The following is a 56367-nucleotide window of genomic DNA, read 5'->3' on the forward strand; positions in this document are numbered from 1 at the left end:
TGATCCGGTCCTGCCAGTCGTCGCGAAAGAGGTCTTCGGCAGGTGCATCGGTCAGATTGCCACCGCGGATAAACAGATCGAGCGTGGAGCGCACGTCCTCGAACACGGCAAGATTGAAGTTGATGCACAGCAGGCCGGCGGGCTTGCCGTTGTCGTCGAACAGAATGTTGCTCACGCAACGCATGCGCCGGCCGTCCCAATTGAGCTTCTCGTACGGGCCGATGGTGCGGCCGCGCGCCGCATAGTGCACTTCGTCCAGCACCGAGGGGCCGCCTACTTCCAGCTTCGACAGATTGTTCACGAGGTAGGCGATGGTCTGATCCCGCAAGTCGTGAATCACAACCTCCGCGCACGGGTAGAAAAGCGCAGCGATGCCGTCGGCGATGGGAGCGTAACGCTCGAGCAGCAGGTCTTTCACAGGAGACACGGTTGTCTGGCGCATTGAAAATGGCAGCGTTCGAGGGCGCTGTGTTGGAGGCGAATGATCGAAAATCGGGCAGTTCCAGCGTTGTGCGGCCCGCCCGGCAACTCGCCATTGTAGCCACCCCCGCATGGCCGGCGGAGCGCGGCGAATTTTGTCCTCGTGGCAAGCGCTATTTTTTCGTGCGATAACAGGCGATCTACTTCACGGAGCAGCAGATGGCAACGCTCGAAGCATTTCGCGCCGTGCTCGACGACAAGAGAACGCCGGAAATCATTCGCAACCACATCATCGATTCGCTGCAATACGCGCTGCGCAATCACGGACAGATTTTTACGTCGAAGGAAGTCGAATGGCTCGCCGCGTGGGACGACGCGCGCATTCCGCTCGCGGCATCCCGCGAATTACAGAAGCGCATTGCCGAAACGTCCGGCTAACTGGCTTTTCCGGTCTTTCCTAGGCTTTCCCGGTCTTTTCCGCTCTTTCGGGCTTTCTGGCGTCCCGCCGGAAGCCCTTCGGGCGGGCGGTCTGTTCGTGCGGGGAACTTTTTGCTATCCAATTAGCCCTATTTAGTGCATCATATTGGAATAGTCGTATTCCGCATTTGCAGCACTGGCAGTCTCAACCCGGCATTTTTCGCGGCATCTCCGCAACACCCCCGACTGTTCGGCCGCCGCCCGCCGGCGATCCCGTCACTCCGGCAATGCGCCGCCTGCATTAGCCGTCGCGAGTTGTGCAGCTGTGTTGTTCAACGGGTTTCCGCTTCCCACCCGCTGTCCGCGCGACATCAGCGTGTTTTTTCTCCATCGAATCCGCGACTTTGCGCGGCGCGCTCAAGCCCTTCCCGTTGGGCCTGTGCCAACCTTTTTCCATGGCGGCGCGCCTCAAGGTGCTGCGCTGCCCGGCCAATCGTGCCGCGCGTAACACGCGTGACACACCGGCCACGTAATACAGGATACTTATATGCTTATGAACTCAGCAGTCAAGACGTACAAGGGTTATGAGATTCACCCGCTCGTCTATCCGCGCCGTCCTACAGACGGTCAGACGAGCCGCAATCCGGACGCAGGCTACGACGCGTCGGTGCGCATCTGCCGTGTCGGCGCCAATGCGGCGGCCGAAGGCCGGGTGTTCCGCCTGCAGTATCTGTTTCCGTTCGACGGCACGGGCAAGGCGCGCATTGCGTGCATGGCTCACGCCGAACAACTGATCGACGGCCGCGTGGACGGCCAGTCGGTCGCCGATCTTTGAGCGGCACGAGCCGCGGCAACACGCGCGGCACTAGTATCGGCGCATAAATCGGCGCATAAGCCGGTGCCGCAAGCGGCGGGCTCGAACCCGCTGGCAACCGTATCAGATGCAGCGCCGCCGCAAGGCGTCGCGCACCCCTTATCCCATCGACCAGGAGTTATGCATGGCGAAAGAAGAACTGCTTGAACTTGACGGTATCGTCGACGAAGTACTTCCGGACAGTCGTTACCGCGTGACGCTCGACAACGGCGTCGTAGTTGGCGCTTACGCGTCCGGACGCATGCGCAAGAACCATATTCGTATTCTCGCGGGCGACCGCGTGACGCTGGAACTGTCGGTCTACGACCTGACCAAAGGACGGATCAACTTCCGTCACAAAGACGAGCGCGCAGGCGGTGGCGGCGCTGCCCGTAGCAACTCGCAATTCCGTCGCCGTTAAGGCGAACGGCACGCGGCCCCGTTCGGGCTAGCTGGCGTGCCCTGCAGCAACGTTGTTCGCGAAGCCTTTCGCGCGCCTTCTCCGGTTCGGCTCCAGTCGAATCTGAGCGGCGCGCAGCGGCGGCGCTTTATCTCAGCAGTTCGTCGCGACGATCGTTGCGATGTCAATCGCGCTTGATGCGCTCCTGCCGTTTGGCTGAACCCCATGCTCGCTTCTTTTCGCGCCGCTTCGGTGCATGGCTCTTGCACGCCCATTTGTGGTGCATGACTCAGTCATCAAGCTTGCGTTGAATCCCCGAGACGCCGCGCGTACAAAGGCTTCGCGGGTAATGGCATAGACGTTGCTTGAATGATGGTCAGTCGTCGATTGCCACTACTCCATGCTGCGTGTTCTCCTCGTCACCGATACCGACAAGCCGATAGGCGACCTGCGTGACGCGCTCGCACGCCTCGGCTACGAGATGCTCGCCAGCACCGCGACGCCGCACGCGTTGCATAGCGTAGTTCAGAGCGAACGGCCGGACGTCATCATCATCGATACGGACTCGCCTTCGCGCGATACGCTCGAACAGCTCGCGGTGATGAACGCGACCGCGCCGCGCCCGGTCCTGATGTTCAGTCACGACGCCAACCAGCAGTTGATCCGCGACGCCGTCGGCGCGGGCGTGACCGCCTATCTCGTCGAAGGGCTGGCAACCGAACGGCTTGCGCCGATTCTCGAAGTCGCGCTTGCGCGGTTCGCGCAGGAATCGCAGTTGCGCGAACGCCTCGCGCAAGTCGAAAACGAACTTGCGGAGCGCAAGCTGATCGACCGCGCCAAACGCCTGCTGATGGATCAGCAGAAAATCACCGAGCACGCCGCCTACGCCACGCTGCGCAAACGCGCGATGAATCAGGGCGTCAAGCTCGCCGAGGTCGCGCGCGCGGTCGTCGCGTCGGCTGAATCGCTCAAGTGAAGCACGTCCATGAACACTCCCAGTCACCTTGCATCGTCAGCCTTAGCGCCGTTGGAGAAGACCCACTTGCGGCTCGGCTTCGTGGCGCTCGCCGATGCCGCGCCGCTCGTCGCCGCGAAGCTGCTTGAATTCGGTCACGCGCACGGCCTCACGCTCGAACTGTCGCGCCAGCCTTCGTGGGCAGCCGTGCGTGACAAGCTGCTATCCGGCGATCTCGACGCGGCGCACACGCTTTACGGCCTCGTCTACGGAGTGCAACTCGGGCTGGGCGGTCCGCAAACCGACATGGCCGTGTTGATGGTACTCAACCGCAACGGCCAGGCGGTCACACTGTCAAGCCGTCTCGCGGATGCACTCGCCGAACATGGCAACTTGCCCAAGGCGCTCGCTACACTCGGACGCAAGCCGGTATTCGCGCAGACGTTCCCGACCGGTACGCACGCGATGTGGCTGTATTACTGGCTCGCTGCGCAAGATGTGCACCCGTTGCGCGACATCGAAAGCGTGGTGATTCCGCCGCCGCAAATGGTCGCGGCGCTCGCGGAAGACAAGCTCGACGGCCTGTGTGTCGGCGAGCCGTGGAACGCGATGGCCGAAGCGGAAGGCGTCGGCAGAACGGTCGCGTATACGAGCGAAGTGTGGCCCGATCACCCCGAGAAAGTGCTCGCGTGCCGGCGCGATTTTGTGAGCGCGTATCCGAATACGGCGCGCGCGCTCGTACAGACGATGCTCGAAGCGTGCCGCTGGCTCGACGGCCCCGGTCATCGCTCTGAAATCGCGCGCTGGCTTGCCCGGCCGGACTATATCGGCATCGACGAGGCCCTGATCGCGGCGCGCTTTGGCGACAAAATTCCTGCCTCCGTGCCGCGCGGTTTGCCAATGCGCTTCTTCGACAACGGCGAGGTGAACTACCCGCACGCATTCGAAGGCGCGTGGTTCCTGACGCAGTTCGAGCGCTGGGGCATGATCGACGCACGCAGCGATTACACGCAGATCGCGGAGAGCATCAACCAGACGCAGCTTTATCGCGAAGCCGCCGCGCAGGTAAAGGTGGCGGTGCCCGCGCAAGAGAACGCGCGAACGTTCATGGACGGCAAGGTGTGGGACAGCGCGACGCCGTCGGCTGATTTTGCGCGTGCATTCGAAGTTCGACGATAAGCTTGCATACCGGGCGCGAACTCCGATCCGGAGCAAGGTAAAGGCGATAGAAGCGGATATTCAGGTCGGTGTCATCAAAACAATCCGCGAGGCGCACCAGCGGTCTATCGGCCCGCTCCCTGCGCACCTCGCTCTCCGCCCCGAACGCCGCGCTCAGAAATCAAACTTGTCGATATTGCTCGCATCGAACGTTGTCGGCGGTCCGAGAATGATCTCGCCTTGCGGACCGATGGTGCGCTTGCCGAGCTTGCCCGCATCGAACGATTCGCCCTCCTTACCGTTAATTGTTCCCGACGCAAGCGCTGCTGCCGCGTAGCCGGCGAGATAGCCCAATTCGTTCGGGTCCCACAACTGGAATGCCTTGACCGTGCCGTTTTTCACGAACGCGCGCATCTGGTTCGGCGTGCCGAGGCCCGTTACCGCGACCTTGCCCTTGCTGGACGACGACGAGATGTAACGCGCCGCCGCCGCAATGCCGACCGTAGTGGGCGCGACAATCGCCTTCAGGTTCGGATACGCCTGCAGCAAACCCTGCGTTTCGACAAACGACTTCTGATCGTCGTCATTGCCGTAAGCGATTTTCACCAGTTTGATCTTCGAGTACTCGGGCTTTTTCAACTCCTCCTGCATCCACTTGATCCACGTGTTCTGATTGGTCGCGTTCGGCGTCGCGGATAGCACCGCGAATTCGCCCTCGCCGCCCATTAGTTTCGACACGAGTTGAATCTGACCACGGCCGATGCCTTCCGCGTTCGCCTGATTCACGAACAGTTGACGACCCTCGGGTGCCGTGTCCGAATCGAAGGTGACGACCTTGATGCCTTGCGACATCGCCTTCTTCAGATAGGGCACGACCGCGTTGGCGTCGTTGGCGGCAATCACGATTGCATCCTGACGCTGGGTGATCAGCGTGTTGATGTACTGCACCTGCGACGACGCCCCGGCATCCGACGGCCCCACCACCTTGCCCACGCCTCCGAATTCCTTGATTGCGGCGAGGCCGCCGTCGTCGGCAATCACTTCGTATGGGTTGTTGATCTGCTTCGGCACGAATGCGATCTTCAGGCCGTTTTTCAGGCCCGCGGCGGACGCCGCGCAACTGATCGCGAGCAACGCAACGCAGAGCGCCGCCGCGCCGGTGTGACGTAGTGGTTTGAACATGAAGTGTCTCCTGCCGTGTAGTTGGACGTTGTACTGTCCGGGTTTGATGATGACGTTATTGAGAAGAAGCGGACCTCGCGATGAAGCGCCGGTCACGCGCCGCGCGCCAGCGCGCAACCAGATTGGGTATCAGCACGGATGCAAGCAGCAATACGCCGGTGACGATGGTGAGCGTCTCGCTCGAAACGTCGTCGAGCGTCAATGCGTTCTTGAGCACACCGATAATCAGCAGCGACAGCAGCACGCCGATCATCGAGCCGCGTCCACCGAAAATGCTCACGCCGCCGAACAGTACCGCTGCGATCACCGACAACTCGAAGCCCTCGCCGTTGTCGCCCCGTGCGCTGGTGAAACGCAGCGTGTAGACCACACCCGCAAGCGCGCTCATCAGACCGGACAGCACGAAAAGACGCAACCTTATCTTCGTGACTTCGATGCCGGAGAACGCGGCGGCAGTCGGATTGGCGCCGATTGCGTACAAGCTGCGGCCAAACGCTGTGGACTGCAGCAACACGGTAAACAGCACTGCGCCGACAATCACGATCGCAAACGGCAACGGGATAAAAGTTCCGCCGAGCGTATCCATGCCGAACGCCGTATAGGCCGGGGGAAAATCGGCGACGGCCTGGTCGCCGAGAAGCACGTAGGCAAGCCCGCGAAAGAGCGCGAGCGTGCCGATGGTCACCGCGAGCGATGGCAGGTTCAGCTTGACGATCACAAGCCCGTTCAGCAGGCCCGCCAAAGCGCCGGCAACCAATACGAGCGCGATCACGACAGGCATCGGCAAGCCCATGTGCCACAGCACACCCATTAACGCGCTGGATGCACCGAGTACCGAAGCCACCGACAGATCGATTTCAGCGGCAACGATAATCAACGTCATCGGCAGTGCCATCAACGCGATCTCGGTGAGATCCGCCAACACGTTGCTGAGATTCGCACCGGTCAGAAAGACCGGCGACAGCACTCGCCCGAGCGCGATCGACAGAATCAGCACGATCACGAGCAATACTTCCCATTGCAGCGGCGTTTCGCGTTTGCGCGTGAGCAGCGCGGAATCGGGTTTAGCCATGATCGCGTTTCCTCATCATGCGTTTGGCGACGGAGCGGGCGAGCAACGTATCGGCGGTAATAGCCGCGACGATCAGCGCGCCTTCGATCGCCTGCTCCCAGAATGGAGAGACGTGCAGCACGACCAGTGCAATGCTGATCACGCCCAGCACGAGCGCGCCGAGCGTCGCACCGAGTATCGTACCGACGCCGCCCGTGATCGCGACGCTGCCGACAACGGCAGCCGCGACGACCTGCAGCTCGATGCCCTTTGCGGTGCTGGCGTCGACGGTGCCGAAACGCGCAAGCCACAGTGCGCCCGCGAAGCCCGCAATTGCACCGGACAGCAGAAAACCCGCCATGACCCGCCGTTCGACGTTGACGCCCGCGAGCCGCGCCGCCTCGGGATTCGAGCCGATCGCATAATGCTCACGGCCGCCGCGAAACTGCTTGAGGTAAATAGCGAGAGCAAGCAGCACGACGAGCGCGATCAGCGCAAGCGTCGGTATGCCGAAGAAGGTGCCGGTCGCAAGCCGCGAAAAGGTATCGGGCAGACTGGTGGCGTTGATCTGTCCGCCGTGCACCCACGCATAATCTGCACCCCGAAATATATAAAGTGTGGACAGCGTCGCAACGAGCGACGGCACGCGCCCCACCGCCACGAGCAGCGCATTGATGCCGCCTGCCACGAGACCGATGCCGAGCCCCGCCGCGAGCGCGACGACCACCGGCATCTGCGGAAACGCGACGTACAGGCTGCCCACTGCATAGGCGCTGATGCCGACCGTCGAGCCCACCGACAGATCGATATGGCGCATCAGAATGACCACTGTCATGCCCGCGGTCAGCAGACTAATGATCGACACATTGAGCAGCACGTCGCGCAGATTCTGCAGGTTCAGGAACTGCGGTCTCGCGAGAGCGGTGCCCACGATCAGTAGAATCAGCACGACGAACAGCGTCGTCTCGCGGCTCTTTGCGAGGTTCGCTGCGAAGCCGCCCGCTGTGGCCGGCGGGCGCTTGGAAGGCGGCGGCGCCTGGACCGGCGCGGGGTGAGTCGAAGAATGGCGCATCATGCCGCGTTCCCTAACGGTGGAATCGGTTGTCCCAGCGCCGCGGCCATGATGCGTTCTTCGTCGGCCTCGGCACGTGCAATGTCCGCACTGATACGCCCCTCGTGCATGACCAGTACGCGGTCGGCCATGCCCAGTACTTCCGGCAATTCGCTCGAAATCATCAGCACTGCCATGCCGTCGCGCACCAGTTCGGCAAGCGCGCTATACACCTCCGCTTTCGCGCCGACGTCGATACCGCGAGTGGGTTCGTCGATGATCAGAACTTTCGGGTTCGTGGCGAGCCACTTGCCCAGCACGACTTTCTGCTGATTGCCGCCCGACAGCGTGCCGACCGGCGCGTTGGGATCGCCCGCTTTCAGCCGTAGGCGCGTGCCCCACTGGTTCGCGAGCTGCGTCTCGCTGCGTGTCGTGATGAGACCATGTCTGACGAGACGGCCGAGCACTGTCATCGACGCGTTGCGCGCGATGCTCAACTCCAGCGCGAGTCCTTGCTGCCGGCGGTCTTCCGGTACGAGCGCGAGGCCGGCGCGCACGGCAGCAGCGGGACTGCCGGCCGTAAGTGGCTTGCCGCCTATCTGGATGTGGCCGGCGTCGAGCGGGTCGATGCCGAAAATCGCACGCGCGACTTCGCTGCGACCCGCGCCGACCAGCCCCGCCAGCGCCACGATTTCGCCTGCCCGCACGTCGAATGAAATGTCCTTGAAAACGCCCACGCGCGTGAGCCCTCGCACCGACAGGCGCACTTCGCCAGGCGGCCGCTCCGCTTTCGGATAGAACGTCTCAAGATCGCGGCCGACCATTTTTGACACGATGGCGTCGGTGTTCAGATCGGCAGTCATGCCGTCGAACACCTTCGCGCCGTCGCGCATGATGGTGACCCGTTGGGTCAGCGCAAAGACTTCATCGAGACGGTGCGTGATGAAGAGTATCGCCACGTCGCGCTCGCGCAGCTTGCGCACGATCGCAAAAAGACGTTCCACTTCCGTCAGCGACAAGGCCGCCGTCGGTTCGTCCATGATCAGTACATTGGCGTTCAGCGACAACGCCTTTGCGATTTCGATGACTTGCTGATCTGCAATGGACAAGCCGCGCACCAGTTGATCCGCGCGCAGATCGACGCCGAGCGAGGCGAGCAGTCCGTCTACCTCGCGGCGCATCGCGTCGTATTGAATGCGCCCGAACCGGTCGACCGGTTGCCGTCCCATGAAAATGTTTTCCGCGATCGACAAGTCGAAGAACAGCGTAGGTTCCTGATAGATCACCGCGAGCCCGGCATCGCGCGCTTGAGCAGGCGTGGCGAAGCGGCGCGCGACGCCGTCCACCAGCAGTTCGCCGCTATCCGGCTGATGCACGCCTGCAAGGATTTTGACGAGCGTCGACTTGCCCGCGCCGTTCTCGCCGAGCAGCGCGTGCACTTCCCCCGGCCACAACGAGAGATCGCCGTCCGATAGCGCGCGGACCCGGCCGAACGATTTGCTCGCGTGCCGCAATTCGAGCCTCGGCACGGCGGATATAGGTTGCTGCACTGCGTGTCTCCTTCTTTTACGTTATGGCGTGCCCGTCCTGCTTGTGTCCACGCGACCCGCTTCAGATGCGATAGAAACGCTCGGCGTTACCGCAAAAAAGCGCCTCTTTTTCTGCAGCGCTCGCACCTTCGACAATCGCTGCATACGCATGCCACAAACCCGCGTAGGAGCCGAACAAGCGGTCGACGGGAAAGTTCGACGCGAACATTGCGCGCTCGACTCCGAACGCGTCGATCGTTTCGAGCACGTAGGGCCGCAGGCTTTCCACGGTCCACTGATGATCGAACATCGCAAGTCCGCTGATCTTCACGCAGACGTTCTCGCAATCCGCCAGCATGCGCATGCCGTCGCGCCATGCGCGGTAACCGGCGACGCTGTCGCGATCGACGAACATGCCTGCATGGTTGACGGCGAAGCGGGTGTCGCCATAAGCGCGCGCCAACGCCGCGGCCTCTTCCATTTGCGACGGATAAAGTTGCAGGTCGAACGACATGTCGTAACGGCGCAGCAACGCAAAGTTCTCACGCCATTGCGGCTCGCGCATGAAATGGCGGCCCACATAGTCGAACAGCGTGTTCTCGTGCACGTTGAGAATCTGCCGGATGCCGCGCGTATTGGCGAACGACGCATGCGCTTCGAGCAACGCGGGCGCATCCGCTGAAGACAGGTCCACCGCGGCGACAATCGCGTTCGGCATGCCGCGCGATTCATGACGATCCGCAATGCCTTGCAGCCAGCGCGTTTCCTCGACGGGGTCGGCGGGATCGTGATTCGCTTCCACGTGCACGACTTTCTTCACATCGATATCCCCGGCTTCGCCGAGCAGATCGGCGAGCAGATAGTCGTGCTTCAGGTCGCGCGCATCGCCAACAAACGACACGCCGGGATTTTCAAGCCACGGATAGCGATGCGTCTTCAGGTCCCACAAGTGAATATGCGAATCGACAACCTGCATGCGATGCCTCCGTCGTTTCAAGCGTGCAATTCAGCGTGAACGTCAGCTCGAACTTCAGCCGAGCGAACTCAGACGAAACACCTGTTCGAGCGGTTGCTGATGCGGCGTGTGGTCCGGCGCTGTATGCATGATGTCGGCCATGTAATCCCACCATTTGCGCATGACTTCGAGTTCAGGGAGCGCGTCCATCGTGTGATGCGTGGTTCGCGTGAGCACGGCGAACAGATGATCGGTGCCGGGGTCGAAGAAAATCCGGTACTCGCGCACGCCCGCGTTGTGCAACGCGTCAACAAGTTCTGGCCAGATCTCGGCGTGACGGCGCTCGTACTCCTCGCGCATGCCGGGGTTGAGCACCATCCGGAAAGCGATTGTCTCCATTGCGGCTGTCTCGTCGTTATTGGCGCCTTCGCGGCGAAGCGCCTGCAAAGACTATAATTCGTGCGTCGATAGCATCTCAATCCGTAGTTGGGATTGGGCGATCCACAAACCGAATCGCACGGCAACCATGAGCCAACTCTCAGCAACTGTCGCACTCGTCAATCGGCTCAAGTTCAAGCACCTTGCACTGCTCGTCGCGCTCGACGACGCACGCAACCTCCACCAGGCTGCCGAAGCGGTGAACGTTGCACAGCCGAGCGCCAGCCGCATGTTGGGCGATATCGAAGAGGCGTTCGGCTTTCTGCTGTTCGAGCGCAACGCGCGCGGCATGACGCCCACGCCGCTGGGCGTCGTCACGCTGGCCTACGCACGGCGTGCGCTCGCCGAACTCACGCGTTTCGCCGAAGACCTGGAAGTCAAACGACGCGGCGGACATGGACAGTTGACCGTTGGCGCGATCATGGGCGCGGCGCCCGATCTGTTGGCAATGGCCGTCGCCGCGTTGAAAACCGAAAGCCCGTTGCTGAACGTGCGCATTCTCGGCGAGACCAGCGACCAGGTGGTGCAATTGCTGCATCGCCGCGAAGTCGACCTTGCGCTTGGACGACTGACGAGTCCGTTGCAACACAACGATTTCAGTTTCGAGCCCCTCGCGCGCGAGACCTTGCTGCTCGTCGTGCGTTCGGTGCATCCGCTTGCGAGCCGCGCGCGCATGACATTGCGCGAACTGATCGACTGGCCTTGGGTTGCGCAGCCGGTAAGCAGTCCGGCGCGCGTGCTGTTCGAGGAAGAACTCGCGCGTGCAGGACTTGCCACGCCGGTCAATCTCACCGAATGCGCGTCGATCTTCGCCACACTGCAGCTGCTGGAAAACTACGACGCCGTGGCGATGCTGCCGGAGTCGGTAGTGCGCGATCATTTGCGCGGCAAGCTGCTCGTTGCGCTGCCGCTCGAGATCGGCAAGAGCCTTGCGGGCTTCGGCATTCTTACGCGCAAGGAAGAAACGCTCGCCGAACCCGCGCTGCGCTTCATCGAACTGCTGCGCGGCTTCTCGCGGCTTCTGGCACGCGAAGATACCGCTGCGTCCGTGCAAGCCGCTGCTGCGTCCGCTCCGGTCAGTTGATTTCGGCATCGCGCGTCATTGCAGATTGACGAACAGGCCGCCGTCCACCAGTAACGACGCGCCCGTCACATAACGCGCGCGGTCGGACGCGAGGAACACCACGCATTCGGCCACGTCTTCGGGACGGCCCAGTCGGCCCAGCGGAATGCGCTTTTCGAAGTAGGCCTTCTTCGCTTCGTCGGCGAGATCTTCGGCGTTCAGATCTGTTGCGATCGTGCCGGGCATAACGGAATTGCAGCGGATGCCGTACGGTCCTAACGCAACCGCGCATGACTGCATCAGCGAATGAACGCCTGCTTTGGTCGGCGTGTAATGCGTCTGCATGCCGCCGCCCACTAGCGCGCTGATCGAACTGGTCGCCACAATCGCCCCGCCGGTGCCTTGCGCTTTCATCTGCTGCGCGGCCGCCTGCGTGACGTAGAACGCGCCGTTCAGATTGACCGCGACCGTAGACTCCAGCACCTCCGCCGGCATGTCGAGAAACGCATGGAACGGACAAATGCCCGCGTTGCTCGCGAGCACGTCGACCTTGCCGAACGCTTCGACGGTCTGGCGCACGAGTAGCTGACCCGTTTCGCGCGCGGCAACGTTGCCTTCCACTGCGATCACGCGCCGTCCGAGCGCTTCGATCTGCTCGACCACTTCGGCGACCGCGGAACGGCGTCCGTACGACGCGTCGTTATCGCCCCAGTAGTTGATCGCCACATCCGCGCCTTCCGTTGCGCACGCAACGGCTATCGCGCGGCCAATGCCGCGTGAGCCGCCTGTGACGATCACGACCTTATCCTTGAGAAGCACGTCACTCTCCTTTGCTGGGTGATCCTGACTGCGGCCCATCAACGCGGATAAGGCCGCACCAGCGCACATTCCGGATTGAGCCTCACGCCGAAGCCCGGTGTGTCCGGCACCTTCATTCGTCCATTGACGGGCACCGGTTCGTCGAGCAGAAGCGGCGTGAACATGGGCACCACTTCGTCGGCCTTGGGCGCCATCATCAGGAACTCGGAGAAAGGCGAGTTATGACGCGTGACGACAAAATGGTAGCTATACACGGACGAACCATGCGGCACCACCATCACGTTATGAGCATCCGCAAGTGCCGATATCTTGATCAGTTCGGTGATGCCGCCGCACCAGCCCACGTCCGGCTGGATCAGATCGCAGCATTGCATTTCAAGCAGCATGCGAAAGCCCCAGCGCGTCGCCTCGTGTTCGCCCGTGGACACCATCATGCCGCGCGGCACGTTGCGGCGCAGTTCGGCGTAACCCCAGTAGTCGTCGGGCGACAGGCACTCTTCGATCCATTTGAGCCCGTACTCGTGCGCGGCGTGCGCGAGGCGCGTTGCGTACGGCACGTCGAGACTCATCCAGCAGTCGTACATCAGCCAGAAGTCGTCGCCCACGCGGCTGCGCATGTCCGCGAGCTTTTCGAGGTTGAGTTTGAGCCCGGCTTCCCCTTCTGCCGGGCTATGCTGCAACGGCAGTTTTCCGCCGATGAAACCCATCTCCTTCGCCAGGTCGGGACGTGCGCCGGTCGCATAGAACATGAGTTCGTCGCGCACGGGACCGCCCAATAGCTGATACACAGGCTCCTCGCGCACCTTTGCGAGCAGATCCCACAAGGCGAGATCGACGCCGGAGATCGTATTGAGAACCACGCCTTTGCGCCCGTAGTAAAGCGTCGCGTAGTACATTTGATCCCACATCTTCTCGATGTCGGTCACGAGCTGACCTTCAAGAAAACGCGCGAGGTGTTTCTCGACGATGAACGCGCCGATTTCGCCGCCCGTCGTCACCGCGAAGCCGACCGTGCCGTCGCTTGCTTCTATCTCGACCACCAGCGTGCCCAGCACATTGATGCCGAACGACTGGCGGCTCTGACGATACTCGGGATAGCGCGCCATCGGCGTCGAGATGTGATCGTCGATCCAGTGTCCGCCGGGCTGATCGTGGTAGTCCGCGCCGCCGCCGCGGACGATGAAGGCACGCACGTGCCGGATAGTAGGCATGGCCATGAGAGAGGGGCTCCGTGATAGGCGTCGAACGTGTCGCCGGAAATGTGCCCTTAGCGGGCGCGGTGCAGCAAGTCGTGGGTTTTGCCGGGTGCCTGTGCGTGACCACGCAGCAGCGTGCCGATCAGCAGCGCGGCGATGAGACTCGACGCGCCCAGCACGACCAGTCCCGCAGATGTCGAGGAAAACGCGTGTTCCGCAGCGGTGCGCAAGCTGGGCGCAATAAAGCCGCCGAGGCTGCCGAGCGAGTTGATCAGCGCGATGCCGCCCGCGGCGGCCGCACCGGTTAGCAGGCGTGTCGGGAAGGTCCAGAAAAGCGGTTGAGCCGCGATGAAGCCGCTCGCCGCGCAACACAACGCAACAAGCCCGATCGCGGGGTCATGAGCGAGACCCGACACGCCGATGCCAAGGCCCGCGACGACAAGCAATGCCGACGCCCACAGACGGTGTCCGCCCGTGCGATCCGCGCGGCGCGGCACATACCAGGTCACCACGAGCGCGCACAGCCAGGGCAATGCCGCGACGAGGCCGACATGAAATCCCACCGTCGTGCCGAGCAGAGCTGCGACTTGTTGCGGCAGATAAAAGATCACGCCGTACACGCTCATTTGAATCAGCAGATAGATCAGCGAGAGCAGCAGCACGCGACGATCCACTAGCGCGGCGAGAAGGCGATGCGGCCCATGCGCGGACGCCGCACGCGCGTCTTCGTCGAGGGCCGAGCGCAGGCTTGTGCGCTCCTGCTCGTTAAGCCAGCGGGCGTTTTCCGGACGATTGTCGAGATACCAGAACGCCCAGACGCCGACGAGCGTCGCCAGAATGCCTTCGACGAGAAAAAGCCACTGCCAGCCCGCGAGACCCAGCGAGCCATTCAGTTCGAGCAGCAAGCCCGACAATGGACTGCCGAAAATGAACGCCAACGGTGCGCCGAAATAAAACATGCCGACGGCCCGGGCACGCGCGCGCTGCGGAAACCAGTGCGTCAGGTAATAGATCACGCCGGGGAAAAAACCTGCTTCGGCAACGCCCAGCAAGAAGCGCAGCGCGTAGAACGTGGTGGCGGTATGAGCGAGACACATTGCTGCCGACACGAGTCCCCATGTCACCATGATGCGGCACATCCACGCACGCGCGCCGACACGATGCAGCAGCAGATTACTTGGCACTTCGAACAATGCATAGCCAACAAAGAACACGCCCGCGCCGAATGCGAACGCCGCGTTCGAGAGCCCCGTGTCGTGTTGCAGCGCTTTTTGCGCGAAGCCGATGTTCGCGCGGTCGAGAAACGCCAGCACGTACATCAGCAGCAGGAACGGCAACAGCCGGCGCATTACCTTGCTGTTGATCGCCTCCAGTGAAGCGCTCGCATGCGGGTCCATGTCGTCTCCTTCGCGCAACTCGCGTTGGCGGCTGCGCGGTTCTTGTATATCGTGCTGCTTGCGGCTCGTATTTCCGGGGCGCCGTATATCCGCGCGACGCCCGCGCGAATGATCAGTAAGTGGCGCGTCCGCCCGAAAGGTCGAATACCGAACCGGTGCTGAACGCGCAGTCTTCGGATGCGAGCCAAAGAATGAGCGACGCCGCTTCCTCGGGCAACAGAAAACGGTTCATCGGAATCTTCGAGAGCATGTAGTCGATGTGCTGCTGCGACATCGAATCGAAAATCTCGGTCTTGGCCGCAGCGGGCGTGACCGCGTTGACGAGAATGTTCTTCGTCGCAAGTTCTTTGCCGAGCGACTTCGTGAGGCCGATCAGCCCCGCCTTCGACGCGCTGTAATGCGAGGCGTTCGGGTTGCCCTCTTTGCCCGCCACCGACGCGATGTTAACGATGCGTCCATAGCCCTGCTTCAGCATCTGCGGAACGACCGCGCGGCACGTGAGGTACGGGCCGATCAGGTTCACGTCGATCACGCGGCGCCAGACGTCCGGCTCCAGTTCCCACGTAGTGCCGTTGCCGCCAGTAATGCCCGCGCAGTTGACGAGTACGTCGATCGCGCCGTGATCGGCGACGGTCCGTTCGACAGCTTGCGCCACAGCCGATTCCTGTGTGAGCTCGACGGTCACTGCCGTCACCTTGCCGAGTTCGCTGAGTTCGCGCTGACTGCGCGCGAGGCGTTCGGCGTCGACGTCCCATAGGGCGACCGACGCGCCCGATTGCAGCGCCCGTTGCGCCACCGCGTAGCCGATGCCGCGAGCGCCACCGGTAATGGCGACAACGCGTCCGTCCAGATCGATTCGATTCATTTGTGTCTCCTGTCGCACGGTTCACGTGCGCCCAAGTTGTTGTAGCCGTTAGCGTCCGTGTTGCGCTTCACGCCAATATACGAGCGACGCGATGCCTCAACAATCCGAGAATTGGAAAGGTCGATAACAAAAGCGGATCGGGGCGTGGCGGCGCGCAAGGTGCCAATGCGACAGGACTTTGGGAAAGGACTGGGGGAAAGGTTACGGCAACTGCGAGGTCTGGCCGCGAGCACCGTCGCGACCGTGCATCAATAAGGCCAAGTCAAAGCGCTTCCTGGCAAAGCGCCATCATTCGCTGAACCATCGTGCTTGCTTCGTTCAGCTCCATTTCGCTGGTGAAGAGCGCCTGTACATTCGACAGTCGCACGGCAACGCCCGCGTCCTTCAGATCCCGGCTCGCGATCTTCAAAGCGAGTTGCCCGATGTTCACGCGTTCGAGCCAGTCCATGCTCATGTTGTTTTTCGCGAGCCACTGGCGGCAGCATTGGACGACGTGATCCACACGCCAGTCCGCACTGAGTGCATAGGAGGCCGCTGCGATCGCTACGAGGAAGCACAGCAGTTCCGCGCGCGTGGCAGAGGGTCGTGTCGATTCCGTGTGTTTCATCCGCTTGTCTTTTGCGTGGGTGGCGTCCGGCTTTCGCCTGGCTTACGGCTTGTGCTTCGTTCATCAGCACTCGCCGGGCGTGTCAAATGTATAGATAGTCAGCAAACGAAATTGCGGGCGCGCGCTTGAAAATCAATACCGCATCGACGCCCGCAGGCCTGGTTGCGTGACTAGTCTCCACACGCCGCACTGCACTCGGCGCAAGCTACCGCTTTCGGCGCGAGTTTGCCCGCGCCGCTTCGGCCGAAGCTGACGAGCGCCGCCAGGCCGAGCAACGCGAGGCCGCTACCGAACAGGAAGTCGGTGGAAATGCCGACCTGATCGACTACGATACCGCCGACTAGCGAGCCCACCGCGATCGCCACCTGAATGATGCTCACAAAGAGCGCAGAGCCCGCTTCCGGTGAATCTGGCGTTGCCTGCTGAATCCAGATGCTGAAGCACAGCGGCAACGCGCCAAAAGAAACGCCCCACGCGAGCACGAGCGCGACGACGCCGATCGACGAATGCTGCAACATGGGCAGCAGAATGAGCGCGAACATCAGCAGCGAGATCATTGCGCCGAGCGAGATTTTCAGGCTGCGCGTGACCGTCGACGAAACCGCAAAGTTCGAGGAGAACCCGATGATGCCGAAGCCAAGCAACAACCAGGTGACAGTCGCCATCGAGAGATTTGCATTGCGCAGCAGGAACGGCGTGATGTACGTGTACGACGAGAAATGCGCGCCGAACACAAGCCCGACCATCAACATGCTCCGGCGCGGATAGGGCCTGCGCAGCAGCGAAACCAGATCGTTTAGCCGCAATGCGACGCTCGACGGCAACGACGGCACGAACAGGAACTGCGCGATGAGCGCAGCCGCGACGAGACCGCCAGTTGCCATAAACGACGCGCGCCACGACGCGAAACTCGCAATGAAGGTTCCGAGCGGCACGCCGATCACCGTCGCACAGGTCACGCCGGTGAGAATGGTGGCCATTGCGCGGGCCGAGTCTTTCGGTTGCACGAGGCGCCCGGACGCCGCAGTCGCAAGTGTCCAGAAACCGCCCAGCGCGGCGCCGAGTAATGCGCGGCCCACCAGCATCAAACCGAAGTTCGGCGCAAACGCGGAAATCAGATTCGACGCAAGCAATAGGGCCGTGAGTAACAGAAACACTAGCCGCCGATCCATTCGACCGGCGACCAGCATCAAGCCGGGCGCCGAGATCGCGGCGATAACGCCGGGCACAGTGACCATTAAACCGGCCGTACCGGCAGACACGCCGAGATCCGCGGCGATGCGCGGCAGCAGGCCGACCGGCAAAAACTCTGTGGTGACGAACGCGAAGGCGCCGATCGCAACGGCCACGACTGCGAGCCACGAACGTAGCGACGACGATGGCGCATCGCCGGGCGCGACGGCGCTCGCCGGCAGATTATCTTCTCTTAACATAGTATTGTTTGCGAGTTATTAACAACGAATGGGATTAGAGCGACTGCACATTGCTAATCACCTTCGAAGATCGACTCGCAGGCTGTACGGCACGAGTAAAAAAGCAGGCCATATTGGCCTGCTCTGAATTTCGATCGACGAAGTGGTGGGTGCATGCTGGACGGAACACACCTTAACATCGTATTAAATCGCTCGCTGAGCCCTGCGAAAAATTGCAGTTGCGGGTGGGGTTATTCGAGCGAATCGAGCGTCGTTGTGCGCTCACCTTTCCTGCGACGGCGACGCACGGCAGCGTTGGGCATGACGCTTGCTGAATGCGCGGACAGCATCTAGCGCACTCATCGCTCACTCAAAGGAATTTGAACATGGTTAGCACCCGCCCCTGCACCGCGACCTGCGTCATCGACGGCATGCCGGTCACCCTGACCTTTTATCCCGACAGCGGCATATTGCGGATCGCCGATCCGTCGGGTACATGTATCAAGGAAACGCGCTGGCATGCGTCGTGGCGTTCGCTGCTCGACGAATTCCGCCGCTTCGGCGAGCGGGCCGCGATGCAAGGACCGGGAGTCGAGGCGATGGTGAGCCGCATCGTCGAAAGCTCCGAAGACACAACCGCGCAACCCGCGCTGGCATGAACGGAAACGCGAGGCGGTGCGCCCGCTGGGAGCGTGCCACCTCGACGTATTGCGCGGCTTACCGCCCGAAGTAAATCCTGCATTGCGGGCCGCCCGAACAGGGCATATTTTGCCGGGTTCCCGATTCTGAGCGCCCTGCCGCCGTCCCGCCATAAGAGACATTCTGAACGGACTGAGAAGCCGTTCCCGCGGGTTCTATCAACGACATGTCGGTCGTTGCCTGTGCCGATTCGTTCGCGTGCTGCATCAGCCTGTGGCCGGAAGTTGTGCCGGCGCCCGGCTGAGTTGGCGCGTCGTCGGCGTTTGCGGCTCGCGGCGCGAGGAAAAGAATGGCGGTCACCACCGCCATCAATAAACGAAGTTTCATGGTCCAGACTCCTTGAATCCGGCGCAGCAGTATCGCCCCTCCCCAATAATCGATCTGCGTAAAAAACTTTCTGGCCGATGGAGGCCGACGCAAGTGCCAATAGCGACGCGGGCCCGCTGCGTCGACCCGTCGAATGCAACCAGCAACGAGTCGCCCGCGCCCTGGCCGGCGCCGGATACGCTAGTACGATGCGGGATCAGGCGCCTCAGGCTGGAAAACACGGATTGTTCTCTCCGCTATTCTTTTATAGTTCGGCCGCCACGGAATTCAAATTGGCGCACGGAAACGGTGAACAATACTGGGGGCGGAGCGAACAACCTTCGCATGAGCGTTCAAATGCGACAAAATCAGTTAAAACGGTGCGTGCATTGCGCGCGCAGTGCGTTATGATGCTGTCATAACCACAAGAAAGGGCCGCGCGCGGAACGCCGTCGTAAGACAGTGCGTGGACGCGAGACCAGCCGCCCAAATCAGTGCATCGTCATCATCGTTGTTTCCAATTTCGATCAATAACCTCACCGCGGACCGGCGCCATTTAATTGGACTCGAAGCTCTCGCGGGTTTTCCTCGCAATCTGCATTTGACAGAACGCTGGACGCTTTAGAAGGACTAATATCTTATGGACGAAAGGAAGCGAGATAGCATGATTGCGTATCTCCGCCATCGCATGGAAGAGTTTGGCATCAAACCGGAAGACCTTGCCGCCCTGCTAGCATCCGAACCTGCCGCGCAAAAGAACGCACGCTACCGCAGCGCGACAGGAGACAGCTGGGACGGCCAGGGGGAAATGCCCCAATGGCTCAAGCAGGCAATCAGCGCAGGCCAATCAATCGACCATTTTGAATTATCGGCTCCGCCCGCACCCGCGCCGCAGCCGAAAAAGCGCGTCGACTGGAAGAACGATCCATTTGCAGGCAGTCCGCTCGCGCGCTCGAACGAGCACTGAGTGGCCGGCGCCGCGCTATCGCTACACGTTACAGGTTGGGCAAACTGGCAGGAGCACGAGTGCGTGCACCGCGGGCCGACATCGCTCGCGACAGCAGCGCATCTTGCGGCGCTTCAATAAAGGCGCTTAACTGACGCACGATTTGCCAGAACACCTTTTGAAACAGGCGAACGCGCTCTGACTCGGATATACCGTCGGCGAGCGGATTGGCAAAATGCCAGGCAGCGAGTTCGGGGTCTCCCGGAAAGGCGGGCGCATGCGGAACCGCAACGCTCGCGTCGAGCGCGACCACGAGGTCCATGCGGGGCGCCCATTCGCCTGTGAATTCAAGCCAGCTTTTCGGGCATAGCACGCCGAGGTCCGACACGCCGGGCCGCAATTGCGCGACCGTCAATGGATGAACCCGCAAGGCCGGCTCGGGCCCTGCGCTGAATGCCTCGAACCGGTGCCCAGCCAGTTCCCGAAGCAAAGCTTCCGCCATGATGCTGCGTGCTGAATTCTCACGACAGAGAAACAGCACTTTATATTTCCTGGTCACGCTTACCCCGTACTCTGTTTTTGTATCTTCTATGTGCGATTGTGCCCGCTGAGTCTTGCGCCCCCGTGACAGTACGATGTCTTTAATCCGCGCGCTACGGGAATTTGCCCCTGGAAACGCCCTGAAGAGGGCGAGCGAGGCCAGATAATCAGAACTTCAGCCCATTGAGGAACTGAAACCACAGCCCGCCCAGGCCTCCGGCCGGGTGTGTCTCCCCTGCCGCTTCCTCGCGTTTGCCGTGGGCTGCGCGAGCGGCATGCGCGTCGCGATCGGCAGTCTCTCCGCTATGAGCGCCCGCCGTTGCCGGTTCAAATGACCTGTCGGCGCTCGCTTCGCCGGACGCGGCCTCAGTAGCAGTTGCGTTCACCGTTGTCTCGCGCCGCGAAGCCTGCAACGCCGCCACGCTATCCGCGATCTGCGCGGCGCGCGCGGGATCGCATTCCCGCCCGAGCAGTACGCCGAACACGACATCGCGGTTATGGCCTTCGTCGGCGAAACGCATTGCAAGTGCGACCATTCTGGCGTAAGCCGCCTCTTCTGCCGCGCGTGCCGCTGCCTCGCGCTCCGCCTGTGCCTGTTGATGGCGCGAGCGCTGCCGCTCCCATTCCCCCATCTGCTCGGCGTAGACCGCGTCGTACACCTTGCGTTGCTGCGCGTCGGACAGAATCGCGTAGGCGTCGCGAATCTCCTGGAAGGTGGCGCGCGCAACTTCCTCGGAGCCCACGTTGCGGTCGGGATGCCACTTCATCGCGGCCTTGCGGTACGCGCGTTTGATTTCTTCGCCGGTGGCGTGCATGGGCACGCCGAGGGTGTCATAGAGGGTTGCCATTTGCCTGCTCGAACTCGCCGGGTATCGTGTCGCGGACCATCGTAGCACGCGGTAAACGGCTGGACCGTGAACGCGCGGCGTCTGCACGTCGTGCGAACCGGCGGACAAAAAAAAGCCCCGCCACTAACGTAGCGAGGCCGAGTCCCATGTCAAGGAGTGTCATGGAGGAGACGCTTCGATCATAGCGGCGGCCACCACTTGCGCCCCCAACCAATTGTTCGCCATATGCTTATCGGGGCCGGTGAAGTGCGGACAATCAGATGCGATCGGCGCAAATCGACACGGGCGGAGCCACCCAAGCGCACACCCACGGCTCGCGGTTATATGGTTAGAACAAAAAGTCGCTTCGTGCGGGGCCTCGCGCTCATTAAGATGGTGCTTCAAAGTCCGGTTTAGCCGGGCCCGCCTCAGCGCGGACTCGCGCAAAAGCGCCGTGATCCGCTACAGAAGGAGCATTTCGTTGACCAGTTTCGACCATAACCGCCGGCCGCTCGTTGTCGGCATTGGCGGCACGACGCGGGCGGCCTCGTCGACCGAGCGAGCGCTCGGCTTTGCGCTGCGCGGCGCCCAGGCGGCGGGTGCCACCACCCGGCTGTTCGGCGGCACGTTCCTGCATAGCCTGCCGCATTACGCGCCGGAACACAGCGAACGCACCGACGAACAACTCGAACTGATCGAAGCCGTGCGCCACGCCGACGCCCTGATCATCGCGACGCCGGGCTATCACGGCGGCGTCTCCGGACTCGTCAAGAACGCGCTCGACACGCTGGAGGAACTACGCGCCGACGAGCGTCCGTATCTGGACGGCCGCGCGGTCGGCTGCATCGTGACCGCCTATGGCTGGCAAGCCGCGGGTTCTGTGCTGACGTCTCTGCGCTCGATCGTGCACGCGTTGCGCGGCTGGCCGACGCCATTCGGGGCCGGCATCAACACGCTCGAAACGCGTTTCGATAGTGTCGACACCTGTTCCGACCCAAAGGTGGTCGATCAACTCGCTACTGTCGGCCAGCAAGCCGCGCAATTCGCGCTGGCCTTCAACGCGCATCGCGTGGCAAGCCCGAATGCATCGGGCACCTCACAGCAGCACGCGCAACCCGCACGTCTGCTGCACGCGGTTTAATCCCCTCGCCTACGACGCCCCCGGCCGCATTCGCGGACCGGGGTACTCGCGCTTGTACGAACCGTGCGCCACATAACAGACTAATAACGTTGCGCGCGGGATAGTGTGTCCGAACCCGGCAAACATGCCGTTACCCGGTCTTCTGACAAGCGTTCCGGACCTCCGCTAATTTGCTTGCGAAGAAAGATTGGTTCACGGGCCCTTCAGTGCGGCCTACGCTTGAGCCTGCCCGCCGACTCATCCGCCGCCTGATGCCCACGCAAACGCGTGGCGTCATATGCACCGGCTCCTTGCAACATAAGCGGGCATCTTCACTGCCACAACTATGAATTCACATATTCGCTACAAGGGCTACGAAGTTGCACCGGCCGCGCAACGTTTGCCCAATGGGCTGTTCGCCGCCAACCTGACCATCGAAAAAGCCAGCGCGAGCCGCAGCCAGGCATATTGTTTCGACGCGCTCGATTATTTCTTCGACGAAGAACATGCGCTCGACTACGCGTTTCGCTGGGGACGCATGTGGGTCGATAATCAGCAGTGACCCCGCAGTGACCCGCAGTGCCGTCCAGCGGCCACAATCATCAGGCGCCTGCAGTGCACCGCAGGCGCCGTATCCCGGGGCAATGTGACAGAATAGGCGACACATCGAGTTCGCTCTCTGTACGCTTGCCATGTCCGACTCATTGATAGATGTAGCCGAAGACCACAGCCTGCGCCACTGGACCTTCACCGGCACCGCCCGCGTGAAGATCGGCTCCGAGGCGCACAAGCACATGTTCTGCCGCATGTTGCTCGAGACTCACGATCCCTACAAACCCGCCGTGATCGACTGGCCTGCGCTGTCGCCCGATGCGCTCGAGCGGCTGTGCTCGCTGCCCATCTGGGACATTGCGGTGCAGACCGAAGGCCGCGCGTCGATCAACGTTCACACTTACGCCGAGCAACTGAGCGACCCGCTGCTTCGCGAAGCCATCACGATGGACGGCGACGAAGAGGCCCGTCACAAACGCGTGCTTGCAAAACTGATTGCGGCATACGGCATCGAGATCGCGCCCGAACCGCACTATCCGCCGCCGCGCGATCCCGAATGGGCATGGATGCGCACGGGCTACAGCGAATGCATCGACAGTTTCTTTGCGTTCGGCCTGTTTCGCGCCGCGCAGCAGTCAGGCTACTTTCCCGAAGCACTCGTCGAAACTTTCGAGCCCGTGATCCAGGAAGAAGCGCGTCACATTCTGTTTTTCGTTAATTGGGTCGCGTGGCATCGACATAACATGCCGCTGTGGCGCAGGCCGTGGCACGCGTTGCGCGTGGCCGCGATCTGGGCCGTGCTGATCTGGGAGCGCGTGGCGATTGCGAGAGGCATCGACGCGAACGGCGTCGCGCACGACTCGAACTTCCTGCCCGCGAACAGCAGTGTGATCGGCAAAGGGCTCGAAACGCCAGAACTCATCGAGCTATGCCTCGCGGAGAACGAGCGCCGCATGAGCGGCTACGACGTGCGGCTGCTGCGTCCGCGGCTCGTGCCCACGCTCGCGCGATTCGTGTTGCGCTTCATCACCCGTTCGCGTCGAACAAACACTGCATGATAAGGAGCACGTCCATGACATGGACCGTCGATGAACAGCTTGCGTTGAGTGCAACCGACGCAGTCGCCGCGATCCAGTCGAGCAGGCTCAAGGCAACAGATTACGTCGCGACACTTCTCGCGCGAGCGGCGGCGCTCGGCACGCTCAACGCGCTGACCGTGATCGATCTCGACGGCGCACTTGCCGCCGGCCGGCGCATCGACGCGCTGCCCGCGTCAGCGAGAGCGCAACTGCCGCTTGCCGGACTGCCGATCGTCGTCAAGGACAACATCAATACCGCGGGACTGCAGACCTCCGCAGGCACGCCTGCTCTCGAAGGTTTTGTCCCGGGCACCAACGCGCGTTCGGTGCAACGTCTCATCGACGCCGGGGCGATCATTCTCGGCAAGGCCAACATGCACGAGCTCGCGTTCGGCATCACGAGTACCAATCTCGCGACGCATGCCCGGCCGGTGCGCAATCCGTACGATCCCACGCTGATTCCCGGAGGCTCGTCGGGCGGCACGGCGGTGGCAATCGCCGCACGCATCGCGCCCGCGGGGCTCGGCACCGACACCGGCGGCTCGACTCGCATCCCCGCCGCGTTGACCGGCACCGCAGGCTTTCGTCCGTCGGTTGGCAATGGCGGTGCCGAGCGGCGCTATAACGACCCTGACGCCGTGGTGCCGATCAGCCATACCCGCGACACCGTGGGGCCGATGGCGCGCACAGTAGCCGATATCGCGCTGCTCGACGGCGTGATAACCGGCGAGGGTGCGTTGCCCACCGTCGCGCTGAACGGCTTGCGCATCGGCTTGCCGGCGCCGCTGTGGGAAGGTCTCGCGCAGCAGGTCGAGGACGTGGCGCGCGCCGCGCTGAAACGGCTCGAAGCAGCGGGCGTTGTTTTCGTGCCGGTGGCGATGAGCGAACTGAACGACCTCAACGGCATGGTCGGCGGCCCGATCGCTATTCACGAAGCGCGCGACGATGTGAACGCCTGGCTCGTCGCCAACCAGGCGCCGGTGCAGACCATCAGCGAACTGGCGGCTCGCATCGCGAGCCCCGATGTGCGTGCAATTTATGACGCGGTGATCGCAGGCTCGCTCGACGCGCACTACGAGGCGGCGCTCAATCACTGGCGGCCATTGCTGCAGGCCTATATCGCCGCTACTTTCGCCGACGAACGTCTCGAAGCGCTGCTGTTTCCCACCACACGGCTCACTGCGGTGCCGATGGACGAGATCAACGGTTCATCGACGGTCTCCATCGACGGCGCGCCGCCCATCGATACGATGGAAGCGTTCCTGCGCAATACCGATCCGGCCAGCACGTCGGGCATTCCCGGACTGTCCTTGCCCGCGGGAATGAGCGCACACGGTTTGCCGGTCGGTCTCGAACTGGATGGACCGCTTGGCAGCGACAGGCGTCTGCTCGCCATCGGCGTGGCGTTCGAACAGTTACTGGGCACATTGCCGCCGCCCGTGCTTTAAGCAAAACAAAACATGCCGATAGAAATAACTCGCCCTCAAGCTCACGCCCCAGTTCAGGCTCAAGCGCCGATAAAAACACCTCCAGATACGCCTCGATTTTCCGGATCCGATGGTCGCCGACCAACGGAGAAACGCGCGCGTTACTTCCGGCGCGTCGTTGCGGCGCTGGGCATCGCGCTTGCCGCCGCCGGATGCGCGCGTCTTGCGGCCGTCGATTCCAATGCGTTATGGAAGATCGTCGACATGCGCTGCGTGCCTTCGCAACAGGCGACCGGCACGCCCGGTCAATGCACGTTCGTGGATCTCGACAAACGCTATGCAATCCTGAAGGATATTGTCGGCCGCTCGCAGTATCTGCTGATTCCGACCGACCGTATCAGCGGCATTGAAAGTCCGCTCGTGCTCGCGCCACATGCGCAGAGTTATTGGGCCGACGCGTGGGCCTCACGCGACTACGTGAATCGCTCAGTCAAGCGGACGCTGCGCGACGATCAGTTGGGGCTTGAAATCAACTCCCAATTCCGCCGCTCGCAAAACCAGTTGCATATTCATATCGATTGCATGCGCCGCGATATCAGCGACGCGCTCGCGCGCCACGCGAAAGACGCGCCCGGCGAATGGCATTGGGACACGCTCGACGGCAACCGTTACCGGATCATGCGAATCACCGCGCTGAGCGGCACGAGCGATCCGTTTCGCATTGTTTCGCGCGACAACCGTAACGCCGATGCAATGGCGCTGCAAACCATCCTTGTCACGGGTGCGGGACCATCGGCAGAGAAAGATGGCTGGCTCGTCGTGAACAGCGGCCTCGACGCGGACAATGGCAGCGGGTCTGCCGAAGGTCTGCTCGATCACTCATGCCACGTGGCCGACGCCTCATAGCAGCAGCGGATTCGAGAGCCGGTCCTGTGCGCGTGCAGGATGCGAGCGGGAACGCGCTCACCATGGCCGGCGCACCGAGTCCTGATAGCGCGTCAGAATGAAATGCGCTACATCGTTCGAGTGATAAGCCGACACCAGTTGCGCGACCCACGGCTCGCCCCGCTCGGCCTCGCGCACCGCCAGCACGCCGGCGTACGGTGAGCGGGCGTCCTCAATGCCGATGCTGTCGCGTGCAGGATAAAGTCCGGCCCGTTGCGCGCTCTCGTTGTCCATCACGACAATCGTTGCCGCATTCAACGCCGCGACGAGCCGGTTGCGGGGCAGCGCACGCAGCGTCAGGTTCAGGCGATTGCCCGTCACATCTCGCAACGTCGCGTGAAGGCCGGCGCGGTCGTCGAACGTTAGCAGCGTGTAGTTCTGCAGCAGGACTAGCGCCCGCGCCATGCCTTCCCGGTCGTCAGGAATGACGACACTCGCGCCACGCCGGATTTGCGCGAGGCTCGTCAGCTGGCGCGAGTAGAGCGCCATGGGAAGGGTGACCGTCGTCGCCACTTCATAAAGCGGATAGCCGTGTTTTCTGCGCGACGCTTCAAAACCTGGGCCGTCTTCGAAGCTCGCGGCGTCGATACGATGCGCGGCAAGCGCCGCGTCGATCTGCGCACCGCTATCGAACGTCACCACGTCGACGTCGAGTCCGCGAGCGGTTGCGACGCGCCGCACTTCGTTCATGATTTCGGCATGCGTGCCGCGCCTGACGCCTACTTTCACGGCCGGCTGCGCGGCATCCGCGAAAACTGCCGATCCGCACATAGCCGCCGCGCCGATCAATACCGCGCTGATCGCTGCGTTAACAACACGTCGCGGATTCATCCTTTGGTGTCCCGCAAGATGGTCCTGAAACCGATATGCGATGCCGGCAGGTCCGCTTCCTGTTGCTCGCGCGAAGACGCCCTGTAGCGCACGCAGTAATCTCGCGAGCACAGGAACGAGCCGCCCTTGATGACCATCGGCGTGTCGTGTCTGCGCGTGGCTGGTGCAATTGCCGCGGTATCGCCATTCGTATGCGATTGGTGTTCGCCCGTGTAGACGTCCCTGGTCCACTCCCATGCATTGCCGATCATGTCGTACAGCTTGAACCCGTTGGCCGCATAACAGCCGACGGGCGACAGACCCACATGCTTGTCCTCGTTGGTATTGAGAACGGGGAACACGCCTTGCCAGTAATTTGCGGCGGGCTTGCCGTGCGCATCGCGCGGTGCTGTGTCGAGGTCCGCGCCCTCCTGCCCGCCCTTCGCCGCGTATTCCCATTCGGCCTCGGTCGGCAAGTCGCGGCCGAGCCACCGTGCATACGCGAACGCATCGGCTTGCGTGACGAGCGTCACCGGTTGACTCATCTGCGCGTCGATGTTGCTGCCCTCGCCCGTCGGATGCCGCCATGATGCCCCCTTGACCCAGCTCCACCACGCAAGGTCGCGTGCGTTCATTTCTTCCCGCGTCGGAATGTGAAAGACTGCAGCGCCGCCCTGCTTTTCGGCGTCAGTGACGTAGCCGGTCGCGCGGACGAACTCGGCGAATTGCGCATTCGTCACATCGGTCTGATCGATCCAGAAACCGCCGACGCGCGTAAGACCGTCGCCCGCCGGCCGCTCGTTTGCATAACCGCGTGTGCTGCCGAGCACGAAGGTGCCGCCATGCAGATGCACCATGCCGGCCTTCGCGTCATCGCGCCAGCCGGCGGGCAGACCCGCGTAGCGCTCGCACTGCGCTTCTGAGCCGAGCGGCGCAAGCGAGCGCGCGTGGTTCAGATCGTCGAAGCCCGCCGTTCGCGCGGGCCACGCCGCGACCGCGAACGCCACGCAGAAAACGGCGGCGAACAGGCCGCCAAAGCCGGCAAGCGTTCTTGCTCCGATGCTCATGACCGTGGCAATTCCGCTCAGTAGTAGCCGCGCGGCCGCAGCGGTTCGACGCCGCCGACAGTGGACATGTATGCGTTCCACTGCTGCACGAGTCCGTCGATGATCGACGGATTCTGCGCCGCCACGTCTGTCGTCTCGCCTCTGTCCGAGGTCATGTCATACAACTGCCAGTGGCCATCGACGGGACCGAGCGGCGGCTCCGTCCACAACGCCTTCCATTTGCCGTCTGCGCTGCGCAGATAGCCGCGGCCGTACGCTTCATCGCCGAACGACGCCGTATGCACGGCGCTGTTCGACTGGTCGTTGAGAACCGCCAGCAACGATTGCCCCGTGACGGGATACACGTAGCGGTTGTTGTAGACCACCTTGCCCTTGTTCTGATCGACGCCCGTCAGCGAGTTGATCAGCGGCGGAGCAGGCTGCGCGGGCGGCGTAACGCCCGCGACGGCAAGGAACGTGGCCGTGTTGTCGGTGACGTGCGTGAAGACACGCAAGGTCGTTTTCTGCACGGTCTGCCCGGGCAAATGCACGATCAACGGCGTCGATACGCCGCCCTCGCCGGAATAGCCCTTGGTCAGACGGAACGGCGCCGCGCTGACTTCGGCCCAGCGCAGTCCGTACTGCAAGCGCTTCGCGTTCTGCAGCCCGTTGTCGGTGCCGAGCGTCGAGTAGACCGGCTCCGCTGCGTTCGCCGTATCCGTCGCCGTCGGGTCCGCGCCGGAGTCGATCGGCCAGCCTTCGGCCCCGTTGTCCGACTGGAACATGATGAACGTGTTGTCGTACTCGCCGATGTCCTTCAGATGCTGGATCAGCAGGCCGATGTTGTGATCGAGGTTGTCGACCATGCCGGCATAGATTTCCATGTAGCGCGCCTGCGCTTTCTTTTCATCGGCTGACAAACTGGCCCACGACTTGTTCACATTGCCCGGACCGTAGTCGCTATAACCTTGCGCGGCGCTATGGACGGCGCTGACGTATTTCGCGTTGACGGTGCCGTTGCCCGCGGTCGCCGGCGTAGCCGCGAGCGTTTCAGGCGCGCCTGCATACGGGTTGAAATCGGCGGGAATGATGCCGAGCGCCTTTTGTCGCGCGATGCGCGCTGCTCGAACCGCGTCGTAGCCGGCGTCGTATTTGCCCGCATACTTGTGCAGATACGGCTCAGGCACCTGCAGCGGCCAATGCGGCGACGTGTACGCCGCATACGCAAAAAACGGCTTGCCGTCGCCTTTGTGCGAATCGATGTACGAGATCAGTCTTTGCGTATAGAAATCGGTCGAATAGAACACGGCCGGACTGCCGCCCGCGCCGCCCGGTTGTCCCGGCTGACCGGGCTGAACGTACTGCCCGTCTTCGGTGTAGTTCTTCGAGCCGGCGGGCTCGTGTGCGAAGTGATTCGTGGCGGCGCCGCCGAGCAGCGCGTAACTATGCTCGAAGCCCCATTGGTCCGGCGTCTGTCCACTGCCCGTCGCGCTGCCCACAATGCCCGAGCCGATATGCCACTTGCCCGCCATGTACGTGTGATAGCCGGCGTCCTTGAGCAGTTGTGCGACCGACAGCGCGCGATCGTTCAGATAGCCTTCGTAGCCGGGCAGACCTTTGCGCTCGTCGGTCGGCACACCCATCGTGCCTTCGCCGACCAGGTGGTGGTCGGTGCCCGAAATCAGCATCGCTCGCGTGATCGCGCAAACCGTGCCTGTGTGATGGTTCGTGAGAATGCGTCCGGATTGCACGAGCGCATCGAGATTCGGCGTGTCGATGTCGCCGCCGAACGCGTGAATGTCCGAGTAGCCGAGATCGTCCGCCATGATGTACAGAATGTTCGGGCGTTTCGCGGCCACCGGCGTGGCAGCCGGCGGTGTTGGAGAAACCTCGCCGGAACACGATGCAAGCGCAACGATACTGGCAACGGCGGCACCGAGTGCCCGCAGCCTGGGAATGGTGAGGAACGCCGCCGGATGCGAACTCGAGCTTTTCATTGTTGTATCGGCCGTGGTTGTCTGAGCGCGAGATGGTAGCAACCGGTAATTCGCCGCCCAACCAAGGTTTAGTGAAAAGCTAGAGACGTTCTGTGCTAAAGGATCGATGTAGCTTTGCGTCTGTGCTGTTTGCTGCTGCGGGTATCAGTGGTAAGTGGTCGTGGACGACTGCAGTTTCGTCAGCACGCCGCGTCTGAACGCGAACCAGCCTTGCGAACCTTGCATCACGACTTCCTCGCCTTGCCAGAACACGCGCTTGACCGTCATACGCGCGCCAATGCGCTGCACAAGTGCAGGACGGTGGCGAAAGTCGTATAGCACCGGGCCCGAATCGGTCTGCACGAGCATGCGTCTGACGGCGTCATCGGCGTTGCCCATGTCGTCGAAATGCGTGAGCGTATTGGCGTTGAAGCGATCGAACACTTCGTTGTCGAGCATCGCCGTGAAATCATGCCCTGCGCGAACGAATTGCAGTTTGCCCGACGGCGTATCGAGCGGGCCCGAGTCGTTGCTTTGCGCATGAACGCCAGTGGCTAAAGAGATGGCTGCGAGCGCAGCAACTAGTAGTCGTCTCATGTTGCCTTTGTCCAGAGTGACAGCAATTCATCGGTCGGCGGGATCGCCCACCGCGCGCCAACCGCACGCCAACCGCACGCGAATCGAAAACCAACCGCACTATCGCCGCTGCGGATGTTCAAGAAAGAATCGCAGCATTTCCGCGCTCGCGTCAGGACCTGCGGGATCCGTGTAGCTGCCCCGCGCATTGCCGCCGGCCCATGCGTGCGGGGCGCCGTGAATGGTCCACAGTTCTGCGTCGATACCGTCCGCTGACACGAGCCGCGAGACGGTACACGCGCGTCCGCCTGCATCGGTCCGACGCTGTTCGCCGTCGCCTTGCGGCCGCGCTGAGAAGCCGTCGACGAGTTGCGCCGCATTGCGTATGTTAACCGTGGCGTCGGCGTCACCGTGAAAGACGATCACCGGCCGCTTCGGTAACGAAGCGGTGCCGTGCGCGCCGCGCCGTGCCTGTACCGGACGCTTGCCGCCTTTCATCGCTGCGAGTGCGGACGGAAGATCGTGCGCGCATCGTGCCGCAAGACCTGAATGCACGCCGGCCGCCGCATAGAGTTCCGGATATTCGGCAACCATGATCGCCGCCATTGCGCCACCGGCCGAGAGCCCCGCGACGTACACGCGCGTGGGATCGACGTTCTGCTCCGAGATGATCTCGCGCGTGATGCCGGCGATCAACGAGGGCTCGCCGCGTTCGCATTGCTGGTCACCGGGCTTGAACCAGTTCCAGCATTTCGACGGATTGGCCTGCTGCGGCTGCTCGGGGTAAGCGACCAGAAATCGATGTCGCTCCGCAAGTGCGTTCATCTGTGTGCCCGCGGCGAAATCGTCGGCGTTCTGTGTGCAACCGTGCAGCATGACGATCAACGGAAGCGGCTCGCCCTGGCTTTCCGCCGGCACATACAGCCGATATTGCCGGCGACCGGCGGCGTTCGAAAACGCGTGCGTGCTGAAGTGTCCCCGGTCCTGGATATCGGCGCGGGCTTCGCGCGCATTGACCGTCTCGGCGTGCTTTGCCGCCGGCCGCTCGAACGGAACGGTGAACGCTTCCGGCGTGGCATGCCAGGACGCCGTTCCATGCGTAGAGCCCTCGACGTTGCCGCCCAGAGCACGTTGTATTGCTTCAGTCGCTTCGGCGGGTCCACGGGTGCGCAGCAAGGTCATTGCTTCGCGCATCGAGGTCAAAAAACCTTCATCGAGTTTCATCTGTCTTGTCCGGTAAAAGTGTTGAGTGTCGTGCGTCGGCAGTTAGCGGATTCTGCCGGCGAGCGCCGTCTTGACCGCAGCGGATGCGTGAAACGCTCCGAGCACGACAACGCTGTCAATGGTCGCAAGCGCGAGTTCGGGGGTGACGTCGGCAGCAATGCTGGCCAGTCCGAGCACCTGGATCGTGAGACGCTGATGCGCCGCACGAACCGCCTCGAGATCCTCTCGCGAAAAATGCTGTAGCCCGAGCACGAGCGCGCGGCGGCTCACGGTCTCCTGAACAACCTGCGCGTGCAGCGCAAGCTGGTTGCGGATAGCCGTGCGGATCAGGTCGGTCCGGTTCGAATAGAAACCTTCCTGCACCAGCAGATCGATTTGCCCCAAGTCAACGGGGCCGAGGTTGATCGTGATTTTTTCCGACTCACCGCCCTTCGGACGAGTCGCGAGGTTTGCTGTCGAGTTTTCCATGTTTCCATCCGAATACCATCCAATGGGATTGTTATAGGCTTATTTTGGATGCGGTGCAACATGAAAATTGGGGGCCATTACGGTTGTGGGCGGCCACGCGTGGTCGTTGCGCGGCGCTGTATAGGCCCAGCATTGCGCGCCGCGTTTAGACAAACAGTGGAGAATTTGCTTCGACGTCTTACCCTGCGAAGCACGCAGGCCGCGCACGAGCTAACCAAAAAACCGCGCCCAGGCCGCGCGGATGCGCCGCCCGCGATCTTCGAAGAGATATGAGCCGCCCAGCGCGAATAGACCTGAGATGATGCCCGTCAACACATGCTCGACGACGGGGATGCGGTAGTGACTCGGATGCGAATAGGCATCGCCAATCGCTGTCAGGCAGCCGACGACCAATGCATTGCCGTATCGGTGCGCATAGAGTTTCCTCGCCGGTGTGAAAGTCAGCAGTACGGCGAGCACGCCGGTGAACAGTCCAGTCTGCAGTGCAATCGCCCAATGCGCGAGGCTCAGCAGATTGCCCCAACTCCCGGGCATGCACGTCATACATGCGCTGGTCGGCTGCCAGAATCGCCGTACGAAGAGCCTGAGCCGTTGCTTCCATTCGACTAACATGATGTGTTTCCGGTCGATGCCCCGTCGCGGACGCTAGCTGCCTATCATCGGCATTCTCTTCACACGTTTGGTCGCGCCCATTCGCCGGATGAGCAGCAGGCCGGCGTACTGCACGATACGCCGGGAGGCGGGCTCGGTAACGGACGCGTGTCCATCACATAACGATATGCGCTGCGCGACCGGTTCGCTAACGCGTTTCGCCACTACCCGCCCCTTCGGCCGTTCCGCCGCCCACTCATCACGCTCCGTCACCCGCCGACTACTCACTCGAGCCAAGCATCTCGTGCACGGCATCACGATAGGTCCGCAATGGCCGTCCGAGCATTTTCGAGAGTTCATCCACTGCATTGTCATCCGCGCGCATACCGTGGCGCTGGATACCAGCCATCATCAGACGCATGTCGTAGGCCATCCAGTCGGGTCCATTTCCCGCCAGTTGCTGCTCGAAACCGTCCAGGTCATCGCCTGCGTAGCGGATTTCGCGCTGCAACGCTTCGCTCCAGATGCGTGCGACCGACTCACCGGTCAACGCTTCGGGGCCCACAACTTCGAGCGTGCGGCCGGGCAGTGCATCGGGTGCGCGGTGCCGCGCCAGCAGTTCGGCCGCGGCGGTGTCGGCAATGTCCCGCACGTCGACCATGTTCACGCCAGCGTGGCCAATAGGCATCGGATAAATGCCGTGGCTCTCGACGACAGATTTGATGCGCTCGTCGTTCTGTATGAAGTAGGCGGGACGCAGAATGGTCGCGGGCATATCGAGGCTTTGGATCATCCGCTCGACGGTGTGCTTGCCTGTGAAATGAGGCACATTGGTATAGAGGTCGGCGTGAATCACTGACAGATAGACGATGCGCTCGATGCCCGCATCTCGCGCCAGGTTCAACGTGACCAATGCCTGCGTGACTTCGTCCGGGACGACCGCGTTGAGCAGAAACAGCGTGCGCACCGACGACAACGCCGCGCGCATCGAACTCACATTGCTCATGTCGCCGACGACTTCCGCCACGCCCGACGGAAGCGCCGTTTTACCCGGCGCTCGAACCAGCGCTTTGACTTCGACCCCGCTGGAAGCGAGGCGCTGGACGATCTGCATACCTACGGTGCCCGATGCACCGGTGACGAGAATACTCATGATTTGCTCCAATTCTGGAAAGTCGATTTAAAGGAAAAAATCCCCCACGGTTTTGCCGACCTGTGGCTGGGTCCGATTGCGTTCGATCGCCGTGGGCAACTCTTCGAAGCGCACGACGGCACTGACCTTGGACTGCAAACGCCCGTGCGTCACGTCGTCGGCGATCTGTTGCAGCCGCGCGGCATCCGGCGTGTTCACGAACCACAAGCCGCGACGCCCGGCCGGGGCGCTCGTCAGAATGTCCGGCGACGCAGTGCTCACCACGACCCCATCTGCAGAAAGCACGGACCAAGAGCGAGCAAGCACGTCGCCGCCGACATAGTCGAGAACAAGATCTACGCCGCTTACCAAGGTTTCGAACTGCTGCTGGTCGTAGGCGATGACATGGTCCGCGCCGAGGCTGCGGACATAGTCCACATCGCCGCTTAGGGCGGTCGCAAACACCTCGGCGCCGGCCCGATGCGCGTACTGCACCGCGAATCCGCCCAGACCGCCGGCCGCGCCCTGAATCAGGATGCGCTGTCCGGCACGTATCGGTCCGGCGAAGTTAAGGCTTTGCCATGCCGCCACCGCTGCGACGGGTAACGCTGCTGCCTGCACGAAGCTCATCGAGTCGGGCATCGTGGCGAGGTTGGCCGCGTTCACCGCCACCAGCTCGGCATAGGCGCCCAGCGCGCCCGGCGCACCCATGACGCGGTCGCCTTTGCGCAACCGGGTGACGCCGGAGCCCACTTCTTCCACGACGCCGGCCAGCTCGATGCCGAGAACGGTCGGCAACTCCAGCGGAAAAGCGTCCCTCACGTAACCCTCCCGAACCTTCCAATCCAGTCCATTGACACCGGCGGCATGCACACGGACGAGAACCTGGCCAGCTTCCGCCACCGGTGCGGCGACGGAAGAAATCGTGATGGCGTCGGGGCCGCCGTATCTAGTCAGGACGACTGCGCGAACGTTGTTCATAAGAAACTCCTTTGAGCGTTTGGTTGCCGTACACCCCAACAATAAGGAGTTTCACATTCAAAACAAAGACCATAAAATCGAGACCAGCCGTATCACAATTGAGACACCCATGGACCTGAACGCGCTAGACGACTTTCAACTCGTGGCGGCTCACGGCGGTTTTGGCAAAGCGAGCCGCGCCAGCGGCCGTTCCAAAGCCACGCTGTCGCGCCGCGTCGCCGACCTCGAAGAAGCGTTGGGCGTTCGGCTCATCGAGCGAGGCACTCGTAGCCTGGAGTTGACCGAGGCCGGCCAGTTGCTGCTGACCCGAACCGAAGGGCCGATGCACGAGGTAGCCGAAGCAGTCGCGGCGGCACGAGACGGGCTCGCCACGCCGCGGGGCCGCCTACGCGTCGCGGCACCGTTGCTGTTTTCGCAGATGGCGCTAGGGCACCTCGCCGCTCAGTTCATTGCCAGCTATCCCGAAGTGGAACTCGAAGTGGTCGCGGACGATCGCCCCGTCGATCTCGTCGACGAGCATTTCGACGCGGCCATCCGCATCAATCCACACAGCGACAGCACATTGGTCGGCAGGTGCTTCGCCAAGGACCGGCTGGTACTTGCCGCTGCACCATCGGTTCAAATGCCGCGAGGCAGCGGCGATAAACCTGTCCCGGTTCCGGCCGTCGTCATGCCGAGCTATCGCGACGGAGATGTCTGGTCTGTCCGCAATGGTCAATTCACCGTCGAGCCGCAACCTGTTCTTCGGCTGTCTTCGCTGTTGATGGTCCGCGACGCCATTGCCGCCGGCGCAGGGGCGGCCATGTTGCCGGAGTCGATCATCGGCGGTCTGCTTGAGGACGGCAAACTGGTGACATGGGGAATCGCGGGCAACGACGTCGAGCTTTGGGTCCTGCACACGTCCCGTCGTTTGCAAAGCCCCAAAGTGCGGGCCTTCGTGGAGTTCATGTGCAGCCAGTATCCAGAAGGATCGTTCACTATTCCGACAAAGTGAATTTGCCCCGGTCGTTGCCCGGTCGCAGTCGGGCCGGACCCTGGCCGCCCTTACCCGTCGCGGCGAAAATGCAATCCTGAACAAATTGGTTCAGACGCGGCGCATGGCTCGGTAGGATCGCTTCAAACATGCATCCGACCGATTCAGCCGATGGCGATCTACCTCGACGACACGCAACGCAAAGCCATCGCAAGGCTGGCAACGAGTTGGACCTGGCGCACGCAATGGCCCACATGGCTACTGATCGTCGCGATCTACAGCGCATGGTTCGGCGTTGCAACCCATGCGCGCGTGCTCGGCCTGCCACTGACCGCAACCCTGCTCGCGTTGGTCAGCGCGTGGTACATGTCGCTGCAACATGAACTGCTCCACGGCCACCCGACATGCTCAGCGCGCGTGAATGCATTGTTTGGCTTCGCGCCGCTGGCCGTGTGGTTTCCGTATCGCGTGTATCGCGAGTCGCATCTTCAGCATCATGACGACGCGCATTTGACGCAGCCCGGGCGCGATCCGGAGAGCTATTTCGTCGATGCTCGTGTGTGGCACCGCGCAGGCTGGGCGATGCGCGCGCTGCTCATCTGGCGCAATACGTTTGTAGGCCGCCTGGTCGTGGGACCGGCGTTTGCGATTGCGGCAACCGGCGTCGATGCATTGCGCAAGGTAAAGCTCGGCGACTGGCGCGACGTGCCCGCCTGGCTCGCGCACTTGATCGCATTGGCCGCGCTCACCGCGTGGCTGCACTATGTGTGCTTTATTCCGGCGTGGGTGTTCATCGTCGGCGTGGGGTATGGGTCGATGTCGCTCGGCTCGATTCGTTCGTTCCGCGAGCACCGCGCCGCAAACGATATTGAACATCGCACGGTTTTGAACGAGGCGGCCCTCTTCTGGCGGCTGCTCTTTTTGAATAACAATTTTCATCTGGTCCATCACGACTTGCCGCATGTGCCGTGGTTCGCGCTGAAAACTGTCTATCAAGCGTCCCGCGAGCAATACATCGAGCGATCCGGCGGTTTTCTGGTCGCCGGTTATGGCGAATGGCTCACGTTCCACGCGTTCGCGCCGGCCGAGAACCCGCTTCATGACGCATCGCGCCGTTTCGAGCCCGTATCGACAGAAGCCGAACTCACGTAGGCAACGCGCGGTTCGTCAACACGCGGCGCGAGCAATTGGAAAGCCGCCAGCGGTCCGGGGTCAACTTGCAGGCGGACTGCTGCACGGTAAAATCCGAGCCTACACTCGCTTTTACCAGGCAGCATCGTGAAGACAAGCAGGCGCCAGTCACTTAAACCGCGCAAGGTTCCGCAGCAATCCCGCGCCCAGCAAACCGTCGCCACCATTCTCGAAGCGGCAGCGCTCGTTCTCGAAGTCAAAGGGTCGGACGGTCTGAATACCAATCTCGTCGCGCAGCGTGCGGGCGTCAGTGTCGGCACGCTGTATCAGTATTTCCCCAACAAGGACTCGCTTATCGTTGCGCTGAGCAAACGGGAGCTGGCCGTCTTCTTTGCGGAAGCGCAAGGCGCGTTGCACGAGCCGACGGGTCAGAGCGCGTTGAAGCACCTGGTCACCGTCTCCGTGCGCCAGCAGCTGCGTCGCCCCGCGCTGGCCCGTGTGCTCGACTTCGAAGAAAACCGCCCTGCTATCGCGAGAGAACTCGCCAAATCGAAAGCAGCATTTCGCGAGGTGATCGAGCAGATTCTGGCGCGCGACGATATTCCGCCGCAGACCGACATGCAGATCGCCACGGACGATCTCGTTGCGATCATCCGTGCAATCGTGGACGGTGCGGGCGAACGTGGAGAATCGGATCGTGCGGGTTTGGAAGCACGGGTCGGCCGGGCATTGAGCGGATATTTGGGTATCGGGGATCGACAGCCTGAGAAGCCGCGATCCCGTAAATGAACAACGCGCTCAAATACGAGCAAACGCTCGGATTGAAAACGTCTCAACACTGCGCAGCCCTTGCCAGTGCTGGCCGTAGCAGACGTGAAAACGCGCTGCGCAATGCGAGTTTGAAAACTGAGCGATCACTCGCAAAATGGATTCCGTGGGGAGCAACACAGTTGGGTCAGCCGGTTATAGGCCGGACGCCGCGTTCTCCACGACATCTTCAACGTATTCTGCGAGCGCAATCATGAATCTTCACAAAGAAGCGAAGCTCAACCACCTGAGCTTTCCCACTACCGACGTAGCCGAGACCGCTGCCTTTTTCGAAAAATACCTGGGCTGCGAAGTCGTCGCCGCCGGCGAGCACCGTCTGCTCAAGCGCAATGGTTTCGACATTGTTCTGGAGCACACCACGGGCGAAGCACCTGTCTGGCCGAACAACTTCCATTTCGGGCTGGAGGTTGCCAGTCTGGACGATCTCCATACTTTGCATGACGAATTCCTGCAGGGCGGCGTGCAAATGGAAACGGGCGTGTTCAATAACACACGCGGATCGCGGTTCTTCTGCCGCGCGCCTGGCGGCCTGCTGATCGAGGTCAACACTCGCGCCGACATGCAGGACGATCAGTGGCGCAAGCTGTTTTAATCTTTGTCGATCGCGCGACGAGCCGCCGTCGCGCCAATCAATGCATGTAACGTATTGATTCCAGCGATCTGCATAAGCGGCGGCGTCAGTACGATCTATTTCAAGGTGCAATTTCTTCGAGACTTCGTTCGCGTGTCTCGGTCATCTTCAATGCGCAGATCGCGCCGACTACCGCGACCACCGCGAACATGACGAAGACCGAGCCAATACCCTTCTTGTGAAGAAGCAGTCCGGCAAGCGAAGGACCGACGGCGGACGCGAGCCGCAGCCATGACGTGGCGAGCCCCGTACTCGTCGCGCGCATTCTGGTCGGATAGACCTCGGGCGTGTACAGGTACAGCACCGCGGCAATGGAACCGATCAGTCCATAACTCAGCGTGCCGAGCACCATTGCGCTCCACACGTCGTGCGCGGCGAAGAGTCCGAGACATGCAAACAGAACTGCGGCCAGACAGAAAGCGGACACCGTCCAGTTACGGCGCCCCACGCGATCGATCACGTACGCACAGACCAGCAGCAGCGCCACTTGCGCGACGTTAGTCATCGACGCAGCGCGTAGTGCCGTTTGCAGCGGCAGGTGATAAACGGATCGATACAGCGTCGGCAGCCAGTTGTTCAAACTGTTCGCGATGAAAAACGCAGTGGCCCACAATACCCACACGACGAGCGTGCGCCCCCGATAGAACGGCGAAAGCAGTTCGCGCCAACCCGCACGCGCATTCACAACACCTCTGTTGGTCGGCTGGTGCCGGCCGGGTTCGATGCGGCGGTCGGTGCTCGCTTCCATGTCCTGCACGACGATTTCAGCTTCACTCAAACGCCCTTTGGAAATTAGCCAACGCGGCGATTCGGGCAAACGTGCGATAAGCATTGCGACGAGAAGGCCAGGCACCGCACCGATCCAGAACATGATTTTCCAGCCTATGACAGGCACGAGCCACGCGCCGATCTGTCCGGTTGCCATCAGCCCGACCGGGAAGATCAACTCATACAGCAGAAAGTATTTGCCGCGACCGTGCGCGTTGGAAAGCTCGCTAATGTACGTTGCCGCGACCGGCATCTCGCCGCCCACGCCGATTCCCTGAATGAACCTGCACACGAGCAGCATCGCGAAACTGCCGCTTAGCGCACACCCCATGCTCATCACCGACATGATCGCGATGGCGATGGTTGCACTGCGAATCCGCCCGCGCCGCTCCGCGTACCAACCGAACGTGAGTGCTCCGATGAACTGCCCCACGTAGCTCGCGCCAATCAGCACGCCGATTTCAAGGGGCTCGATATGCCAAAGGCCGATCAACACCGGAAGCACGAACGCGATAGAGAGCGCGTCGAATGCGTCGAAAAACGTCGCGCTGCCGACAATGATTCGCGCCTTCGTATGCCAGCGCGAAAACGGCACGCCCTCGATGCGACGAATGAGCGCCGCGCTTGCGGCATCCACTCCCGCATCTGCGGCTGCCGTATGCGTTTCGTCGCGTCTTGCCGCCCCCTGCAGCGCATTGCCTTCCTGCATCTTCGTCTCCTGTTGCGAGCGCACTGTGCAGCGTTCGGGCGACGACGCCCAACGCCGTGCTTCAGCACCCCCGTCGTTGTTATCAGTGCAATGCGTATACGGCGATCAGCGCGAGGACCACCACCACACCGAGCGTCCATGTCCAGTTTTTGGCGCCCGCGACAGACGCGGCAGGTGCGGCAGCTGCGGCGCCTTGTGCGGCCGCGCGAGCGTCGCCCGACGGCGTGGCCGCGTTCGGTTCCGCATCTTGCGCAAGCGGTGCGGCGCTCGCTGCTGCTGCTGCTGCGGGCTGCGGTCCGACAACGGCAGTCGTGAAGCGCCCGAAGAAGTCCTCCGCCATTTTCCGCGCGACGCCGTCGATCAACCTCGCGCCGACCTGCGCGAGACGTCCGCCCACCTGCGCATGGGACCGGTACACGAGGCGGGTCCCCCTGCTATCGGTGAGCAGATCGACGTGCGCGCCGCCCTTGCCGAATCCGGCCGCGCCGCCCGATCCTTCGAAGGTCATCGAATAGGACTGGGGCGGCTGCAGATCGGTCAGCACCATCTTTCCCTTGAAGCGTGCTTTGATCGGACCGACCGAAGCGGCCATCACCATCTGAAACTGATTGTCGTCGAGACGTTCAAACGACTCGCAACCGGGTACCGAGGCCTTGAGGATTTCAGGGTCGTTCAATGCGGCCCACACGCGTTCGCGCGGCAGCGGCAGAATCTGTTCACCTGTCAGTTCCATGTGCAAATCTCCTTGTCGCCAGCCGTCGCCGTTGCGCTAGCTGCGCCCTGTCATGAACGGCGGCTTGCATAACGTTTATTGGGCCGCCACGTTGCGTTGTGTGGTCTGGTGTTGTGTTGCAAACGCGTCAGCCGAGAATGTGTTCCCACTTCGCCCGCGTTTTATCCTGCAGTTCCTTGCTCGCCTCGGCGACCTGCGGGAATTCCGCGAGAAAATCGAACGGACGGCACGCGTCGATAATGGCCTTCGAGTTGAACGGCGCCTTGTACGGGTTCGCGATCGACATCGGGTCGTTCTTCGAACCCATGCCGCGCTTCACAATGTCGATATCGATGTCCGGGTCCGTGCGCGTTGCGACTGCCCACATGACTTCCTGCAGATTGGCTGGATCGATGTCGTCGTCGACCACGATCGAATAGCGCGACATGTACGCACCCACGCCGCACTGGCTGAGAATGTGTGCGGCCTGCCGCGCGTGCCCCGCATAGCGCTGACGGATCGACACCACATTGAACATGCGCGCGCCGCCGATCTCGTGTGCCCATACGCCGGCGACGTCCGGCACGCCGGCTGCCTGCAGCGCGTCGACGAGAAGCGCCGAGCGCATCACGGCTTTCGAATACGAATAGTCGTTTGGCGGCTTTGCGGGCGGGCTCCCCATGATGATCGGGTTGTTGCGATAGTAGATCCGCTCGATGGTCACGACCGGCGCCGTCTCCGCCTTGCCGGGGTAATAGCCGTGGAATTCACCGAACGGCCCTTCGATCCTCACATCGCCCGGATGCGCATAGCCTTCGATCACGATCTCCGACGCGCCCGGAAACGGCAGTCCGGTCACTTGTCCCTTCATTACCGAGACAGGCTTCTTCAGGATCGCGCCAATGTAGTTGTACTCGCACATGCCGAACGGCACTTCGATACCTGAAATCAGATAGCCGAGCGGATCGCAGCCGATCACGATCGCGACCGGAAACGGCTTGCCCGCTTTCATGTGTTTGTCGTACTGGATGGCGCCGTGCTTGCCCGGAATCATGTCGAGGCCAACGTGGTTGCGATCGTGGATCATCACTCGGTAAGTGCCGACATTGATCCAGTCGGAGTCGAGGTCTTTCGTCACCACCATGCAGCCAGTGCCGATATATCGGCCGCCATCCTTTTCGTGCCACAGCGGTGCGGGAAACGAGAAAAGATCGACCTCCTCGCCCGACTGCACGTTTTGGAACACAGGGCCGCTCGCACCGGGCACGGGATCGTATTCGGGCGCGTGCGCCTGCCATTGCTTTGGCCTGCCACGCAGTGTTTCGACGAGCGCGCGATGCGTTGCCTGATGTCCCACACGCAGGATCGACGACAACCGCGCAGGACTCGCGGTGCTGCACGTCAACACGCGATGTCCCTTCGGATACCCCGGGATATCGTCGAAGAGCAGCGCCGAGGGCCGCTCTTTCTTTACGTTCAACTCGCTGATCGCGCCGAGTTCGAGATTCCAGTCTGCGCCCGATACATCGGTCAATTCGCCGAGCGCACGCGCCTCGTCGAGCCATGCTCGCAGATCGAGCGGATGGGAAGCCGAACTCTCTGTCACGTCGTGTGTCTCCGATAGATTTGCGATTTCTTTGCTCGTGTTCGTACTTGTGCTCGTACTCGTAAAGCGGGCTTCGCGTCGTCGTGCGCTGCCCGTCTACTCATTGATCGCCACATTGAAGCAACGCTGTGCAGCGTGCAAGCGACCATCGTTCATAACAGGGATGAGAACGATTCATGAGACCGCCCGGATGCGGACGCCGTTGCGAGAACGAACGATGCGCAGTCAGCACGTCAATCGAGTTCGCCAAGCGTTACACCGGACGGCTCACGCCGGCCGTAGCCGCCCGCATACTTGAAGGTGCCCTGCGCGGTCGCGATCAGCGTCTTCGAATCGATCCACGCCTCGCCGCGCGCGAAGTACACCGATCTGCCCTTGCGCTCGAGAAAGCCCTTGCCGATCAGCGTATCGCCCACTCCCTTATCGAGGAAGTTCAGCGTCAACGACAGGGTCACCGCGTGTATCGGCCGCTGCGGGTCGGCGCTATAAAGACCTGCGTAACCGCACGCCGCATCGAGCAACGTCGCCACCACGCCGCCTTGCAGTACCCGTTGCCGGTTCAGCAATCCGGGCTGCAGGCGCAGGCGGAACTCCGCATAGCCATCGCGCCACGCCGTGCGCGACAGCCCGAGGCTGGCAAGAAACGGATTTTCCAGCTCATCGATATCCACTGTTGTTCTCTCCCTTACACGCGTGAGCGGGCCCTACTGCCCCGCACTTCCCGTTATTCCCACGCGGCGCGGCCTGTTCGCGTTCCGGGTTTGTAACGATTGATTAATGTCCGCCGATAGACGACGCTTCGCTCGACTGGACCAAGAGTGCATGAGCGCTTTCGACGCGCGCAAACTAACTTCTTTCATGCCGGCATGAAAAAGTTTCATTTCCTCGGGGTCCGTAAGCAGCCGATCATCCAAGCATTCGTGCAGCTTTCCGCCTGGGCCGCCGACCAGTACCCCGCGCCTGTGCCAGGCGCCGCACGCGCCGATGAGACCCGTTACGACAACCACCAGGCGTCCTTGCATTGCGCTGACATCACATGAGACCCTACATTCCCTCGCTTCAAAGCCTGCTCGCGTTCGAAGCCGCCTCGCGGCATCTGAGCTTCACCCGCGCGGCACAAGAACTCGAGTTGACACAAACGGCCATCAGCCACCAGATCAAGACACTGGAAGACCGCCTCGAGGTGAAGCTGTTCGTGCGCCGCCGCAACGTGCTCGCGCTGACTCCGGCCGCACGCGAGTACCTGCATTCCGTGCATGAGGCGATCAATCTGCTGTCCATCGCCACGGCACATGCACGCAAGAAAAAACCGAGCACCGTGCTCACGGTCACGTGTCTGCCCACTTACGCAGTCAAATGCCTGATTCCCGCGCTGCCGGAATTCCAGCGCGCACATCCGGACATCACGGTGCATCTGGCAACCAGTTCGACTTTCAACGAGTTCGACCGCAACAGTTACGACGTCGCGATCCGTTATGGCTCGGGGCGCTGGGCGTCCGCGCGCTCTGACCGGCTGCATGACGAAGAATTTTTCCCGGTGTGCTCGCCCGCGGTGCTGGCGGAAGCCGGCGAGTTCCAATCGGTGGAAGAAGCGCTTTCGCGCATGCGGCAGGTACGCACGTACTTTTATTCGATGTATCAGGACGACTGGCCTGCATGGCTCGAAGCGGCGGTACAGGAGCCTGTCGAATTTGCCGGCGAGTCCGTTTTCCATCTGCAGCTCACCTCGCTCGCCGCGGCTGTCGACGGGGTCGGCATTGCAATCGGCCGCACGCCTCTTGTGAACGCCGATCTCGCGAGCGGCAAACTCGTTGCGCCGTTCGACGTGCGCGTGCCGTCGAACTCCGCGTATTTCATTTCGTCCCCTGTCGACAAGGCGCGCACGAGAAAAGTCGAAGCGTTCCGCGAGTGGGCGCTCTCGCGGCTCGGGGAAAATCGCGATCGCGACAGCGACGCGGCACAACGCGAGGCCGCCTCGCCCTCTGTGCCCGAGCCCTGCTGAGTTCATGTCCAGCACTCATCCGCTCACCAACGATCCGCCTTTTCGCAGCGTCGCTGTCCTGCTCGACGAGCACCGCCGGGCAACGCCTGACAAGCCCGCCATCGTCGATGTAGAACAGCGGGTGAGCATGAGCTTCGAAGAACTGGCGCACTCCGTCGACGTGATCGCGAGCCAGTTCGCGCGGCGCGGCGTGAGCCGAGGCACTCGTGTCGTGCTCGCCGACTGCGATGCGCCCGACAAACTGCTGCTGTGGCTCGGCGCGTGGCGGCTCGGTGCAGTCGTATGTCCGCTCGACGTGCCCTTCGTCGGTAAAGACATCGCGCGCACGCTACTCGACACGATCCGGCCTACGCTCGTCGTGTTCTCCGCCGACGCCGCGGACGTCTCCGTCGCGGGGCCGAACGTGCCGGTCGTGCGTTTCGTTTCGTGGACCCGCGCCGCTCAGGTGCACGAAGACGCTGACCTCGGCGTTGGCGATACGATCTCGTTGCAGAACAAAACGCATGACGCCGCGCCGCTACCCGACGGCGCAACCCTGTGCACGCCCGACGACGTTGCGTCGATGTGCTGCACCTCCGGCACAACGGGCATTCCGAAGATCGTCGTCTACGACCACCGGTCATACTGGCTCAATGGCCTCGACAGCATCCACTTGCTAGGTTCGGGCCGCGACGACCGCATGCTCGAATACCGTTCGTTCGACTGGTACTCCGCACAAATACTCAGTTTCATTCCGTTCCTTCAACTCGGTTCGACGCTGTGCGTCGCGCGCCGTTTCTCGCGCAGCCAGTTCGGCGAATGGATTCGTGAGCAGCGTATTACTGTGTGCGCAGGCGTGCCGACTGTCCTGAACATGCTGCTGGAAGCGCCGCTCGATGCGAGTGCCCAGACCTTCGCGTCACTGCGCGCGATGACATGCAGCACCGCGCCGCTATCGCCGGTTCAATGGATGCGTTTTGAAGAACTGTATGGCATCCGTATCCTGAACCTGTATGGGTCGTCGGAAGCGGGATGGATGTGCGGCAACCGGCTGCAACATCGAAAGCTCGGAACGGTCGGTCGTCCGGCGCCGCATATCCGCTTCGATATCGTCGACGCGCACGGCATGCCATGCGCCGCGGACGTCGAAGGCCAGGTTGTCGTAGACGGTGAAAAGCTCGCGCTCGGCGTGTTGCAGCAGGACGGCTCACTGCTGCCGATTCGCGGCGCGCCGTACTTTACGCGGGACATCGCTTCACGCGATAGCGACGGCTTCGTGCGCATGGCAGCCCGCATGGACGACATAATCATTCGAGGCGGCGTGAAGATCGCGCCGCAGGAAATCGAAGATGTAATGCGCACGCATGTGCATGTGCAGGACGTCGCGGCGCTCGGTGTGCCCGACCCTGTGTACGGGCAGGAAACCATCTGTTTCGTGGTCCTTCAGCCGGGCGTGGCGTTCAACCTTGAAGCACTGCGCGCGCATTGCCGCCGGCAACTGCCGCGCGAAAAAATGCCGAAGGACATCTATCCGGTTGCTGGACTGCCGCGCAGCGCGCGCGGCAAGATCCTGCGCGACGTGCTGCGTCAACAGTGGTGGGGAATCGTCAACGCGCGAAGAGATGTGTCGGAATCGGAGCCGGAACAGGAGTAAAGCGGCGCGCCTATTGGTCGCGATAGGCGACCATCTGTAGCTCGACGAGGAAGCCGTGGTGCAACTCGGGCACCGGCACAACCGCGCGCGAGGGCTTATGCGTGCCGAAATGCTCCGCGTAGAGCCGGTTGAACTCCGGCCAGTTCTTCACGTCGACGATATAGGCGGTGCACTGCACGACGTCAGTCAGCGCACAGCCCGCTTGCTCCAGCACCCGTTCGCAATGCGTGAGCGTTGCGCGCACCTGACGTTCGAAGTTGTCTGGGCCCTCGGTAGCCACGCCAGGGCCCGGCAACATGCCTGACACGAACGTGAAGCCGCCCGCCTGCACGGCCTGCGAATAGTGTCCGCCGGGAGCCGGCACCTTGTCGGTAAAGATGAAATTCATGATTCATATCTCTTCAGGTAAGGGTTGGCCGCGCGTTTCCGGTAGCCACGGCGCGAGCGCAAGGCCCACCAGATAAATGAAACCGACCGTAACCGCCGCATGACCGTAGCCGCCGAAGCGGGTAATCAGCGTGCCGGCAACGAGCGGCCCGGTCCATGCCAGAAAGCGCGGAACGTTGAAGCACAGCGCAATGGCGGTGCCGCGCACGCGCGTCGGATAAAGCTCCGGCAGCCATGTCGGCATCCACGTATATTGCCCCAGGCTAAAAATGCCGGCCACGCAAGCCACTGCGAGCAGCAGACCGACGTTGTGCGTCCACATGAAGAGCACCGGCGTCAGCACGAACGCCATCGCAAAGAAAAGACAGGTGATTCGCTTGCGGCCATACGCGTCGGCGAGAAACCCCAGGCCGATATAACCGCTGATCGCACCGACGTTATAGGCCATGCCCGCGAAGCTCGCCCAGGAGGCCGCGTGAAGTCCCGCACGTGCCGCGACGGAGCCGATGTAGGGCGGCACCCATGTGGAGATGCCCCACCAGCCAAGCGTCGTGCTGAGCGACATCAGCACGGCGATCCACGTGCGGCGGCGCAGTTTCGGGTCGGCCAGCAGATCGACAAGGGTAAAGCGTGCAAGCGCCTGTTCCCGCTCGTCGAGCGCCGCCCCTGCCTCCCTGCGCGAGCGTCGCCTTGCGCTGTTTGTTCACATGCTGCCATTGCTCCGACTCGGGAATGCCCGCGCGCATCCACAAGGTCGCGAGGCCCGGCAGCACGCCGATCAGATACATGTAGCGCCACGCGTGCTCGCCCGCGCTGCTCATGAAAAGCCATATCAGCGACGCCACGAAAAAGCCGGTACCAAGCCCGCATTGCATGAGCCCCGCACCCTTGCCGCGATGCCGGTCGGGCCAGATTTCGGCGGTCATCGCCGTGCCCGTCGCCCACTCCGAGCCCATCGCCAGACCGACGACGAAGCGCAGTGCTGCGAACGAAGCCCAGTTCCATGAAAGCGCGCTCAGGCCCGTGGTTAGCGAATACGCCAGAATCGCGAACATCATCATCCGCTTGCGACCGATATAGTCGGTCAGAATGCCGCCGATCAATCCGCCGATGCCCCAGCCGAGCAACGTCAACGCGATCACGAGCCCAGCGTAGAACGGAATCTGCGCGTGCTCGGAAGGCGCGAGCAACTGGCCGAGTGCGCCGCCCACGGTGAGAACCAGGGCATAGGTTTCGTATCCGTCGAAGAACCAGCCGAGGTTGGACGCGATCAGCCCGCTCCACTGCTGCCGGTTGATCGAGCGATACCACACTGTTTCCGGTGCAGCGTCTGCGGCGACGCAAGCCTCCGTACGCAAGCCGCGTGTGCCGCCGCCGCGCCCCTCTTTCAGAGGTTGCTGCATCGCCTGTCTCCTCGCTGACATGGTGTGCGCCATGCCGTCCGTTGTTCTGCAGTCGCACTTAGTGCATTGAAGTGCGTTGCGCTGCGTTACTGCGTGAGCCTCGTTGCGTTTGCGCGCTTTGCGCTACGCGGGAACACCAGGCGTTGTGGACTTGCGCATTTGCGCGGCGAGCTTCACCGCCTGAATGATCTCGGGATATGCAGCGCAGCGGCATAAATTGCCCGACAGGAAATGCCGGATCTCCGCTTCACTCGGATCGGGATTGCGCTCGAGCAACTGGCGGCTCATGAGGATGAAGCCTGACGTGCAAAACCCGCACTGAAACGCACCGCACTCGATGAACGCCTGCTGCACCACGTCGAGCTCGCCGTCGGCGTCCAGTCCTTCGACAGTGCAGACTTCGCCGCCGTCGGCCATCGCAGCAAGATAAAGGCAGCCGGACACGCTCTCACCGTTGACGATCAAAGTGCAACATCCGCACAGCCCCTGACCGCAGCTTTCGCGGGCGCCATACAGCGCAAATTGCTGACGCAGCACTTCGAGAATGGTGTAATGCGGCTCGACGTCGGCGCTAACGCGCTCACCGTTCAGCTTGAACTGGATCTTGATGGAAGTGGCGCTCATGTTTATTCCTCTGATAGCGGTTCGTTGCGCGCGGCGCACAGCGCGCGGTACACACCCTCGGGCGTGAGCGGCAGCGACTTCAGACGCACGCCGACCGCGTCTTCAATGGCTTCCGCGATTGCGGACGCGACGCCGAACGTCGCACTCTCGCCCACGCCTTTCGCGCCGAACGGTCCGTTGTTCTGCACGGAGTCCACGGTCTCGCGCCCGATATCCGGCGGGATGTCGTGGATACCCGGAATCTTGTATTCCGCGAACGACGCATTGCGCAGTTGCCCGACCCCATCGAACTCCATGCGCTCGAAGAGCGTAATGCCGAGCTGCATGATGGCCGCGCCGGAAATCTGCGTGTCGACTACCTTCGGATTGATCGGCGTGCCGCAATCGACCACATGCTCGAAGCGTAATAGCTTGAAGTGGCCCGTCTCCGTATCCACTTCGACTTCGACGCCGCAGCCGCCCACCATCCAGTTCGGCGTGATGTTCTCCGACTGCCCCGTCTCGTGTTCCGGCGACTTGTACGAAGGAATGAAACTGCCGATACCCACGATGTTGCCCGCCTGCATCCCATACTTGCGTCGCAGCAGTTCGCCCGCGCGACTCGCGGGCACGGCCGGCACGCCCAGTTCATCGGCAAGTTCGATGAGCTTGCGATTTACGTCTTCGGCGGCGAGACGCACGGCGTGGCCCATGTGGAACGTCGAGCGCGACCCGAGCGTCGCCATGTCGTAAGGCGTGATGTCGGTGTCCGGCCGCATCACGCGGATGCGTTCGGCGGGAATGCCCAGCACTTCGCCGGCCATCAATGCGATCGCGGTTTCCGACGCCTGCCCCATGTCCACCGTGCTCGAATAGACCGTGCAGCTGCCGTCGCCCGCGAGGCTCACCATTGCCATTGACGTTGTCGGCGCAACCAGCGCCTTGAAGCCGACGCCAATGCCTCGCCCACGCCGCAGTGCGCCTGTGCCGCGCTCGAACGGAGCCGCCCAGTTCAACCGCGTCGCGACCCGTTCCAGCACCAGGTCGATCGCCGCGTCATGCATCGGCGTACCGGTTGCATGCGGACGGCCTTCGCGCAAAATATTGCGGCGGCGGAATTCGAGCGGATCGATGCGCAACGCGCGTGAAATCATGTCGGCATGACTCTCGTATGCCCACACCATCTGCGGAATACCGAAGCCGCGAAATGCGCCGGCGGGCGGCAAATTCGTGTACACCTGATACGAATCGATCCACACGTTCTCGATATCGTACGGGCCGGAAGCGGTGAAGCCGGACTTCTGCGTGACGCGCGGGCCTATATCCGCATACGCGCCGCCGTTCCACCACACCTGGCATTTGCGCGCCGTAATGCGCCCTGCTTCGTTCACGGCCGTTTTCATGCGAAACGTGGTCGCATGCTTGGTGATCGTGAAAAACTGCTCTTCCATGGTCAGCGAAATCTTCACGCTGCGCCGCGACAGCAACGCAAGCGCGACGACGAGCGCTTCCAGCTTGATATAGAGCTTCGCGCCGAAGCCGCCGCCGAGCAACGCCGTTTTCACGCGTACACGGTTTTCGTCCCAGCCGAGCAGACGTGCAATCTCGATGCGCACGAAAGACGGACTCTGCGAAGCAGTGTGCACGGTGAGCATGCCGGTGCCCAGATCGGGCTCGGCAAGCGACACCATCGGCTCGAGCGGCGTGTGCATGACCTGCTGGGTCGTAAACGTGTCGTCGAATACATGCGCGGCGGTCGCAAAGGCCGCCTCGACGTCGCCACGACGCAACTGGAAGTCGAGCGCCACATTCGTGCCCTTGCGCCCCGCCAGATGCTTCAGATCGGGGAACGTACCTGCAGGGCGCAGAAATTCGTGGACCAGAACTTCCGATTGCGCGGCCTCCACTTCGTTGAACACGGCCGGCAATTCTTCGTACTCGGCCATGATCAGATGCGTCGCCTCTTCGGCGACATGCGGGTCGGCCGCAAGCACGACGGCCACCGGCTCGCCGATATAGCGCACCTTGTCCAGCGCGAGAATCGGCTGGTCGTGAAACGCGGGGCCATAGTACGGCTCCGGAATCACTCTACGGATATCTTCGCCGGTGTACACCGCGAACACGCCTTCCATTTCGCTGGCCGCGCTCGTGTCAATATTGACGATCTTGCCGTGCGCCACCGTGCTGCGAAAAATTTTGCCGTACAGCATGCGCGGCAGCACGAGGTTGTGAATGTACTCGGCGCGGCCCGTCACCTTCGAACGCGCTTCGAGCCGGTTCAATGCCCGGCCCACCTGTTTGTCAGCCGGCTTTTTTTCCAACGTCTTGTCGATCTTCATTACACGCGCTCCCCGAGTTGAGCGGCGCGCCCACTCGCGGTGGCCAGCGCCGTGCGCACCGCGCGGCCCAGATAGACCTTCAACAGCCCTTTCTTGTAGCTCGCAGACCCATGAGGATCGCCGACGATGTCGAGTTGCGCCGCACCGGCCTCGCCCGCTTCGCGCAGGATCGCGTCGTTGGGCAGTGCGCCGCAAAGGAGCGCCTCGGCCTGCGTAAGCCGCGTCGGCCGATCCGTCGCCGCGCCGACGATCACGCTTGCGCGGCCAATGCGCTCTCCCTGCATGTCGAGCACTACCGCGACGCCGAGCGCGGGCCAGTCGTGCGCCGCGCGCGTGGTGACCTTCATGTACGCAGCCGGCCGCCCCGCTTGCTGCGGCACGTTCACTTCGGAAATCAGTTCGTCGCGAGCGAGCACCGTTTCGTAGTAACCGGTGCACAGGTCTTCCACCGGCAACGTCCGTTCGCCCCGGGGACCCGTGATTGTCACGCGTGCGCCGAGAGACGTGAGCACCGGCGGCATGTCCATATGAGGATCGGCGTGGCCGAGATTGCCGCCGATGGTTGCGACATTGCGCACGCGCACATTCGACAGCGTGCGCAACGTGCGGGCGATTAGCGGCCAGCCTTCCTTCACGAGCGGCGAATGTTCGAGCGTCGCAAGTCGAGTCAAACCGCCAATACGCAACTCGCCGTTTTCGCCGGCACGTACCTGTGCAAACTGCGGCTCGATGTCGCGCAAACTGACGAGGCGGGTTGGCCGCAGCACGCCGGCCTTCATCATCAACATGACCGCTGTGCCGCCGCCCATCGGACGGATGTCCGGGTCTTCCGGGTCCAGCAGCGCGATCGCTTCTTTCAGCGACCGCGGCCTCGCGAGCTCAAACGGAATCATTTAAAGCACTCCTTGTTGCGCGTGTTTTTGCATGTTTTCCTGCGCGTGTGTCAGTCGATCTGGCGGGCAGTAGCCGGCGCTAGTGGACACTAGCGGGCACAGTCCGCGCGATCCAGCAGCGCGTGAAGTTCGCGAGCGACAATGTCCGGCGTCTCCAGCGGCGTGAGGTGCCGCGCTTTCGGAATCTCGGTCAGCGTCGAGCCGGCAATGCCGGCATGGAGCACGCGTGCCATCGCGGGTGTCGCCGCATAGTCCTCTTCGCCGACGATCACACAGGTCGGCACTTTGACGTCCGCCATCAGAGCACGACCGTCGAACGAACCGAGCATGCGTCCCGTGGCTGCGAACGCAGCAACGTCATTGCGCAAAAACGTATCGACGCAGCGCTGGACGACGTCTGGGTGCTCCGCGCGGAAAGCGTCGCTGAACCAGCGTGTCGTCTGGAAGCCGACCAGCGGCGCGAGGCCGCCGGTCTCGGCTTTTTGAGCGCGCTCGTTCCAGTCTTGCGGCGCGCTTTCGCCGTACCACGCGGTCGTGTCGATCAGGCCTGCGGCAATCGCGTCCGGACAGGTGGCTGCGAACTGCAGCGCGACACAACCGCCCATCGACGCACCCGCTATCACCACGTTGCGAAAATTCACCGCGCGCAGCACGTCGTACACGTCTTCCGCGAAAAGCGCGACCGTGTATGGACCTGCCGGCTTGTCCGACGCGCCGTGACCGCGCGCATCGATTGTGAGCACCGATGCGCGCGGCCGCAGCCGCTCGACCACCGGCGTCCAGAAGTGACGGTCCATCGCGAGCGAATGCACGAGCACCACGCGCACCGTGTTTTCTTTCGCGCCGTAGAGGCTGTAGCCGATTCGCGTACCGTCGCGCACGGCAACGTGCGACGACACGACATCGGGATTGGCCGGTTGATTCATTGCGTACTCCACTGGCTGTCGGATGGGTTCGAGTTCAGGTTTTCGAGCCCGCAGCCGGATATTGCGGGTTGCCCACAGACGCGGCAAACGACGATCTTTCATGTAAAGCATGAAAACGATTCATCGGCTGCGAACGAACGTGCCATGACACTTGCGACGGCGCGCAACGGGCAATGCGCAAGAAAAAGCCGGTTGAAACCTGCGAGGTTCCAACCGGCTTTCTTCTGCATCGAGCAGAAAGGAAGGTACTGCTAGAACCAGTGATTCATGCCGAACGAGATGCCGGTCTGCTTCTGGTGGCCCGACGGGTTCAACGTTGCATTGGTGACATAAACGCCGGTGAAATGCGTGTAGTCGATATCCGCATACAACTCGGTGCGCTTCGATAGCAGATAGTCGATGCCGAGAATCGCCACGTCCTTCCTGCCGTCGACGCCGCCTGTTTTGTTCTTGTTGTCGTAGTACGCGGCAGTCACGCTGAAAAACGGCGTGGCCTGATAACGTACGCCGCCCCACAAATACTGATTGCGCGTCATGCTTCGCGCCGAGACCGGGGTGTCCTGCAAATTGAGCGAATATCCGGCCATGACGTCGACCGGTCCCACTGTCACCGTGCCGCCCGCCGTGTACTGATCATTGCCGAAGTACTCGCTCGAAGTCGCCGTGAGCGGATTCGACTTATGCGTGTAGCCCGCGCCGAGTTTGATGGTCTGGCCACGGTAATTCAGGCCGCCGGCCAGCGTCGACCCATGTGCGGCGCTGCCCGGCACGCCGCCCAGCGCATACTCGCCGCGGACAACCCACGGTCCGAAGATGCCACGATAGTTGATGTCATTGTCGTCGCGTCCGGTGTTGCCGCCCGACACCGCGGTCGACTCGGTAATACCGAGGTAATGAAAGTCGAACGGCTCGAAGTCCTTGATCAGGAAATGCTGCAACGTGAACTGGCGGCCAATGTCGATCTGCCCGAAGGGTCCGCCTACGCCGACAGTCGAGGTGCGCTGGAAGATCTGATTGTTCGTGTTGTTGTTCGCGCCGGTAGAAAGCACGAAGCCAGCTTCCAGATTAAAGCGTGCATAGTAGCCCCCGCCCAGGTCTTCCTTGCCTTCGAAGCCCCAACGGTTCGAGTTGTAGACGCCGTTGGACGCCATGGAAAGGGCCGCGCCGCCCGCCTTGGTTCCGTTCACCAGATTGCGCAAGCCGCCGTCGAGCGAGCCGTATAACGTGACGCTGCTCTGCGCGTGAGCCGCGCCGCTCGACAGTCCCAGCAGCGTGAATGCCGCCAGCGAGCGCGTCAGATTGCCTGCGCGTAGAGCGGTGACCGCTCCTCCTTTTTCGTCCATATCTCCTCCATCGATGTCGTTCTATTGATCTGGCGGGACGTGCAGGGCGTGACGTTTCCTGCGTCGTCCACCGCGGGTACGCCGGAGCGTCGTCGCTCCAGGCGGCGTGCGCAGACCTGCGGGGTCAAGGACCGCAGACCGCGCGCAGCCGCGCGCGACGCTCCCATTGCGGTGAGCGCAGACTGAGGCAGAACGCCCTCCCCTCGCAAACGCTGATTTCTCATATACGTCATGAACGGATTTCATCTGAGGTCAATGCGAAGACCTCATGCCGTGCATGAACAGATTTCGTTTGAACGACGCGGCGCATGTCATACAACCTGAGCGGACGGACACACGAACATGCCGCACTGCGTATCAACGACAGACGATGAACATGGACCGACGCAAACGTGTCGTGGTGGGAATCAGCGGCGCTATCGATCACACGTCTGGACGTGTTCCCGATCTGTTCGATATCGACGCGGCACGGTCAAGCGCTGGACCGGCGAAGAAATTCGGACGCTTGTCAGCGTGGCGAACGGTTGACCCGCGCCCCTGAAGGCGAAACCCGTCAAACTCCCACCCGCTGCTTTACACGCCCGCGCGGCGCGCCGCTGCGCGCCGGCGGCACAACCTCCGCGAGCAGCTCGTCATGCAAGCCGCGCAAGACTTCCACGAACGCCAACGCGAGCCGCTCCCGCGGCCTGTGCGGCGGAAACAGCAGATAGGTCTGAAAGCGCGTGGCCGGCACGAACGGGCGAATGGCGATGTCCGGCCCGGCATAGTCGCGCGCGACGATCGGATGCGCGAGCGTCACGCCCATCCCGTGACGGACCATCTCGCAGCACATTGCCGTGTATTGCGCCTCGATTGCCAGCACGCGCTGCACGCCCGCACGCAGGAACACCTCGTCCATCAAGGCGCGCGTGCCGTCACCGTGACAAAGCGAGATGAACGACTCGCCCTCCAGGTCCTCCGGCTTGATGATGCGTTTTGCCGCGAGCCGATGCGCAGCCGGCATCACGCACACGGCGGCCACGTCCGAAAGCTGCTCGACCTCGCAATCGGATGCCTCGCTCACGTACACCGCCACACCCAGGTCGCAAAACTGCGAAGCCGTCCAATGGTTAACCGTGGCCGACGTATTCACATGAAGCGACACCGTCACGTCGGGAAATAGCTCGACAAAGCGTTTGATCGCATGCGGCACCAGCGTCATGCCCGCTGAAGGCATGGCTGCGATGCGCAGCCGTCCGCTGCCGAGGTTGCGAATCTGCGCGGCCGCATTCGCCAACCCCTGCAAGCCGACGAAAGCGCGGTCGACTTCGCGAAAGAACGCCTCGCCCTCGCTCGTCGGAATCAGACGCACGCCGCTGCGCTGAAAAAGTTGCAAGCCGGTATCCCGTTCCAGTTGTGCGATGAGGCGGCTCACGTTCGGCTGCGACGTGAAGAGAGCCTTGGCCGCGGCGGTCATCGACCCCGACACCATCACCGCGCGAAACGCCTCGATATGCTTCAGATTCATGCGTGTTTTCCCCAGGCTAATGCGTGCTAATCCATATCATCCATGCATGGATAGGTATTTTATTCGTATTGGACGACATGACCAGCCGGCGCGACACTGCTTTTCACCGACGGGCAGCGAAGCCCGCCCCCACACATCGGAACTGGAGATCGTCGTCATGAAAAGAGCGTTGCATCGCCGTCTGTCCGCCCCGTCCCACACCGCAATCGCGGCCGTTTCCTTCGCCTTGAGCCTCGCCGCGCCGCTTCTCGCGCAAGCCGAGACTACTCTTTATGTCGCCAACGTTGGCGGTTCGAACGAGCAGGTCTACCGGCAAAAAATCATTCCGGCGTTCGAAAAGGCGCATAACGTCAAGATCGTCTACGTCGCGGGAAATTCGAGCGATACGCTCGCCAAGCTCCAGGCGCAGAAAGGCCACCAGCAGATCAACGTCGCGGTAATGGACGACGGCCCCATGTATCAGGCGATGCAATTGAATCTGTGCGCAAAGCTCGACGACGCGCCCGTGATGCAGGACGTCTACCCGCTCGCGAGGCTCGGCCCCACGGCGATAGGCGTAGGCATGGTCGCAACGGGCATTGGCTACAACGAGGAAGCATTTAAAAAGGCTGGCTTGCCGCCGCCCGACTCGTGGAAGTCGCTCACGGACAGTCGCATCAAAGGCAAGCTTGGCGTGCCGCCGATCACCAACACATACGGCCTGCACACGCTCGTGATGCTCGCGCGTCTGTCCGGCGGCGGCGAAAAAAATATCGATCCGGGCTTTGCCGCAATGACGAAACAGGTCGCGCCGAACGTGCTGTCCTGGGCGCCGACGCCCGGCGAGATGGACGGCCATATGCAATCCGGCGACGTGATTCTCGCGCCGTATGGCAGTGGCCGCGCGGTGGCATTGCAGAACACCGGCTTTCCGCTGAAATTCATCTACCCGAAGGAAGGCGCGGTCGCGTTGCAGGTAGC

Annotated in this window: 58 protein-coding genes (2 of these 58 cut by a window edge); 20 read left to right on the plus strand and 38 right to left on the minus strand. The window is 62.2% G+C overall.

The genetic code is table 11. The annotated features are described in order from the left end of the window. Positions 1 to 442 carry the 5' portion of a helix-turn-helix transcriptional regulator gene (locus ACTJLB_RS19055; RefSeq protein WP_440784182.1) on the minus strand. Its footprint begins 203 nt before the window's first position, so only the first 442 of its 645 coding nucleotides appear in the window; its start codon is at positions 440 to 442; its stop codon lies beyond the left edge, outside the window. A gap of 197 nt (positions 443 to 639) precedes the next feature. On the opposite strand from ACTJLB_RS19055, the gene ACTJLB_RS19060 reads away from it, so the two are divergent. The 5 genes from ACTJLB_RS19060 (at position 640) to ACTJLB_RS19080 (ending at position 4224) form a co-directional block, all read left to right on the plus strand. Continuing rightward, positions 640 to 858, plus strand: coding sequence for a hypothetical protein (locus tag ACTJLB_RS19060; protein ID WP_020066239.1), 219 nt, complete (start codon positions 640 to 642; stop codon positions 856 to 858). Positions 859 to 1390: 532 nt separating this feature from the next. Continuing rightward, entirely contained in the window at positions 1391 to 1672 is a 282-nt protein-coding gene (locus tag ACTJLB_RS19065) for a hypothetical protein (protein WP_027775843.1), read from the plus strand. Positions 1673 to 1835: 163 nt separating this feature from the next. Then, a complete protein-coding gene (infA, locus tag ACTJLB_RS19070; RefSeq protein WP_013343004.1) occupies positions 1836 to 2111 on the plus strand; it encodes a translation initiation factor IF-1 in 276 nt (91 codons plus the stop codon). 379 nt (positions 2112 to 2490) lie between these two features. Further along, positions 2491 to 3066 carry an ANTAR domain-containing response regulator gene (locus ACTJLB_RS19075; RefSeq protein ID WP_020066242.1) on the plus strand — a complete coding sequence of 192 codons (576 nt, stop codon included), beginning with the start codon at positions 2491 to 2493 and terminating at the stop codon, positions 3064 to 3066. 9 nt (positions 3067 to 3075) lie between these two features. Then, positions 3076 to 4224, plus strand: coding sequence for a CmpA/NrtA family ABC transporter substrate-binding protein (locus ACTJLB_RS19080; RefSeq protein WP_440784183.1), 1149 nt, complete (start codon positions 3076 to 3078; stop codon positions 4222 to 4224). Between the two features lie 153 nt (positions 4225 to 4377). On the opposite strand, the gene rhaS is transcribed toward ACTJLB_RS19080, so the two are convergent. The 6 genes from rhaS to rhaM all read right to left on the minus strand — a co-directional run bounded on the left by rhaS (position 4378) and on the right by rhaM (position 10370). After that, positions 4378 to 5385 carry a rhamnose ABC transporter substrate-binding protein gene (gene rhaS / locus ACTJLB_RS19085; protein ID WP_440784184.1) on the minus strand — a complete coding sequence of 336 codons (1008 nt, stop codon included), beginning with the start codon at positions 5383 to 5385 and terminating at the stop codon, positions 4378 to 4380. Positions 5386 to 5440: 55 nt separating this feature from the next. Then, the gene (locus tag ACTJLB_RS19090) at positions 5441 to 6457 is read right to left on the minus strand and encodes an ABC transporter permease (protein ID WP_088173882.1); all 1017 of its coding nucleotides are present in this window, start codon (positions 6455 to 6457) and stop codon (positions 5441 to 5443) included. Next, positions 6450 to 7511 carry an ABC transporter permease gene (locus ACTJLB_RS19095; RefSeq protein WP_131318747.1) on the minus strand — a complete coding sequence of 354 codons (1062 nt, stop codon included), beginning with the start codon at positions 7509 to 7511 and terminating at the stop codon, positions 6450 to 6452. The genes ACTJLB_RS19090 and ACTJLB_RS19095 overlap by 8 nt, the downstream gene beginning before the upstream one ends. Further along, positions 7508 to 9037, minus strand: coding sequence for a sugar ABC transporter ATP-binding protein (locus tag ACTJLB_RS19100; protein ID WP_408167032.1), 1530 nt, complete (start codon positions 9035 to 9037; stop codon positions 7508 to 7510). The genes ACTJLB_RS19095 and ACTJLB_RS19100 overlap by 4 nt, the downstream gene beginning before the upstream one ends. Positions 9038 to 9098: 61 nt before the next feature. Beyond that, complete coding sequence (locus tag ACTJLB_RS19105; protein ID WP_408493114.1) at positions 9099 to 9992, minus strand: amidohydrolase family protein; 894 nt, start codon at positions 9990 to 9992, stop codon at positions 9099 to 9101. A gap of 54 nt (positions 9993 to 10046) precedes the next feature. Beyond that, a complete protein-coding gene (gene rhaM / locus ACTJLB_RS19110) occupies positions 10047 to 10370 on the minus strand; it encodes an L-rhamnose mutarotase (protein ID WP_088174007.1) in 324 nt (107 codons plus the stop codon). 127 nt (positions 10371 to 10497) lie between these two features. Between rhaM and ACTJLB_RS19115 the strand changes: the two genes are divergently transcribed. Beyond that, positions 10498 to 11493 carry a LysR family transcriptional regulator gene (locus ACTJLB_RS19115; protein WP_440784185.1) on the plus strand — a complete coding sequence of 332 codons (996 nt, stop codon included), beginning with the start codon at positions 10498 to 10500 and terminating at the stop codon, positions 11491 to 11493. A gap of 15 nt (positions 11494 to 11508) precedes the next feature. On the opposite strand, the gene ACTJLB_RS19120 is transcribed toward ACTJLB_RS19115, so the two are convergent. The 6 genes from ACTJLB_RS19120 to ACTJLB_RS19145 form a co-directional block, all read right to left on the minus strand. Further along, a complete protein-coding gene (locus tag ACTJLB_RS19120) occupies positions 11509 to 12291 on the minus strand; it encodes an SDR family NAD(P)-dependent oxidoreductase (RefSeq protein ID WP_087753323.1) in 783 nt (260 codons plus the stop codon). Positions 12292 to 12329: 38 nt separating this feature from the next. Continuing rightward, entirely contained in the window at positions 12330 to 13508 is a 1179-nt protein-coding gene (gene rhmD, locus ACTJLB_RS19125; RefSeq protein ID WP_440784187.1) for an L-rhamnonate dehydratase, read from the minus strand. Positions 13509 to 13558: 50 nt separating this feature from the next. Beyond that, on the minus strand, positions 13559 to 14884 hold the full coding sequence (locus ACTJLB_RS19130) for an MFS transporter (RefSeq protein ID WP_440784188.1): 1326 nt from the start codon (positions 14882 to 14884) through the stop codon (positions 13559 to 13561). 112 nt (positions 14885 to 14996) lie between these two features. Continuing rightward, the gene (locus ACTJLB_RS19135; RefSeq protein ID WP_088173888.1) at positions 14997 to 15749 is read right to left on the minus strand and encodes an SDR family NAD(P)-dependent oxidoreductase; all 753 of its coding nucleotides are present in this window, start codon (positions 15747 to 15749) and stop codon (positions 14997 to 14999) included. A gap of 262 nt (positions 15750 to 16011) precedes the next feature. Beyond that, entirely contained in the window at positions 16012 to 16356 is a 345-nt protein-coding gene (locus tag ACTJLB_RS19140) for a hypothetical protein (protein WP_020066256.1), read from the minus strand. Positions 16357 to 16526: 170 nt separating this feature from the next. After that, entirely contained in the window at positions 16527 to 17789 is a 1263-nt protein-coding gene (locus ACTJLB_RS19145; protein WP_440784189.1) for an MFS transporter, read from the minus strand. Positions 17790 to 18154: 365 nt separating this feature from the next. On the opposite strand from ACTJLB_RS19145, the gene ACTJLB_RS19150 reads away from it, so the two are divergent. Next, positions 18155 to 18427: a hypothetical protein gene (locus tag ACTJLB_RS19150; RefSeq protein ID WP_020066259.1), complete on the plus strand. Its 273-nt coding sequence runs from the start codon at positions 18155 to 18157 to the stop codon at positions 18425 to 18427. A gap of 58 nt (positions 18428 to 18485) precedes the next feature. On the opposite strand, the gene ACTJLB_RS19155 is transcribed toward ACTJLB_RS19150, so the two are convergent. Continuing rightward, entirely contained in the window at positions 18486 to 18794 is a 309-nt protein-coding gene (locus tag ACTJLB_RS19155; RefSeq protein WP_020066260.1) for a hypothetical protein, read from the minus strand. Between the two features lie 619 nt (positions 18795 to 19413). On the opposite strand from ACTJLB_RS19155, the gene ACTJLB_RS19160 reads away from it, so the two are divergent. Next, positions 19414 to 19740, plus strand: coding sequence for an H-NS histone family protein (locus tag ACTJLB_RS19160; RefSeq protein WP_027775861.1), 327 nt, complete (start codon positions 19414 to 19416; stop codon positions 19738 to 19740). Between the two features lie 28 nt (positions 19741 to 19768). On the opposite strand, the gene ACTJLB_RS19165 is transcribed toward ACTJLB_RS19160, so the two are convergent. Then, positions 19769 to 20221: a low molecular weight phosphatase family protein gene (locus tag ACTJLB_RS19165; RefSeq protein WP_440784190.1), complete on the minus strand. Its 453-nt coding sequence runs from the start codon at positions 20219 to 20221 to the stop codon at positions 19769 to 19771. Between the two features lie 205 nt (positions 20222 to 20426). Then, entirely contained in the window at positions 20427 to 21107 is a 681-nt protein-coding gene (locus ACTJLB_RS19170) for a J domain-containing protein (protein WP_440784191.1), read from the minus strand. 460 nt (positions 21108 to 21567) lie between these two features. Here ACTJLB_RS19170 and ACTJLB_RS19175 point away from each other — a divergent pair, with 460 nt between their 5' ends. The 5 genes from ACTJLB_RS19175 (at position 21568) to ACTJLB_RS19195 (ending at position 26170) form a co-directional block, all read left to right on the plus strand. Next, complete coding sequence (locus tag ACTJLB_RS19175; protein ID WP_440784192.1) at positions 21568 to 22227, plus strand: NADPH-dependent FMN reductase; 660 nt, start codon at positions 21568 to 21570, stop codon at positions 22225 to 22227. A gap of 325 nt (positions 22228 to 22552) precedes the next feature. Further along, complete coding sequence (locus tag ACTJLB_RS19180; protein WP_020066265.1) at positions 22553 to 22768, plus strand: hypothetical protein; 216 nt, start codon at positions 22553 to 22555, stop codon at positions 22766 to 22768. A 130-nt stretch (positions 22769 to 22898) separates the two neighbouring features. After that, entirely contained in the window at positions 22899 to 23816 is a 918-nt protein-coding gene (locus ACTJLB_RS19185; RefSeq protein ID WP_440784193.1) for a ferritin-like domain-containing protein, read from the plus strand. Positions 23817 to 23830: 14 nt separating this feature from the next. Beyond that, the gene (iaaH, locus tag ACTJLB_RS19190; RefSeq protein ID WP_440784194.1) at positions 23831 to 25285 is read left to right on the plus strand and encodes an indoleacetamide hydrolase; all 1455 of its coding nucleotides are present in this window, start codon (positions 23831 to 23833) and stop codon (positions 25283 to 25285) included. Between the two features lie 165 nt (positions 25286 to 25450). Beyond that, positions 25451 to 26170, plus strand: a complete 720-nt coding sequence (locus ACTJLB_RS19195) for a CDP-diacylglycerol diphosphatase (protein ID WP_440784238.1) — start codon at positions 25451 to 25453, stop codon at positions 26168 to 26170. A 57-nt stretch (positions 26171 to 26227) separates the two neighbouring features. Here the strand turns inward: ACTJLB_RS19195 and ACTJLB_RS19200 are convergent, their stop codons facing one another. The 9 genes from ACTJLB_RS19200 to ACTJLB_RS19240 form a co-directional block, all read right to left on the minus strand. Continuing rightward, the gene (locus ACTJLB_RS19200) at positions 26228 to 26980 is read right to left on the minus strand and encodes a MetQ/NlpA family lipoprotein (protein WP_440784239.1); all 753 of its coding nucleotides are present in this window, start codon (positions 26978 to 26980) and stop codon (positions 26228 to 26230) included. 56 nt (positions 26981 to 27036) lie between these two features. Beyond that, positions 27037 to 28086, minus strand: a complete 1050-nt coding sequence (locus ACTJLB_RS19205) for a formylglycine-generating enzyme family protein (RefSeq protein WP_440784195.1) — start codon at positions 28084 to 28086, stop codon at positions 27037 to 27039. A gap of 17 nt (positions 28087 to 28103) precedes the next feature. Beyond that, positions 28104 to 30062 carry an arylsulfatase gene (locus ACTJLB_RS19210; protein WP_440784196.1) on the minus strand — a complete coding sequence of 653 codons (1959 nt, stop codon included), beginning with the start codon at positions 30060 to 30062 and terminating at the stop codon, positions 28104 to 28106. Between the two features lie 144 nt (positions 30063 to 30206). After that, entirely contained in the window at positions 30207 to 30638 is a 432-nt protein-coding gene (locus tag ACTJLB_RS19215) for a hypothetical protein (protein WP_440784197.1), read from the minus strand. Positions 30639 to 30737: 99 nt separating this feature from the next. Beyond that, positions 30738 to 31841: an extracellular catalytic domain type 1 short-chain-length polyhydroxyalkanoate depolymerase gene (locus tag ACTJLB_RS19220; protein ID WP_440784198.1), complete on the minus strand. Its 1104-nt coding sequence runs from the start codon at positions 31839 to 31841 to the stop codon at positions 30738 to 30740. A 42-nt stretch (positions 31842 to 31883) separates the two neighbouring features. Next, positions 31884 to 32309, minus strand: a complete 426-nt coding sequence (locus tag ACTJLB_RS19225) for a CopG family transcriptional regulator (protein ID WP_020066275.1) — start codon at positions 32307 to 32309, stop codon at positions 31884 to 31886. Between the two features lie 210 nt (positions 32310 to 32519). After that, positions 32520 to 32921, minus strand: coding sequence for a hypothetical protein (locus tag ACTJLB_RS19230; protein WP_214879265.1), 402 nt, complete (start codon positions 32919 to 32921; stop codon positions 32520 to 32522). Positions 32922 to 33180: 259 nt separating this feature from the next. After that, positions 33181 to 34053, minus strand: coding sequence for an SDR family oxidoreductase (locus ACTJLB_RS19235; protein ID WP_440784199.1), 873 nt, complete (start codon positions 34051 to 34053; stop codon positions 33181 to 33183). Between the two features lie 27 nt (positions 34054 to 34080). Then, complete coding sequence (locus ACTJLB_RS19240; RefSeq protein WP_440784200.1) at positions 34081 to 35013, minus strand: NADP-dependent oxidoreductase; 933 nt, start codon at positions 35011 to 35013, stop codon at positions 34081 to 34083. A 109-nt stretch (positions 35014 to 35122) separates the two neighbouring features. Here ACTJLB_RS19240 and ACTJLB_RS19245 point away from each other — a divergent pair, with 109 nt between their 5' ends. The 4 genes from ACTJLB_RS19245 (at position 35123) to ACTJLB_RS19260 (ending at position 38537) form a co-directional block, all read left to right on the plus strand. Further along, positions 35123 to 36007, plus strand: a complete 885-nt coding sequence (locus ACTJLB_RS19245; RefSeq protein WP_440784240.1) for a LysR family transcriptional regulator — start codon at positions 35123 to 35125, stop codon at positions 36005 to 36007. A 150-nt stretch (positions 36008 to 36157) separates the two neighbouring features. Continuing rightward, on the plus strand, positions 36158 to 37138 hold the full coding sequence (locus ACTJLB_RS19250) for a fatty acid desaturase (protein ID WP_440784201.1): 981 nt from the start codon (positions 36158 to 36160) through the stop codon (positions 37136 to 37138). Between the two features lie 126 nt (positions 37139 to 37264). Next, a complete protein-coding gene (locus ACTJLB_RS19255) occupies positions 37265 to 37906 on the plus strand; it encodes a TetR/AcrR family transcriptional regulator (protein WP_440784202.1) in 642 nt (213 codons plus the stop codon). Positions 37907 to 38138: 232 nt separating this feature from the next. Further along, positions 38139 to 38537 carry a VOC family protein gene (locus ACTJLB_RS19260; protein WP_020066281.1) on the plus strand — a complete coding sequence of 133 codons (399 nt, stop codon included), beginning with the start codon at positions 38139 to 38141 and terminating at the stop codon, positions 38535 to 38537. A 100-nt stretch (positions 38538 to 38637) separates the two neighbouring features. Here ACTJLB_RS19260 and ACTJLB_RS19265 read toward each other — a convergent pair whose 3' ends face one another. The 4 genes from ACTJLB_RS19265 to ACTJLB_RS19280 form a co-directional block, all read right to left on the minus strand. Then, positions 38638 to 40053 (minus strand): MFS transporter, encoded by a 1416-nt coding sequence (locus ACTJLB_RS19265; RefSeq protein ID WP_440784203.1) that lies wholly within the window; start codon positions 40051 to 40053, stop codon positions 38638 to 38640. A gap of 82 nt (positions 40054 to 40135) precedes the next feature. Then, positions 40136 to 40786 (minus strand): CoxG family protein, encoded by a 651-nt coding sequence (locus ACTJLB_RS19270; RefSeq protein WP_440784204.1) that lies wholly within the window; start codon positions 40784 to 40786, stop codon positions 40136 to 40138. A gap of 127 nt (positions 40787 to 40913) precedes the next feature. Then, positions 40914 to 42371 carry a UbiD family decarboxylase gene (locus ACTJLB_RS19275; RefSeq protein ID WP_440784205.1) on the minus strand — a complete coding sequence of 486 codons (1458 nt, stop codon included), beginning with the start codon at positions 42369 to 42371 and terminating at the stop codon, positions 40914 to 40916. Positions 42372 to 42604: 233 nt separating this feature from the next. After that, entirely contained in the window at positions 42605 to 43042 is a 438-nt protein-coding gene (locus ACTJLB_RS19280) for a PaaI family thioesterase (RefSeq protein WP_440784206.1), read from the minus strand. Between the two features lie 365 nt (positions 43043 to 43407). Between ACTJLB_RS19280 and gcvA the strand changes: the two genes are divergently transcribed. Together gcvA and ACTJLB_RS19290 are read left to right on the plus strand one after the other, a co-directional pair. Beyond that, positions 43408 to 44373 (plus strand): transcriptional regulator GcvA, encoded by a 966-nt coding sequence (gcvA, locus tag ACTJLB_RS19285; protein WP_408414068.1) that lies wholly within the window; start codon positions 43408 to 43410, stop codon positions 44371 to 44373. A 4-nt stretch (positions 44374 to 44377) separates the two neighbouring features. Then, a complete protein-coding gene (locus ACTJLB_RS19290) occupies positions 44378 to 46006 on the plus strand; it encodes a class I adenylate-forming enzyme family protein (RefSeq protein WP_440784207.1) in 1629 nt (542 codons plus the stop codon). A gap of 10 nt (positions 46007 to 46016) precedes the next feature. On the opposite strand, the gene ACTJLB_RS19295 is transcribed toward ACTJLB_RS19290, so the two are convergent. From ACTJLB_RS19295 to ACTJLB_RS19335, 9 genes are all read right to left on the minus strand, one after another. Then, positions 46017 to 46394 (minus strand): RidA family protein, encoded by a 378-nt coding sequence (locus tag ACTJLB_RS19295; RefSeq protein ID WP_088173913.1) that lies wholly within the window; start codon positions 46392 to 46394, stop codon positions 46017 to 46019. A gap of 3 nt (positions 46395 to 46397) precedes the next feature. Continuing rightward, positions 46398 to 46841, minus strand: coding sequence for an MFS transporter (locus ACTJLB_RS19300; RefSeq protein WP_440784208.1), 444 nt, complete (start codon positions 46839 to 46841; stop codon positions 46398 to 46400). Continuing rightward, on the minus strand, positions 46831 to 47796 hold the full coding sequence (locus tag ACTJLB_RS19305) for an MFS transporter (RefSeq protein WP_440784209.1): 966 nt from the start codon (positions 47794 to 47796) through the stop codon (positions 46831 to 46833). Before ACTJLB_RS19305 ends, ACTJLB_RS19300 begins: the two co-directional genes overlap by 11 nt. Before the next feature lie 123 nt (positions 47797 to 47919). Then, complete coding sequence (locus ACTJLB_RS19310; protein WP_408414060.1) at positions 47920 to 48420, minus strand: (2Fe-2S)-binding protein; 501 nt, start codon at positions 48418 to 48420, stop codon at positions 47920 to 47922. Positions 48421 to 48422: 2 nt separating this feature from the next. Further along, entirely contained in the window at positions 48423 to 50738 is a 2316-nt protein-coding gene (locus tag ACTJLB_RS19315) for a xanthine dehydrogenase family protein molybdopterin-binding subunit (RefSeq protein ID WP_440784210.1), read from the minus strand. Beyond that, positions 50738 to 51631 carry an FAD binding domain-containing protein gene (locus ACTJLB_RS19320; protein WP_087753355.1) on the minus strand — a complete coding sequence of 298 codons (894 nt, stop codon included), beginning with the start codon at positions 51629 to 51631 and terminating at the stop codon, positions 50738 to 50740. The genes ACTJLB_RS19315 and ACTJLB_RS19320 overlap by 1 nt, the downstream gene beginning before the upstream one ends. An 89-nt stretch (positions 51632 to 51720) precedes the next feature. Next, positions 51721 to 52557, minus strand: a complete 837-nt coding sequence (locus ACTJLB_RS19325; protein WP_440784212.1) for an alpha/beta fold hydrolase — start codon at positions 52555 to 52557, stop codon at positions 51721 to 51723. A gap of 251 nt (positions 52558 to 52808) precedes the next feature. After that, positions 52809 to 53900 carry a porin gene (locus ACTJLB_RS19330; protein ID WP_440784214.1) on the minus strand — a complete coding sequence of 364 codons (1092 nt, stop codon included), beginning with the start codon at positions 53898 to 53900 and terminating at the stop codon, positions 52809 to 52811. A gap of 553 nt (positions 53901 to 54453) precedes the next feature. Beyond that, a complete protein-coding gene (locus ACTJLB_RS19335; RefSeq protein WP_310066495.1) occupies positions 54454 to 55407 on the minus strand; it encodes a LysR substrate-binding domain-containing protein in 954 nt (317 codons plus the stop codon). 157 nt (positions 55408 to 55564) lie between these two features. Between ACTJLB_RS19335 and ACTJLB_RS19340 the strand changes: the two genes are divergently transcribed. Then, positions 55565 to 56367, plus strand: the 5' portion of a protein-coding gene (locus ACTJLB_RS19340; RefSeq protein WP_020066283.1) for an ABC transporter substrate-binding protein. It continues 265 nt past the right edge of the window; 803 of the gene's 1068 nt are visible here — the first part of the coding sequence; its start codon is at positions 55565 to 55567; its stop codon lies off the right edge, out of view.

Origin of the sequence: Paraburkholderia sp. 22098, assembly GCF_052045935.1 — a bacterium.
Classification (GTDB): domain Bacteria; phylum Pseudomonadota; class Gammaproteobacteria; order Burkholderiales; family Burkholderiaceae; genus Paraburkholderia; species Paraburkholderia caledonica.

Bases quoted from the DNA above. Each gene is read 5' to 3' on its own strand.
- ACTJLB_RS19060 (WP_020066239.1), top strand. From the start codon at position 640: ATGGCAACGCTCGAAGCATTTCGCGCCGTGCTCGACGACAAGAGAACG.
- ACTJLB_RS19065 (WP_027775843.1), top strand. From the start codon at position 1,391: ATGAACTCAGCAGTCAAGACGTACAAGGGTTATGAGATTCACCCGCTC.
- infA (WP_013343004.1), top strand. From the start codon at position 1,836: ATGGCGAAAGAAGAACTGCTTGAACTTGACGGTATCGTCGACGAAGTA.
- ACTJLB_RS19075 (WP_020066242.1), top strand. From the start codon at position 2,491: ATGCTGCGTGTTCTCCTCGTCACCGATACCGACAAGCCGATAGGCGAC.
- ACTJLB_RS19080 (WP_440784183.1), top strand. From the start codon at position 3,076: ATGAACACTCCCAGTCACCTTGCATCGTCAGCCTTAGCGCCGTTGGAG.
- rhaS (WP_440784184.1), bottom strand. From the start codon at position 5,385: ATGTTCAAACCACTACGTCACACCGGCGCGGCGGCGCTCTGCGTTGCG.
- ACTJLB_RS19090 (WP_088173882.1), bottom strand. From the start codon at position 6,457: ATGGCTAAACCCGATTCCGCGCTGCTCACGCGCAAACGCGAAACGCCG.
- ACTJLB_RS19095 (WP_131318747.1), bottom strand. From the start codon at position 7,511: ATGATGCGCCATTCTTCGACTCACCCCGCGCCGGTCCAGGCGCCGCCG.
- ACTJLB_RS19105 (WP_408493114.1), bottom strand. From the start codon at position 9,992: ATGCAGGTTGTCGATTCGCATATTCACTTGTGGGACCTGAAGACGCAT.
- rhaM (WP_088174007.1), bottom strand. From the start codon at position 10,370: ATGGAGACAATCGCTTTCCGGATGGTGCTCAACCCCGGCATGCGCGAG.
- ACTJLB_RS19115 (WP_440784185.1), top strand. From the start codon at position 10,498: ATGAGCCAACTCTCAGCAACTGTCGCACTCGTCAATCGGCTCAAGTTC.
- rhmD (WP_440784187.1), bottom strand. From the start codon at position 13,508: ATGGCCATGCCTACTATCCGGCACGTGCGTGCCTTCATCGTCCGCGGC.
- ACTJLB_RS19130 (WP_440784188.1), bottom strand. From the start codon at position 14,884: ATGGACCCGCATGCGAGCGCTTCACTGGAGGCGATCAACAGCAAGGTA.
- ACTJLB_RS19135 (WP_088173888.1), bottom strand. From the start codon at position 15,749: ATGAATCGAATCGATCTGGACGGACGCGTTGTCGCCATTACCGGTGGC.
- ACTJLB_RS19140 (WP_020066256.1), bottom strand. From the start codon at position 16,356: ATGAAACACACGGAATCGACACGACCCTCTGCCACGCGCGCGGAACTG.
- ACTJLB_RS19145 (WP_440784189.1), bottom strand. From the start codon at position 17,789: ATGTTAAGAGAAGATAATCTGCCGGCGAGCGCCGTCGCGCCCGGCGAT.
- ACTJLB_RS19150 (WP_020066259.1), top strand. From the start codon at position 18,155: ATGGTTAGCACCCGCCCCTGCACCGCGACCTGCGTCATCGACGGCATG.
- ACTJLB_RS19155 (WP_020066260.1), bottom strand. From the start codon at position 18,794: ATGAAACTTCGTTTATTGATGGCGGTGGTGACCGCCATTCTTTTCCTC.
- ACTJLB_RS19160 (WP_027775861.1), top strand. From the start codon at position 19,414: ATGGACGAAAGGAAGCGAGATAGCATGATTGCGTATCTCCGCCATCGC.
- ACTJLB_RS19165 (WP_440784190.1), bottom strand. From the start codon at position 20,221: ATGGCGGAAGCTTTGCTTCGGGAACTGGCTGGGCACCGGTTCGAGGCA.
- ACTJLB_RS19170 (WP_440784191.1), bottom strand. From the start codon at position 21,107: ATGGCAACCCTCTATGACACCCTCGGCGTGCCCATGCACGCCACCGGC.
- ACTJLB_RS19180 (WP_020066265.1), top strand. From the start codon at position 22,553: ATGAATTCACATATTCGCTACAAGGGCTACGAAGTTGCACCGGCCGCG.
- ACTJLB_RS19185 (WP_440784193.1), top strand. From the start codon at position 22,899: ATGTCCGACTCATTGATAGATGTAGCCGAAGACCACAGCCTGCGCCAC.
- iaaH (WP_440784194.1), top strand. From the start codon at position 23,831: ATGACATGGACCGTCGATGAACAGCTTGCGTTGAGTGCAACCGACGCA.
- ACTJLB_RS19200 (WP_440784239.1), bottom strand. From the start codon at position 26,980: ATGTGCGGATCGGCAGTTTTCGCGGATGCCGCGCAGCCGGCCGTGAAA.
- ACTJLB_RS19205 (WP_440784195.1), bottom strand. From the start codon at position 28,086: ATGAGCATCGGAGCAAGAACGCTTGCCGGCTTTGGCGGCCTGTTCGCC.
- ACTJLB_RS19210 (WP_440784196.1), bottom strand. From the start codon at position 30,062: ATGAAAAGCTCGAGTTCGCATCCGGCGGCGTTCCTCACCATTCCCAGG.
- ACTJLB_RS19215 (WP_440784197.1), bottom strand. From the start codon at position 30,638: ATGAGACGACTACTAGTTGCTGCGCTCGCAGCCATCTCTTTAGCCACT.
- ACTJLB_RS19220 (WP_440784198.1), bottom strand. From the start codon at position 31,841: ATGAAACTCGATGAAGGTTTTTTGACCTCGATGCGCGAAGCAATGACC.
- ACTJLB_RS19225 (WP_020066275.1), bottom strand. From the start codon at position 32,309: ATGGAAAACTCGACAGCAAACCTCGCGACTCGTCCGAAGGGCGGTGAG.
- ACTJLB_RS19230 (WP_214879265.1), bottom strand. From the start codon at position 32,921: ATGTTAGTCGAATGGAAGCAACGGCTCAGGCTCTTCGTACGGCGATTC.
- ACTJLB_RS19235 (WP_440784199.1), bottom strand. From the start codon at position 34,053: ATGAGTATTCTCGTCACCGGTGCATCGGGCACCGTAGGTATGCAGATC.
- ACTJLB_RS19240 (WP_440784200.1), bottom strand. From the start codon at position 35,013: ATGAACAACGTTCGCGCAGTCGTCCTGACTAGATACGGCGGCCCCGAC.
- ACTJLB_RS19245 (WP_440784240.1), top strand. From the start codon at position 35,123: ATGGACCTGAACGCGCTAGACGACTTTCAACTCGTGGCGGCTCACGGC.
- ACTJLB_RS19250 (WP_440784201.1), top strand. From the start codon at position 36,158: ATGGCGATCTACCTCGACGACACGCAACGCAAAGCCATCGCAAGGCTG.
- ACTJLB_RS19260 (WP_020066281.1), top strand. From the start codon at position 38,139: ATGAATCTTCACAAAGAAGCGAAGCTCAACCACCTGAGCTTTCCCACT.
- ACTJLB_RS19265 (WP_440784203.1), bottom strand. From the start codon at position 40,053: ATGCAGGAAGGCAATGCGCTGCAGGGGGCGGCAAGACGCGACGAAACG.
- ACTJLB_RS19270 (WP_440784204.1), bottom strand. From the start codon at position 40,786: ATGGAACTGACAGGTGAACAGATTCTGCCGCTGCCGCGCGAACGCGTG.
- gcvA (WP_408414068.1), top strand. From the start codon at position 43,408: ATGAGACCCTACATTCCCTCGCTTCAAAGCCTGCTCGCGTTCGAAGCC.
- ACTJLB_RS19290 (WP_440784207.1), top strand. From the start codon at position 44,378: ATGTCCAGCACTCATCCGCTCACCAACGATCCGCCTTTTCGCAGCGTC.
- ACTJLB_RS19295 (WP_088173913.1), bottom strand. From the start codon at position 46,394: ATGAATTTCATCTTTACCGACAAGGTGCCGGCTCCCGGCGGACACTAT.
- ACTJLB_RS19300 (WP_440784208.1), bottom strand. From the start codon at position 46,841: ATGGCCTATAACGTCGGTGCGATCAGCGGTTATATCGGCCTGGGGTTT.
- ACTJLB_RS19305 (WP_440784209.1), bottom strand. From the start codon at position 47,796: ATGCAGCAACCTCTGAAAGAGGGGCGCGGCGGCGGCACACGCGGCTTG.
- ACTJLB_RS19310 (WP_408414060.1), bottom strand. From the start codon at position 48,420: ATGAGCGCCACTTCCATCAAGATCCAGTTCAAGCTGAACGGTGAGCGC.
- ACTJLB_RS19315 (WP_440784210.1), bottom strand. From the start codon at position 50,738: ATGAAGATCGACAAGACGTTGGAAAAAAAGCCGGCTGACAAACAGGTG.
- ACTJLB_RS19320 (WP_087753355.1), bottom strand. From the start codon at position 51,631: ATGATTCCGTTTGAGCTCGCGAGGCCGCGGTCGCTGAAAGAAGCGATC.
- ACTJLB_RS19325 (WP_440784212.1), bottom strand. From the start codon at position 52,557: ATGAATCAACCGGCCAATCCCGATGTCGTGTCGTCGCACGTTGCCGTG.
- ACTJLB_RS19330 (WP_440784214.1), bottom strand. From the start codon at position 53,900: ATGGACGAAAAAGGAGGAGCGGTCACCGCTCTACGCGCAGGCAATCTG.
- ACTJLB_RS19335 (WP_310066495.1), bottom strand. From the start codon at position 55,407: ATGAATCTGAAGCATATCGAGGCGTTTCGCGCGGTGATGGTGTCGGGG.